Origin of the sequence: Delftia tsuruhatensis NBRC 16741 (assembly GCF_001571325.1) — a bacterium.
In the GTDB taxonomy this organism is placed as follows: Bacteria; Pseudomonadota; Gammaproteobacteria; order Burkholderiales; family Burkholderiaceae_C; genus Comamonas; species Comamonas tsuruhatensis.
The window spans coordinates 1-55,972 of sequence record NZ_BCTO01000023.1; the positions used below are offsets into that span (position 1 = coordinate 1).

Consider the following 55,972-nt stretch of genomic DNA (forward strand, 5'->3'; position numbering starts at 1 on the left):
CCCCCTGTAGAGGGCGGTATCGGCCTGTCGAAGGGCCTCTTCCATATCATGCGTGCCATGGAAAGGAGGCGAGATCCCGATGGTGACCGTGCAGCGCAGCGGATGACTGGAGCCAGCAACCGAGACCGCCTGGCTTGCAATGCCGGTGCGCAGCCGTTCTGCCAACTGTGTGGCGCCCCTGGTGTCCGTTTCCAGGCAAATGACTACGAATTCTTCGCCTCCAATGCGGCCTGTCAGGTCGCCGTGGCGTACGGTGGCGCGAAGCAATGCGGCCACGTGCCGCAGAACTTCATCCCCTGCCTGGTGTCCATGGGTGTCATTGATGCGCTTGAAATGGTCGACATCCATCAGTAGCAGGCATGTCGGCGCAGCGTTTCGGCTGTTGAAGTACAACTGCATCGCTTCTGAAATCCCTCTGCGATTGAGCAGATGGGTCATGGGATCGCGTGCCGCCATTGTGCGCAGGTCATCCGTCAGGCGCCGCAACACCAGCCAGACAATGGAGGGAGGCAGCACGGTCGCCAGGGTGGACATGTAAATGTAGAAAACCATCTGAAAGCGGCTTTCCATGTGCAGTGCTTCCAGGCCGCTGTCCATGATTTTCAAGAATTTCAATGCATTGAGCACACAGATGCCGCCAATCACAAAAGCAAAGAAAATCATTTCCCCGTAGAAATCCTTGGCAAAAGTGCGTAAGCCATAGATGACGTTCAGTGTCATGGCGAAGAAGAGCACTGCCGACATTGCTGCGAGCATCGCGTAGCGTGCCACAGGCCCGGCGCTCCAATGCACCAGCCATTGCGCCATGCCGTAGGCCACTGAAAACGCGATCAACGGGCGCCACACTGGAACGGGCTGCCCAAAAAAACGCATGGCACCGAGCCAGTAGGCGATGGGCGCTGCCAACGTGAGGGTGTGGTTGACCACGCTCATCACGCTCCAGGCGGGCTCTCCTTCAACCAACTGCAGCACATAGGCCGACCCCAGCAGGAGGTCGCCCAGGGCAAAGACATCCATTCCCATCCTGTTGCCTTGCAGGCGTCGGCTGATGAGCAAGAACATGACCGAAAAGCACAGCAGGTGTGCGCAGAGCATGCCGACGAGAATGGTTGCAACCATGGGGATGTCAGGTGGGAAGTGCTTTGTCTAAAAGGGTGTTGCCGGGCTGCGGCCACTGTCGCATCACCAGGAAAATGTTGGGTGCCAGGTGCATGCTTTGGCAATGCAGCCGACATGGGGGCTAGCAGATGGCCCAAGGTGCTTCGGCTGCTCTTGGCGAACAAGGCGTGCATGCGCTCGTGGGACCAGTCCATCGATGTGATGAAGGTGGCGGCGCGCTGCAGCTTCTGCATGGCTCGATCCCTGTCTTCATCTGATGTTGCCCCCAAATTCCCGCCCCCACCCTATTCGCAATAAAGCATCTGGTCAGCCGCTGCAGCCTGTTGCCGCCTGAACCCCCGAGGCGACCGCATTTTCAGCGAAGAATGCGGATGCACCTCGTTGAAGTGCTCGAAGGCAGCTGGCAGTTGTGCCACTACCGTCACCAAGCCACAGGCACGTCGGTAGCCATGGCTGGGCAAGTCGGCAATTTCCTGGCGCAGTTCGGCGAGCAGCCCTGCATCGTCGCTGGGTGTGCGATGGCTGCGGCCATCGGCCCAGTCTTCACCGCGCCCAATCAGGTCGGGCACATGCGAGCGCGCCAGCCCCATCATCCGCAGACCAGTTTTCACTGGTCGTCCCGGGCAACAAGGGCGAGCGCGCAATCCACTTTTTTCTGCGACGTACTCCACGGCTTCCTTGAGGATTTCGTTCTCCAAGGTCTTCTTGTCGAGCACGCGCTGCAGCTTGGCGATTTCTGCGCGTGCAGCCGCCAGCTCGGATGCCGGCACGACTGCCTCGCCAGCGGAGACGGCGGTCAAAGCACCCTGGCGTTCGAGCTTGCACCACTGGCACAGCAGTCCAGCGAAACGCCTTCCCGCCGAGCGACCAATGACACGCTCATGCCCGGTTCGTAGGTTCGGCGCACCAGCGCCGCCTTCTCTGTGAAGGGCCAGCGCCTGAGGCGCTGATCCTTCACGACTACCTCTATTGACTCCGTATGCTTAGTCATATGCACAGTCCTGTTCCTATCTCAGAAGACAAGCGATAGGGCGGGGCCGGGGAATTAAGGGGTTAACTCAGGGGCTGACAGCTGCAGAGCTGCCTTGGTTGTGGGCTGACCCCTGTATTCGTCTATTGAACGTAGAAGCTCTCCAGCTTTGCTTGGCTCGAGGACTGCTGCCATGTGCTTCACCACGATTGGCTCAAGAGCACCTTGCAGGTCAGAGACCGGGCGCGCTCACATCGTCCCGTCTGGATGCCGTAGCGAAACACCTGCCCTGCTGTCTGGCGAAGCGTGTGGGCAGTTTCGCGTGCCCCTCGTTTTTCGACCTTGCGGAGCACGCCCAGCAGCAGGGGAGGGGTGATCTCAGGAAGCAACATGCGGCCCACATGCGGGAACAGATCCTTGGACATGTTGCGCAGCCATTTCTCTGCGTAGGTGTCGCTCCATGCACCGGACTTGACGCCATGAAATTCAAGCGCGACAGCCTCAAAAGTGCTCTCCTGGGCATGGGCGAGGGCGAGCTTCTGGACTTGCTTTGCAAGGCTGGGGTCGATGCTGGATGCGAGCTGTTCTCTGGCTTCATCGCGGCGACGGCGGGCCTGGGCGAGTCCTACAGTGGGATACACCCCTAGTGCAAGCGTCTTCTGCTTGCCTGCAAAGCGGTACGCCATGCGCCAGTACTTGCCAGACTCCTTCACGTGCAGGTACAAGCCATGCCCATCGGAGTGCTTCGATCCAGCGCTCTTGCTGGGGTCGTGTCTGAGGGCTTTGATGAAGGTGTCTGTCAGGGGCATTCAGGTCGTGTTGGCATCTTGCGTGTCAAGTACACGGGATACCAACAAACATCCTGGATGTCCCCGGATGCCGTTGGACGGCTTTGAACGCTGGATGTCCTTGAAGCCCAAGGCCAGCGCCTATTCTTGGACTTCTTTGAACTTCTTGGGATGCCAGGATGGCCTGCCCGGAGGGACTCGAACCCCCGACCTATTGCTTAGAAGGAAATTGCTACATTTCAGCAACTTATTGAATTTGCTTGATTTTTCTACTCTAAAATATTTTTGGGAAATATTTTGGGAAAGTAGATGAAGAAAAAGCATAAGGAACTGAAATGAAAGAACTTTCTGTAATTAAGACAAACGTGGTGGGGGCTACGATTGTTCCTAGAGAGGGTAAAAAAGGGACTACCTATCAAGCCCGATTTTTGCGTGATGGCTTCCAGACTTCCAAGACATTCAAGACTCTTGATGAAGCCCAAGCATTCATTGTTGCTATCAATACCAGTCTCAAGAACAGAGAGCCTGTGAATCCTGCTTCTGTTGGTCGTTTGACACTTGGGCAAATCTTCTTGGACTACATCAGCAAGAATGAGTTAGGGCGTGAAGAACATAACAGAGTTGAGCGTCTTGCTGATGAACTAAAAGATGTTCCTCTTGAAAAATTTACAGAAGATAATTTTGAAAAATATCTTTTAGCGAAAAAAGATTCTTATGTTCCTGTTCCTTTGCACTATAAAAAGAAACATAAGAATTTCAATTCAAATAGAATCAATATTGATGGAATAGAGTATTACAATAAAAAGTATTCTTCAAGACATATTAGATCAATATTTTTTAGTATTAAAAAGGCTTTGAAGTGGCACGCTAAAAAATATAAATATGCTTTTAATGAAACACCTTTTAAAGAAGTAAAGACCCCTTCCGCTTGGGAAAAACCAAGAACAAGAGAGGTTGAACCTTTTGAATTTGATGCATTGTTAGATGCAACAAATGGACTTTATAGGAATCAAGAGCAAACAAGAATTATGCTCAAATTCTTGTATCTTTCCGCTTTCCGAATTGGTGAAACAATGCTTATAAAATGGAAAGATTTTTATGATGGTGCAAAAGGTGTTGAAAAGAATCCTCTTGCTTCATACATTCATATACCAAAAGAAAACCAAAAAACAGGCCATCACGACGGTGTGAATGATAGAAAAGCAGCGTTGAGGCCAGAACTTTATAAATTGATTACAGAGGAATTGATAAAGTTCAAAACAAGTGATGATGATTTGATGTTTCCTTTTTGGAAAAATGCTCATTACTTTTATACAAGATTCAAATCATTGTGTGCAAAGAAAAAAATTGAAGGTCTTACATTGCACGATTTTAGGCATACAGCGGTTAGTTGGTTCTATACGAACACTTGGCTGACAGACTTAGAAATTATGAGCATTACAGGCCATCTAGACGCTAATACATTGCGCAGATATGCAAAGTTTAGAAGTTCTTCAATTGGTCATAAAATCTCCGTAGGTTTGAATAAAACTTGACAAAAGTAATTTTATATATTATTAATAAAGAACGTCATAAGTTTTCCTTTCTAATTGTTTGTTTTATGTGCTTTGACGTATTAAGGAGATTGCCTCACTTGTGGGGCTTGAAAGAAAAGTGAAGTAGAAGTATTAAGGAGCCTAACGGCTCCTTTTTTTTTATTAAAAATCAAAATCCATATCAATTTCTTTTTCTTTTTCTGCTGCAATTTGCTGAATTAAATTATTCTTCTTTTCTTCATAACTCGCAGTTTCTTGTGATAATTTATCTAATGAATTTCTTTTAGAAGAAGTTAATTCAACAATTTTATTTTGATGTTCTCTCTCCAATTCTTGAAGCATTTCTTCTGAATTTTTTAATTTTACTTCTGATGTTTTATTTGATTTCTGCCTATAACTCTTGCCAACTCCACCGGCCATTTTATTTAATGAACCTTTTGCAAAATTCCTTTCAAATTCTTTTCCACCCTTGTGACTTAAATTAATATAATTGCCTTTTCTAAATTCTTTCAAATGCCCCGATTCTTTGAACTCTTTAAGAATTTGTTCACTTGATTTAGTTGAGTATTTACTTTCACTTAATGCATAAATTTTAAGAAGTTTTTCACTGATAAACCTAACATCTTTAAATACTTCCTTGAAATCTCTTGATTGCTCAATCTGACCTTTGGGTAAATCTGAAATTTTCTCTAACCCAAGACTAGACATTTTTTCTTGCCAGATTCCACGCAATTCATTTAAATCATAACTATGTTTTTTATTTCTTCTTGTGATTGCAATTTTTTGTTTTGCATAAGAAGAAGCATTTTCACCTGCCGCTGCATTTATGTCTTCACTTCTTTGTGAGAATGCTTTTCTTATTTCATCTGTTAATCCATTAACTTTAAAGTTATCTTTTCCATCATTTTCTATTTGAAGATTAAATTTATTCTGCAATCCTTTTGCTAATTCGCTTTGAAATACTTGGTCAAAGTAGTGCAATGTTTCTTGAAGTTTAGTTGCATCCCCACCTTTTTCTGTTGGTAATTCTTTTAATGTATGTTTGTAAAGTTTTCCATCTTTGCCCATACATAAAGGACTAATAACAATATGGCTGTGTTTATGGCAATCTGGAACATCACCAACAGACCTTGCTGTGTGGTGATCATAAATTGCAACCTTTATTCCTTCCGCTCTAACATATGTAGTTTTTCCATTTACCGTTTTTCTGTAATAAGTATTGTTTTCTATAGCGTCAACAGTATTAAATATTGCATCCCTCCAAATCTTATCAAAAAATTTTCTTTCTTCATCTGTTGCTCTATTTTCTAATATCGTCCAATCTTTAGGAGGTGCTGGAGTTAATTCTATTCCTTGATTTTTTTCATCATCACCCATCATTTTATGCAATGATTCTGTAGTCGTATTGGTTCCATAAGAACCGTCCCTAATTGACATTTTTCCAGCAAAAAAGCCTCTTTTATTATCCCCTTCTGAATTGTATTCATCTTTTGTATGCTTATCCAAATAGTCAGATTTTTTATTATTTGCAAATCCTATCATTTTTAATTCTCCTTATTTTTATTCTTTTGTATCCATTATATTAAGCATTGCTTCAAGATCATCTGATGGATTTACTATTGATGTTTCTTGAAGTTCCTCAATCTCTAGGCCGTCTGCTTGATTGATTTCCTCTTGAAGTTGTTCAGCCTCCGGGCTGTCCACTTGGGATACCAACTCAACCAGTTCAGGAGCCACCAAATCGGGGCTAGGCGCGATTTCTTGGGCCTGGCTAGGTGTTGGCACATCTTGAACAATTTCTTGTGTTTCTGTGGCTTCTAGTGCGTTCTGTGCCCTAGTTCTCTTTTTTAATCTAGCCAATTTATTTTTGTGCTTCTTTTGAAGTTCAGAAACATCAACAGGAGTTCTTATAAAAGTAAATACTTCTTCATATCCTTGAATGAAGTAATACATTTGAACCCCCAAGAACTTTTCATTTCTTAATTTTGCACCGCAATTTAAAGATAGTTCATTAGGTTTCATTACCTCTATATCGTGAACCTTTTTTTCAAAAACAGATGAAAATTTTCCATTTTCCTGCATTGTTTTTTTGATTAAAGTATCTTCAACAGTTGTTTTTCCAATTGTTTCTTTAATCAATGAAAAATCGGCTTCTGTCATTCTTCCCAAAACTTTATTGTGAAAAGCAGAATAAAAATTTAGTGGGTCTGCATTGAAGTTTTCTTTTATTTGTGCAAATCGTTGCAAAGCAACAATGCAGCGTATTCCTTTTGAACGTCCAACGTCTGGAAGTTTTAAAAAGGTTTCAATATCAACTGATGTAAGTTGAGGAAATTCATCAATTACAAAATATACTTTTCTTTTAAAAGGATTTGTATAATTTGGAGAAACAAGGAATCTTGAAGAAAGATTAATGATTGCAGAAATATAAGAATTACAAACATCTGCCTGATTGGGATTGTTTGTGAGAACTAAAAATTTTCTTGCTTTTTCTTTTAGTAGAAAATCTTCTTTAATATCTATGTGTCTTGCATCTTTCCAAAAATCTGCCAATATTTGAAATTTTTTAATGACGTTAATGCAAGAAGCAATAACAGACATTGTTGCTTTTGGATTGTCTGGATTGATATATGCAGCCGCTGCAGGATTGTGAGTCATTAAATAAGTATTTAAATCTCTTATTTGCTGCTCCGGTTCTTTGCTGAATAAATAAACAATAGAAATAAGAAATATGTTTGCCTCTGGATTGAATGAAAGAACTTCTTGAATTAATGCTCTAATAACTTCAATTGCACCTAAAATAAAATAATCATCATTCTTTTGCTTTGGCAAAAATGCTCTTACAAATGTATAGATGTTTTGTATTTCAAGATTTTTATCTTCATCTTTTATTAATGCAACAAAATTAATTGCGTGAATAGTTTCATCTTTTAAAGATGTGACGGCAATGTTATAGACTTGAGAAAAAGAAGAAACAAAATCTAATTCATCGCCTTTAGTATTATGAACAATGGAAATACTATTTTTTGTTAACGCTATATCTTTGTAAAAATGATTTATGATTACTGATTTACCTGAACCCGCGTCACCTGCAATAATCAATCCTTTTTCTTGACAAGCAACAGAATAATATTGACTTACATTTAATGGTTTTTCCGTTATAACTGATAAATCATTTGGTTTAACAATTGTTATTCCTTCATTCTTTGGAAATCCCGATGTTTTATTGAAATGTGATTCATATCTTTGAATTACATTCTCTTCATTGTTTACAGTTCTTCCAGATTTATAAACTCTTCTTGTTACTGGTTTTGTTATTAATTTAACAACCGTTAAAGATAGAGCCAATGGGATAAATATTGATAAGTAAAAACTTATCATCAACGTTTCTATTTTCTTAGTTCCATAAATTAATTGAGTTAAATAAATCATCCCTTCTCTATCTTTTGTGAAAAGATTCCAAATTATTTTTGGAATCGCTTCAAAATGATTGTTGAAAAGAAATGAAATAACAGGAAGTGAGAAAAGAATGAAAAATAGAAGTGTATTTGTAAAAATACTTCTAATATAAATTCTTGGAACTTCTGGAGTTAATTTATCATCGTGGAATGGGCTTTGAATTATTCTTGTTTTCATATATTGTCCTTATTATTCTTTTCATCGTAATGCTCAAAAGGTTGGTGAAATTCTTCTTCATCGTCTGAATCGTATTCATTAAAAATAATTCCTTGCTCTTTTAAATTTTGAAGAACATCTTCTTCTTTAATTTCATTATTAATATTCATATTGCCTCCTCCTTACTTTTTTTCATTCATTACTTTCAAGAATGAAGCAATGTTTTTTATGTTCGTGGAAATTATTTCTATGTTCTCTGAGTTTTTTTCAGATTGCTCTTTTATCTTTTCTTGCTCATTAACTTGTTTAATTAATTCAAGAAATAAATCATTTAGAGCCTCATTGAAAGAGCCAAGTTTTTTGTTTATTTTATGGCTTTCAATTTTTCCATAAACATACTCATTAAATCTAACAGTAACCGCTTTTTGCTTCATAGTTTTTCTCCTTATATTACTAACTATATAATTAGTTTTATATTAAAAAAAACTATAGTCAACTTGCGAAGCGTGGTTCAAAACTAAATTACTTAATGTTTTCAATACTTTGATAAACAAAAAATTCACTTATGAATTTTTATGAATTTTCGTGAACCACGAAAAAACCCAGCATTAGCAAGAGTTAAAGACAAAAACCATCGCGATTTACGTTAGTAAATTGCAAGTGTGTAAGAGGAAAAGGTAAGCTTTTTCGATAGGTATTCGGGGGTTTAGTTTCTTATACAGAGTAAGACTTGACTCTCTTAAACTCTCGCTGCAAGTTCTATGTCTTGCACAATGTACGAAAGTTGTTATTTAGGTTGTTAAATTAGTTGTTTTGTTTCTTGTTTGCTCTTTGTTTTGTGTAATGCACATACGCGCTTATTTTTGTTGGTTGACTTTATGTATATTTGTGCGAACATAAATAGATACATAACAACAAAAAGGAGCGCGTATGAAGATAAACAAAGAGCAAGTAAGAAACGTGTATTTAACAAGAGGAAAAGTAGAGATATACAAATATCAATACTTTGAACATGCCGTTGAAATTGGCGCGTTACGTTCGTTAGGAGTGAAGCACAGATTGATTGCTACACTTCTCAATGAATACATTACTGATAGAACAATAGATAGAGATGGCGTAGGCAGAATGTGGCGCAGATGGGAAGAATTAGGTTACATCACTGATGTTTTAAAAGAACAAATAGAAAGATATGCAGAGAGTCTTAAACGTGATGATGAAGAGGAAAATCAAACAAATTCACAGTGGAAAGATGTTTGATTTGATGAACGTAAGAAGCCCCAAGAATGGGGCTTTTTCTTTTGGTGTGTTGTGGAACGCTTCGCTATGAACTGCTACGCAGAACAGCCTGTCCACTTCGCCCCTTTGGGTGCTCGCTCTTAGTTCGTTGAGGAACGAACGGGAAACCTTGCCAGAATGGCAAAAACAGGGGCTAGGAGCGTTTTTTTTACTCTTACCCATGCCTACCCCTTAGCCACCCTAAAAAAATGCGTTATGGCTCGATCTGGTGGGTTGCTTGAAATCTATGGACGAAAAAAAAGCACCTCCGGGTGCTTGTTTTGTTTTGGACATTAGATTTTCTTCTTTGGCTGCTCAACTTTATCTTTTTTAATTTCTGAAAGAGTTTTAAAAACCTCCACTTCTCTTTCAATCAAAGAAATTTGTTCAAGAGGTATGTAAGAATAATAGTTATACCCTGCAAAACCATATCCTTTATATTGAGGAACACAAAAATAATCAACATTTCTTAAAAGAAATTTTTTACCTTTAAGTTCGTGATACTGCTCTCTTGTAATTTTGATTCTTTTATTATTATTTATATATTTTCCTTTTTTGTTGTTTGTTCTATTATACTAAACTAAAATAGAAAATAATCAAGCATTTTCAATGATTTATTTTAATTATTTTTAAAATAAAAAGCACCCGAAGGTGCTTATATTTAATTATTTGTCTTGTAAACATATTCACAAAGTTCTTTAATTAGTTTTTCATTTGGAAATTTGCTTGTGAATTCTTCAAAATATTCCATTGAGTTCATATATGAAATTATTTCTTTTTCCATAATTTCATATCCATCACCTTTGGATTTTTCATAAACACTGCAAAATAATTCAATATCAAAATAACTATTTATTTTAATATTGTCTTTAACTGCATCAATCATTTCTTTCATTGTAATTTTTTTCATATATTTTCCTTTTTTGTTGTTTGTTCTATTATACTAAACTAAAATATAAAATAATCAAGCGTTTTCAATGATTTATTTTAATTATTTTTAAAATAAAAAAGCACCCGAAGGTGCTTTAATTTTAATAAGTAAGAATTAATTCAAATCCACCATAGTAATTTCCAAATGTTGGATTGTATTGGCTTGGTGTTATTGAAATATCAAGAGGAAAAGTTCTTAACCTTCCCGACGATGTTTCAATAATGTATTTTCCATAAATTAGGCTTCCTGTGCTGCTAACAGTGTATTGTATTTTTGATGAATTATCATTATTTTTTAAATTAAAATATTGATTCGTACTTGTTAAGTCAATATCTTTAATGTCCACTTTAAATCTAGTGCTTTTACTGCAAATTATGTTTAAATCAACAGTTTTAAACTTTCCGCCAAGAGTGTCTTTTTTAACTGGATAGTCTGCACTATTAAAGTTAACCTTATCGTTACTAACAGATAGTAAACATCCGTTTTCTATATTTGCATTTAATTTAATATCAGCATTGTTTGCAAAAACAGATGTTGATATAAGCGCAATTGAAAATATTAAAAGTTTTTTCATTTTTCTTCCTTTTAGTTGTTACTTACTTAATTTACATAAAAATAAAAATAAAAAAAGCACCCGAAGGTGCTTATTTTCAATTTATTTATAAATAATGAATTGATAGCCCATAGAATAACAATCTCCATTAGCATAAGTTTTTTGTGTTACCCAACTTGGTAATGCTTCTCTTGTGACGAATCCCATACACCAATTAGCAAGAGATGGGTTCTCACTAAGGATGCCTCGTGCTATATAAGGTGGAACTGATGCACATTGAGAGCCGACCATATTCGCTACATTGGCAACTGTGCTATTTGTGGACGGTGAAGCCCCCATCCAAGTTGTTAAATTGCTCTTGTATTCATTACAAATAGGGCCAGATGGAGCCGGAGGGGGTGGAGGTGGTGGAGGTGGTGGAGGTGGTGGAGTTGGAATAACTTCACAATTATCATTTAAAGCAATCCATTCACCTACCTCCGTATTTCCATTGTTAAATTTAACAATTGTTCTTCTTTCATTAATTGAACCTGCTGCACCACCTCGACCTTGATAACCAGCAGGACAATTTAATGTTTGATACTCATATGTAATTACATAGTCATCAAATTTATGATTAATTTTTCCATTTGATTTTTTCAAGGTTTTATTAGTATCCTTCAAACTTATTGCAGCATTGCAAGTGCTATCACAAGACTCTTGCGCATAACTTGCATTAATTATTATAAAAATTGCAGGTAATAAAAATATTGTTTTTGTTTTCATAATGTCTCCTTTTTATTTTCTTGTTATGAATCTTCTTACTAAATACTCACTTAAAAAACAAAGTCTTTTGTTTTCAATTTGCCACACTCTTAAATCATGATGCATTGCAATCATAAGTAATGTAAATATTGATATAGAATAAATTACATAACTAATTTTATCATTGAAAAATAATGCAAACACTAAATCTAGTAGAGTGACAATTAAAAAGAAATTTCTTAAAAAGATATGTGTTTTCTGTCTTTGCTTCATATCTTCATTTGATAAACCATTTCTTTTCATAGAATCTTTGTAAGATTCTATTTTTTGTTCTGGAAATGCACTTTTAATCAAAGAACCTAGGATTTTTAAAGGCGCTAATATTATTGGAATAAGAAAAGCATTTTTTACTGAATTGATCATTCTGTCTTTAAATCTTCTTTTAAATGCCTTCTTTTCTTTTTGCCTACTTAATAAATCATCAAGTTTGATTTTTAGTTTTTCTTTTATCATAAAGTCTCCTTTGTTGTTGTTTGTTCTATTAGAATAAACTATATTGCAAAATAATCAAGCGTTATCAATAATTTATTTATTAAGCCGCTTTTTTAAATACATCATCCAACATTGAAATTACTTTATTTGCATTGATTCTAAAATTTGGATTATTTATTGATTTTGATTCAATATCTATGTTTGCAATAAAAACCATTTGATTTTTTGCAATGGAAAATTCAGTAATAATATTTTTTGCTTCTACAATAATTTTTCCAAGTGGTTTAACGTGAAGAAAACTATTTAAAAGAACTTGAAAAAATGCAATTTTTGCCAAATCTTCATCAATATCAACCATATAGACATCTATTGATTGATAGTGCGCGTCTGTAAATCCTTCAATATTCTTTAATTTTTGAAGTGAAGCAAGAATTAAAGAACCTGCTCCACACCCTCCAGGGTCAGAAATAACTTTACGTTTTTTCTCTTCAAACTCTTCAATTGATGAAGATGAATAAATCAAAGTTGCAAGCAATTTTGATACATCATTTGGCGTAAAATATTGACTTAAACGCTTATTAGAACTTTCATTTTCCTCAATAAAATTACTCATCAAATCATTGAATGCATCATCTTCTTTGATTACTTTAATCAAAAGATGCCCTAAATCATTAATTTCATTATGAAATTTTTTTAGAATTTCTTTTTTTACATGAATAGGCCCATAAGAATAGTTCATTGGCTGAACAATGCAATTTGTTGCTTCCAGCATCTTAAATGCAACTTGATAAATCAAAGAAATAGTTCTTGTTTCCTTAACACCCTCATTGTGAAATTTATTAATAATATTTGATAGATGTTTAAAAAATGTCTGCTTATTGGTCAATTCTTTCTTCATAAAATTCCTTTCATTGTTGCGATGAAATGAATTGTACGGAAAGAAATTTATTTTTATTTATTGATAAATTTACATTGTTATTTAAAACAAACAAATAAATATTTATTTTTAAAGAAGTTATTTCTTTAAATTGATTTGAATTTCTTCAAATTTCTTTGAGTTACCTTGAATTACCTGAACTTTTTTTTCTAAGTAAAAACACGATTGCATATACGTTGGAAACGTGGTATTTGCATTTTTCTGGAATCTTCCAGAACCAAGAACGAGCACCCGGAGGTGCGAAGTGGACAGGCTGTTCTGCGTAGCAGTTCATAGCGAAGCGTTTAAAGGGTCTACAAGCGTTTTTTTACTCTTACCCATGCCTACCCCTTAGCCACCCTAAAAAAATGCGTTATGGCTCGATCTGCTGGGTTGCTTGAAATCTATGGACGAAAAAAAAGCACCTCCGGGTGCTTGTTTTTTATTTACTCTTATTGATAAAAACTCATTTCTTGTTTATCTGCAGCAGTTGGTTTTATATTTGAAAAGTGAAGTACATTTAAAGTTTTATCTTCATAATCCACAAAAACATATTCAGTTATTCTTATATTCTTTTTTGTTCCATCTTTCAAAGTTATTTCTTTTTCTTCTTTGTAGGAAATTTCAAGCAATATACCTTTTTTAGTTGAATCAATAGTAAAAGTTAAATCTTTTATGGGTTCAGTATCAAGATAACCATTCTCCTTCAATCCTTTTATTTTATTTATAAATGACACACCATTTTTCTTGAAATTTAATTGCTCTTTTTTTGTTAATGGATTTTTTCCAAAAGTTATTACATCTTCTATTTTTATAACAGTCATATAGTCTCCTTATTTAGTTGTTATGTTTTACTTATAACATCTTATTTTTAAATTGCAACAATTATTTGCGTTATTTGTTTGCACAAATCAAATTAATTTCATTCAGCAGGAAAATTTGTTTTTAAAAATCGGTGCGCGAGGAAATTTATTTTTACATCATTCTTCAAGTTGAAGTTATCAATATATTTAATTTATTAGTTGATAATCTTAATATGTGCTTGCGCTAGAGTTTATATATCTATGTATCTTTAATCTTTAACTCATCTTTTAATCTCTGGCGTTTAGCATCGTTTTGCTTCGCAACCTCGCCTTACGCTTGGAGATTAAAAGCAAAGTCTCCCCTACCGCAGTTTAAAAAAACTTTGGGGACTTCGCTTATTCTGTCTTATATGTTTGTAATGTTCTTACGCCCGTTTGACCGAAAGCATTGATAACTTAATAGAGCGTATCAACTCGCAAATTCGTGAACTCTATTTCACACTAGCGGGGTTTTGCTTTAGTCTTCCCTTGTTGCTTTGCTAGTCTCCCATTCTTGCAACTTGTTATCTTTATATCGAACCGAGTCGGAGGACGCATAAATATAAAGAGTTCCGTGTAACTTCATCAATTGCCCCTTATGGCATCTTCAATTTAATTGCTCCGTGTAGCATCATTTTTTATCTTCTTTTATCAATCTTTTTTGCTGGCTTGCATTTCAATTACCAATAAAAAAACCACTCGTTTTAAAGCGAGTGGCTATGTGTTCTTGACTTATTCTAATATTATATGTATAAATTAATTAGAAAGTAAGTGAGGCGGCCTTGAAACGCTTTATCTTATGGGTAAAAACAAACTGGTCATTTGTTCTTACTTAATAAAAATAGCAAATCAATAATTGCTTGTCAAGAGGATAACTAGAAATAGTTATCCTTTTTTTATTGTTTTTATTATTAAAATACAAGTTTTGATGTAAATAAATAACGCAAATAATTGTTGCAATTTAAAATCAATAGTGTATATTATTATTTATAAACCATTATTTAAAGGAGACAATATGAAAAACAATTCAAAACTAAACGAATTTATGAAAGTGAACAATGATAGAAGAATCTATTTCACTCTAACAGAACCACAATTTAAAATTATTCAAGAGCATAGAGACTTGAAGAAATTAAAGTCAAGCAAGCATATGAAAATGCTGGTTGCTTGGGCTTTTTCAAATACTGAACGTATCAAGTCATTTGATAACTTCATTGAACAAAACAAGAAATCTATTTAAAGGAGAACAATTATGAAAATTACTGACAATCAGAAAAAAGAATTTAAACTTGGATTTATAAAATTTATTGCTGTACTTTTTGCTGTCCCTGTGATTTACTTTCTTTTTATGCTTCTTACACTAATTTAATTTAAGGAGGAATAATCATGGAATCAAATGAAAACCAAAAGAAAGCATTTAAAGCATTGAAATTCGGCATTGGAAAATTGCTTGTTCTTTTCTTTGCAATACCTGCAATGTATGTGATTTATATGCTTTTAACTGCATTGCCAATGGTCATGCATGTTATTGAATTTATATTTAAAAGGCTTACGGGCGCTCTTTAAGCAATCAACAATTTTCTTCACTATTCTTATTTAACAAAGAAAGTAAAAAATGAAATTAATAATAAAACTAAAAAGGAAACCTTATGAAAAAAATAATTATTTATGTATACGCTTTATTGTTTAGCACTTTTGCAAGTGCAGAAAGCATTTTCACTCATCCACCAACTGATAAGTTAGACCAAATTTTCGGTGCAATGTTTGGTGGCCTTGGTGTCTTTGGCACGAATGGCTCAAATCCATTTACTGCGCAACTGCAAGTTTTAAATGAAGCATTGTTAGTATTTGCAGGAATTATCACTGCATATCTTGTATTGAACTGGATAATAAAAACAGCACACGAAGGAGAAACAGGAAAAACTGCAGCGGGAGCGTGGCACTTAATTAGATATGTTATTGCCTGCGCTTCAATTATTCCTGTGCCAACATTAAATGGTTATACAACTGCTCAACTTCTTGTAGCAAAACCTATAAGTATTGGAATTTCTTTTGCTTATAACACTGCAAACTATGCATTTAATGCTACTTCAATGAAAGAGATTGCTACATCAAACCTTTCATTGCAAAAAGTTGATAGTGTTGCTCACAATCTATTTTTAAGTGCTGTTTGTGTTAATGCTTATGAAGATTTTTATAAGCAAAATACTTTTGCAAATTCTTCTGGGAATCAAGTTCCAAAATTTGGCATAACAACAGAAAAAGGAATATTTACAGATGATATTCACTTTGGACAAGTTAGCAAATTTGGACAATACGAAAAAGACACTTGCGGAACTTATTCAATTCATCGTTATGAGTCAAATAGAAGAGTAGTTAAAGGCTCTAATTATGATAGTGATGTAATTGATGGTTTGATTAGTGTAAACAATGGAAAACTTGCTGCTAAATTATTTAATGATGTTAATAAATTAGCAAAAGAATTTATGACAAAAAGAGACCTTGCAACATATCAAAAAGCAATTGATGCAGGGGCTGAATATAGTAAGAACTCAAGAGAATACGCATTCAATCTAGTTAAGAATGATACGAAAATTGAACAAATGCTTAACGCTGTAAAAGTAGATGGTTCTTTATATGTCGGCGCTTACTATATGAGAATCACTGATTTGCAATCAAAAACCAATGCTGCAATTGCAAGAATCCCGTCTGCAACAGGCATAAAAAAGATTGATCCATCTTTATCTAGTGAGATTTTTTCGCAATATATCCAGCCGATCAATGGATATGTGAATCAATTAAATTCTCCAATGGCAACTTTTGGAATTAACACAATAAATGGAAATCAAGATTCTAGTTGGTGGGAAGGTATTAAAGCAAGTGTAAAAGGTGACCCGAATGTTATTTTAAAGAAGATGATTTCATCTGGAACTGAACCATTTATTTTTAATGAAAAAGACAATCTTGTAACTTCTATGCAATCATTAGGTGCATGGGCATTAGCTTTTACTGCCGCGTTAACAATGACAACTGGCTTTATTGTTTTATTCTTTGGAATTCACAATGGGGTTACGGCATTTTCAATGCATGTTTTAGAATTGTTTGGAACTCCTTTAGGAATTTTTGGTAGTGCTCTTTTATTTATCACACCTATGATTCCATTTTATGTTTATATTGGAGCAATGATTACTTGGATATGTTCAGCAACTGCAACAATATTAATTGCAAACTTTATTCCTGTTTGCATGATGTTTGCGGGCAGTAATTCAATGGGGCAAGCATCAAATGCATTTAAACAATTATTATCTATTGTCTTTAAACCTTCATTGTTAGTTATTTCATTCACTGCGGCAATTGTTTTAACTAATTTATTAGGTCAAGCAATAATGCCAATTTTTATGAGTGTTTGGAACTTATCACAGGACAATTCAAGCATTGTTACTTATTTATTTTCATTATTATTTATGATTGCTTCTTATTCCTTATTTGGTTCATATTTGATTCTTCAAATTAATTTAATTTGCCATAAATTACCAGACCAAATGATTAGTTTTTTAGGCGGAAGCGGTACGATTATGTCCGGTGAAGCAAGTTCATTCGGTGCTGCTGGTGGCTCATTTGCAGGCGGTTTGGCCGGTGGTGCGATAGGTTCATCAATTAAGAGCCTGGATGAAATGAGGAAGAAAAATGAAGAAATGGATGAAAAAGGGTCTACAAGCGCTTTAAAGAACAAAGCAATGGGTAACACTAGCCCAAGCGGTTCGGGCGATTCTGGGGCCTCTGGTGGCGTTGCAGGTAGAGGAAAGAATGCTAATTCTTTATCTTCTGCAATGAATGCAAGTTCTGCAGGTGATTCTTCCGATAATGAATTAGATGCAGATAATGAAAACAAGCATAGTTTTGAAGATTTCAATATTGATGATTATGAAGATTTAAATAAATCAACAAAAGATAATCAACATTTTGAACCATACCAAAGTGCTTATGATGCTTTTAAAAATGAAAATCCTAACGCAACTGAAACAGAAGCAAAGTTTTATGCAACTGATAGTGCTATAAGTTGGAAATATGGTGCAGGCGCTGGAAAGGCTGTTGCTGCTGCTGGTGGTGGTTCTTACAATAATGACGATGCAAAATTTCTTTATAAAATGTATGACACTGCTTCAATTTCAAATTTTAAAAGAAGTGAATTAAAAAACATTTCAAAAGAAATTAATGACAATAATTTAAAGGGAGATGAAGCATTGCAATCATTCTCCAAAAATTTTGCAAAAATCCAAAATAAAAAGATTGAAGAATATAAAAATGAAAGTAATGGTTTTTCTGAATAAATTTTGAACGAAAAAAAAGGCTCCTCCGGGAGCCTTCTTTTATTGGTGCAAATTTTATTGTGCTGCTGTGGGCTTGGGTTTTTCTTCCTTAGTCTTGTAAAGAATGGCTGATTTTTTTGCAGGAACCATTTTCTTGAAGGCATCAAATTGCTTTTTCATTGTTGCCTTGATGGTTTCACCTTCTTTTTCCATCAGTTCTTTAACCTCTGGTGTCTGAATCTGATATTCAAAAATTTCATCAATGCTATCTACCAATTCAAAGATAGACAAAAGTTTGATTTTTGTATCTTTGTTGTATGCAAGATATTCTTTGCAATATGCACTAGGACGAATTGATGTGCTCTTATAAATTTTGAAAATTTCAAAACCGCTTGCCTTTGTTGCTTTTTCTTCTGCTGGTTTTGTTACTTCAATTTTTTGAGCATACATTGTTTTGATTCCTTCACCAAAAATTTCTTCCGGTGTGACATTGTGGAATGTCACCATATCTTTAATTTTCAAAATCTCTGCACCACGTTGGCGTTTGATTTTGTTGCGCTGCAGAAAAAGTTGTGCATGTTCAGCCTCTTCATCTTCTGTAAGTCCAAGAGAATCAGCCTTTTTTACCAATTCTTGATAACGCTTTTCAATCTCTTTTGCCTTATCAACTTCCAGTGAAGCAACAGGATTTGTCTCTACTGCAACAACTGGCGCAATGGCTTGTGTTGCTGTGGTTTCAGTTGTTTGTTCTGCTGTTGTCATAGAAGCCTTCTTTGCATTAGCCATTGCATTTTCCTTTGTGCAATAGATTGATGAAAATTAAAACGTGAGTGAATTATAAGTTAATTTAAAAACTGCAGTCAACAACTTTTTAAATAAATTTTCAAAATTGTTTGGATGTAAAAAAAGCACCTCGCGGGTGCTTATTTTCTTTGTAGTCATTAGATTTTCTTCTTCTTTGTTGACTGAATTTTTTCTTTTGGAATTTCTGCAATAGTCTTTAAAAGCTGACTCTCTCTATTCTCTCTATATTCATTTAAAAACATAAAATGAACATCAATTTCCTCATCTTCTTCACCGCTAAACAATCTTCCTTTAATATTTTTGCATTGATAGCCTAATTCAATATATCTACTGACAAAATCTTTATCTTTTATTAATTCATTTATTGTTTCAATAATTGCATCATTCTCTCTTTGATAATCATCACCTATAGCAATCAAGTAACTTATTTCACAATCTATTTTTGCCGCATTATCAATTAAATCCATATAAATATCATAAAAACTATAATGAATTGCATTAATTGCAACTTTTTGAATATTGCTTTTATTACCTGTTTTTAATGCTATTTTTGATAAATTTCTCATAAAATCTTTATTTTCTAGTAAATAGTAACTTGCAAATTCGAAATGTGAAAAATCTTCTTTTATTAAATGTGTCATTAAATCTATATTATTTATTTTGCTATTTCTGTTGCTATAAACACCGGCCTTTACAGCGTTGTAAATTATATTTTTATTATTTATTCCATATTTTTTAAGTTTTCCCCAATCTTTTTTTACGTGTTTTCCTTGTTGAAAATACTCAATCGCATTAAAAGAACCATTTCTATTTATGTAATGTTTATTTGTTTTTTTAAGCAGCCTTTTTTCATATCTTGATTTATCTTTTTTGTAAAATTCCGACAACTCAAAGTTATTCAATGCATTTATTTTTTTGAGTTTTTGCAATTTTTCTTTTTTTAGTTCAACATCAAGAGATTTTTCTTTATATTTTTTTGGAATATATTTGAGAAAATTCATCAATGACAATAAAGAATAAGCAATGCAATTAAAAATATATTTTAATATTTCTATCGATAACTCTTTTAAAATTGAAAAGATAGAATTATTGCCTAAACCTATTTTATTTCTAGAAACGTATTCACTATAATAATCCGTCGAATCTAACGACACTTCATTACAAATATCTTTAAAATCACTGCAAATGTAGTCTTCTTTTTTTATTTTTTTATTAAACATAACTATTCTCCTTTATTGTTTTTATATCACTCTTTGGCTTTTCATTAATAAATACAAAGAAATTAATGAAATAATAAAAAGTATCAAATATGGTTCGTATGGAATTTTTTGGTATTCGTTCACCAACATAACAATAGCGTCAAAAACCAGTAACAACAATGCATATACTTCATATTTTTTTAATTTTTTGCTTTCCTTTCTAAATCTATCTTCTTCATCTATTTGACAAACTAATTTATCAAAATCTATATTGTTTTTTTCTTCTTTCATAATTAATCTACTTTGTTTTTATTGAAGCAATGATTTTCCATTTTTTGCAGCCTCTATGCAGTCTTTTAGCATTCTTATTGCGTCTATTTTTCTAGTTTTTTCATCAACATAATTTGTTGACATTGCATTTATTATTACTCCATCTGATTCTTCTGAAAATTCAATTGAGCAAGAATAGAAATCACCTGAAATAAATATTATTGGATAAAGTATCGTAAAATCCAAGAACCCTTGATAAATACATTTAATTTTGTTTTTTTGTTTGCTCATAATTACTCTCCTTTTTCTTCTTTATACTTATATTCAATTGTTTTTTGCTTATTTTTTAAGTTATTTTTAATTCTCTGTCTTATTGATTTCATCTGGAAATCTTTAAGATAGTTAGATACAGTCTTTTGAGAAACACCTAACTTATTTGCAATCTCTTGCTGCGTTAAGTTTTCATTCAAATACATATCTAAAGCAATTGATTGATTGGCTTGTCTATTAAAGTTTTTTGCGTTTGCAAGACCTGCTTTTTTTGCTCTATCACTTTTATTCATTGGCTCTCCTTATTATTTAGTTTGTTCTAATAGAATAATCTAAATAATATTTAAGTCAACTTATATTTAGAAATTAATTAAGATTGTTTATTTTGAAAATAGAATATTTTTAAAATGAATAATCCCGGCCCTCCGAGGCTCACAACTTTGATAGACAACAGGCATAAAAAAAAGGCTCCTTGCGGAACCTTTATTGAATCATTCGACGTATTGTTAAACTGTTCTTTTTTTCTTCTTGATTACATCATTCTTTGAAATTTTAGATAGTTCTTTTATTAGTTCTTTTTCTCTTTGTTCTCTTTGATGAACTTCTAAACTATCGCGTAAAGATACAAGTAAGTTTGCTTCTTTTGTAATCTTTTCTAGCAATGTTGAGAATGTGAAGAGATGAGATAGATTCTTCACTGGTGCGTTTGTTCTGCTTCCAGTAGCAACAGGCTTCAATGCTTGTGTTTGTGCTGCTGTGGCCTGTTCTGGTGCGTTCTGTGACCCATCTAACAGATGTTTAGCAACATCGTGGATAGAGTAGAAGATACTACGACCCATGTTCTTAAACGGAATCGGGAAGTCTCCGCGTTTTCTTAGAACACATTGCTGCTTTGCACTCACACCAACAACTTTTTCAAGTTGGGCCGGGGTCATCACTTCTTTGTTATCTGTGAGATTGCGCAGATAAGAAAGCAAGTTTTCATAAGTGTTCATTGTTCCTCCTGCTGCAATTTTGGACGAAAAAAAAGCACCTGGAGGTGCTGTTTTAGTGTGTGGTGCCCCGTAGTGGATTCGAACCACTGACCTACGGTGTAGAAGACCGCTGCTCTATCCAGCTGAGCTAACGAGGCGTTTATGCTATTGCAATGATAGCGTAATTTTAGGTCAACAGTCTACATTAGCAAACTCAAAATTGTTGACTTAAAATTGTGGTTAATCTGCTATCGATTCCTTTGGATTCCTTGGGAAAGTTTTTGGGAAAAACTGCACGGAATTGGGAAGAATTCAGAGGAATTCAAAGGGATTCTGCTATCTTTTTTTTATCCTAAATCTCTTTAAAATCAATGCCTTACAGAGACTTCAAAACAATTTATTGACGGCTTAGAAGGCAATTGCTCTATCCGGTTGAGCTACGGGCAGGTATGGCCGCTGACGGGCCAGCGCGGATCATACCCGCAATGGGCGGGCGCTCAGGGCTTGGCGGCGTGCCCTGGCGCCCTTGCCGTCATTCGGCGTCTTCTTCTTCCTCGAACACCACCGAAGGGGGGGCCATCACGCGCGCCATGTCGCTCAGCGTGGGCACCAGGCCGCGTGCGAGGTAGCTGTAGGGCGTGTCGGGCTCCAGCGCCGCAGCGGCAATATTGGCCATGGGCTGGTTCATCGACAGGTAGTAGCTGCCCACGGGTGCTTCGACGGCGCCGCGCGTGAGCGCATAGGCGCCGCTGGCGGGCGTGGCCGAGCGGGCCTCGTTGTACGAGTCGGCCAGCAGCTGGCCGGGCTCGGCCACCTTGAGCACTTGCAGGCCCAGCAGGCGCAGCCTGTCCACGGCGGTCTGGGCGCTTGCGGACAGCCAGTAGCCGCAGGAGCGCGGGCGCGACAGCGTGGTGCGGGCCTGCAGGGAGGCATTCCAGTCCACGCGCACCTGCTGGTCGGCACCCGTGTCGGGCTGGATCATGGTGAGCGTGCGCTGCTCGGGCGTCTGCTCGGCCTGGACGGCGAGTTGCTGGTGGCAGGCGAGAGAGGCGGTCTCGCGCGCCACGAAGGCCTGCACCTGGGTGAGGTCCTTGGCGCGCTCGGCGCTCGAATGCAGCATGCGTGTGGCGGCGGTGACCAGGGTGTGCACGCGCCGCTGGATGTGGGCGCGGCCCAGGTCCGAGCCACGGCTGCTGACCAGATAGCCCACCGAGTTCTTGAGTCCGCTGATGTTGCGCAGCGAATCGGGCGCCAGGCTGCCCATGGAGATGGACTTGTCCTGCAGCTCCTGGCTGGTGGTGTAGTACCAGTCGCTGCTCAGGCCGGCCTGCGACAGCGCGGTGCGCAGCGGTGCCGTGTACCACTCGCGCGCAGCCTTGGTCACGAATTCATTCTGGTTGGCCGTGGCCGAATACTGCAGCAGGGCGTCGTAGCGCTGTATGGCCTGGTACTTCTGCAGGAAGATGCTGGCGGCCGGGAATTCCTGCAGGTCCACCACGGCGACGGGGCGGTAGTCGCGTGCCAGCGTGGCCAGGGCCTTGGCCTCCGGCGTGTTCAGGAGCAGGTGGTCATGGGCGATGTCGGTGCCATCGGCTGCATTGCGCGTGCCGGCTTCCACGGCATCGGGGTTGGCGCGCGGCACGAGGATCACGTTGATCTGCTGCAGCAGCGGCTCCAGCAGGCCGCCGGGAGCGAGTTCGCGGGCAATGATGAGCAATGCCTCGGTCCCTGCAGGCTCGTCGCCATGCTGGCCGGCCACGAGCATGACCGTGGGGCGGCGGCTGTCATAGAGCGCCGACGGCTGGATGCCGGGAGCGCGCGTGGCCACCAGGGCCTGGATGGGGCTGCCGCGCTGCGAGCTGCCGGGCTGCACGATTCCCAGGCGCGTGTCGCGGCCCAGGGATTTGCTGGCCTGGCTGTTCAGCCAGGAAGACAGTTCGCTGGCCGTGGTGAACTGGTTGCGCTGCGGCGCCAGGCCGGGCGTGTCATAGCGCGTGGCCGGGTCGGGGAAGCGCGCCGCCACGGCCGCGTTGTAGGGCAGGGGGACGAGGTTGTTGGCCGGTGCGATCGGCTGCGTGGTCGCCTGGGGCACCACGGGTATTTCCGGGGCCGGGCGGGTGGGCGTGGCCACCTGGGGCTTGGAGGACGTGGGCCAGGGCGGCAGCGGCGTGCTGGAGCAGGCGGCCAGCAGGGCGGTGCATGCCAGGGCCGACCACCGCAGCCGGCCCTGTGGCAGCTCCGGATCGGGGCGCTGGCTGGAGGGTATGGCGGGTGGAGTCAGCAGTGTCATGGCGTGGCCTTGAGGAACCAGTCGTGGGGAATCTTGGGGAATCCGGGAAAAGGGGTGCGGCCTTCAGTCGCCGCAGGCCGCAATGCTATCGGGATGATAGCCATGCAGGCTTGCGGCGCGCTGTCGGCTGAAGGCGCAATCTGTGCAATGCAAAAGGGCTGCAGCCCCGGGGAGATGCAGCCCTTTGGGCTGGTGCAATGCCCGGCATGCCGCCTGGCACGCCGGGTATTCAGTGCAGGTCAGCGACCGTAGCCGCCGCGCGAGGAGCCGCCACGGCCACCGCCGCCGAAGCCACCACCGCCGCCGCCGCCACCGCGGTTGAAACCACCGCCGCCGCGGCGGCCGCGTTCGGCCATGGTGTCCACGCTGGTGCGCATCGGGTCGGGTTGGCCGCCACCGGCGCCGCCGCGCGGTCCGCTGCTGCGTGCATGGCCGAGCTGCGTGCCCAGGTGGGCATCAGCGCGCGGGGGCTGGTCGTCGAAGCGACGGCCACCGCCGCCTTCGCCGTCAGGACGCGGGCCGCGACGGGGGGCGTTCTGGGGACCTGCCTTGGGGCGGTGAGCAGCGCCGGAGCCGTTGCCCGGACCGTCGAAGCGGTCGCGGCGCGGCTTGTTGTTGGCGCCTGCGCCGGCGTGGTTGCGGCCACGGCCCTGGCCGCCTGCGCTGCCTTCGGAGCGGCCTTCGTCCGAGCCTGCCTTGGGTGCTGCCTGGCCACGGCCGCCTGCACGACCGCCGCGGTCGGGCTGGGCAGCCTTGTTGGTGCGGATGCGGTCCATCATTTCCTGGCGCGCGGCCTTGGCGGCGGCCTGCATGACGTCACGGCTGGGCGGCTTGCCCGCGCCGCCCCAGATGGTCTGGCGGCCCATGGCGATGGGTTCGGCCACTTCGCCTTCTTCCGGGCCGAAGCCTTCGAGCACCTGCACGGGGATTTCCTGCTTGGTGAAGCGCTCGATGTCCATCATGAAGCCTTCTTCGTCCATGCACACGAGGCTGACGGCATGGCCTTCGCGCCCGGCACGGCCCGTGCGGCCGATGCGGTGCACGTAGTCTTCGGAGACGTTGGGGATTTCGTAGTTCACGACGTGCGGCAGCTCATCGATGTCGATGCCGCGTGCAGCGATGTCGGTGGCCACCAGTGCGCGCAGCTCGCCGGTCTTGAAGCCGGCCAGTGCCTGGGTGCGTGCGCTCTGGCTCTTGTTGCCGTGCAGCGCCATGGCGCTGATGTTGTTCTTGGTCAGGAATTCGGCAACGTTGTTGGCGCCGAACTTGGTGCGCGTGAACACCAGAACCTGGCTCCAGTTGTTCTCGTTGATGATGTGCAGCAGCACCTGCTTTTTCTTGCCGCGGCCCACGGGGTGGATCACCTGGGTGATGCGCTGCACGGTGGTGTTGCTGGGCGTGACCTGGATGGACTGCGGATTGCGCAGCAGGCCGTTGGCCAGGTCGCGGATCTCGTCGCTGAAGGTGGCCGAGAACAGCAGGCTTTGCTTTTCCTTGGGCACCAGGGCCAGCACCTTCTTGACGTCGTGGATGAAGCCCATGTCCAGCATGCGGTCGGCTTCGTCGAGCACCAGGACTTCGACGGTGGACAGGTCCATGAAGCCTTGCTGCTGCAGATCCAGCAGGCGGCCCGGCGTGGCGACCAGGATGTCCACGCCCTTCTTGATGCGGTCGATCTGGGGCTTCATGCCCACGCCGCCGAAGATGACGGTGGAGTTGATGTCCAGGTACTTCGCGTAGCTGCGCACCGATTCCTCGACCTGCGCTGCGAGTTCACGCGTGGGCGTCAGCACCAGGGCGCGGATGCCCTTGCCGCCGAACTTGTTGCGCGGCACCTGGCCTTGCGAGAGGCGGTGCAGCATGGGCAGGGTGAAGGCCGCGGTCTTGCCGGTGCCGGTCTGGGCGCCTGCCAGCAGGTCGTGGCCGGCGAGCACCGCCGGAATGGCCTGTGCCTGGATGGGAGTCGGGTTCTCGTAACCCTCCTCAAGCACGGCCTTCAGAATGGCGGGAGCCAGATTCAGTTCTTCAAATGTCATGTGATCAAAGATGCGCCCGTCCGGGGCGCTGGGTATCAGCCTGCCGAGGCAACCAGGGCGGTTGCCGGACCAGTCGTAGGCGGATGAGGTTCAATGTCGGGAGCCTGGAAAACAGCGTCCATCGTCCCCAGCTGGAATGCTGATGTCACGGGCAACTGGAACCCGCAACGCAGGGTATTGTCGCATGCGCCGATAATCACGGCTGGCGTGCAACCGATTTGTTGCCCGGTTTTTGCAGAAATCAACGATTCAAGTACTCGGACCAGAATGGCTCAATACGTTTTTTCGATGAACCACCTCACCAAGACCGTGCCGCCCAAGCGGCAGATCTTGAAGGATATCTCTCTCAGCTTTTTCCCGGGCGCCAAGATCGGCGTGCTGGGTCTGAACGGCTCTGGCAAGTCCTCGCTGCTCAAGATCATGGCCGGGGTGGACAAGGAATTCGAAGGCGAGGCGCTGCCCATGCAGGGCCTGTCCATCGGCTATCTGCCGCAGGAGCCTCAGCTCAATCCAGAGCACACGGTGCGCCAGGCCGTGGAAGAGGCCATGGCCGAAGTCAACGCGGCCCGCGCGCGCCTCGATGAAATCTACGCCGCCTACGCCGAGCCCGACGCCGACTTCGACGCGCTGGCTGCCGAGCAAGGCGAGCTGGAAGCCAAGATCGCCGCTGCCGGCACCGACTCCGAGCACCAGCTGGAGATCGCCGCCGACGCCCTGCGCCTGCCGGCCTGGGACGCCGTGATCGGCAAGCTGTCCGGCGGCGAGAAGCGCCGCGTGGCGCTGTGCAAGCTGCTGCTGTCCAAGCCCGACATGCTGCTGCTGGACGAGCCCACCAACCACTTGGACGCCGAGTCCGTGGAATGGCTGGAGCAGTTCCTGCACCGCTTCACCGGCACCGTGGTGGCCATCACCCACGATCGCTACTTCCTGGACAACGCTGCCGAGTGGATCCTGGAACTGGACCGTGGCCATGGCATTCCCTACAAGGGCAACTACTCCGAATGGCTGATCCAGAAGCAAAACCGCCTGGAGTCCGAGCAAAAGGGCGAGGAAGCCCGTGCCAAGGCCCTGAAGAAGGAACTGGAGTGGGTTCGCCAGAACGCCAAGGGCCGCCAGGCCAAGTCCAAGGCCCGTATCGCGCGCTTCGAGGAACTGAGCGATTTCGAATACCAAAAGCGCAATGAAACCCAGGAAATCTTCATTCCTGTGGCCGAGCGCCTGGGCACCCAGGTCATCGAGTTCAACAACGTCACCAAGAGCTTTGGCGACCGCGTGCTCATCGACAACCTGACCATGAACATCCCCGCTGGCGCAATCGTCGGCATCATCGGCCCCAACGGCGCCGGCAAGTCCACGCTGTTCAAGCTGATCGCGGGGCGCGAGCAGGCCGATTCCGGCGAAGTCATCGTGGGCCAGACGGTCAAGATGGCCTATGTGGAGCAGACGCGTGACGCGCTGGCCAATGACAAGACGGTGTGGGAAGACATCTCGGGCGGGCTGGACATCATCAACGTCGGCAAGTTCCAGATGGCCTCGCGCGCCTACGCAGGCCGCTTCAACTTCAACGGACAGGACCAGCAAAAGAAGGTCGGCAACCTCTCCGGCGGCGAGCGCGGCCGCCTGCACCTGGCCAAGACGCTGATCCAGGGCGGCAACGTGCTGCTGCTGGACGAACCCTCCAACGACCTGGACGTGGAAACCCTGCGCGCGCTGGAAGATGCGCTGCTGGAGTACGCGGGCACGGTGCTGGTGATCTCCCACGATCGCTGGTTCCTCGACCGCATCGCCACGCACATCCTGGCCGCCGAAGGCGATTCGCAGTGGGTGTATTTCGACGGCAACTACCAGGAGTACGAAGCCGATAAGAAAAAGCGTCTGGGCGAAGAAGGCGCCAAGCCCAAGCGCATGCGCTACAAGGCACTGAAGTAAGCATCAAAGGCAAGCCTCAAAGCGCCTCCGGCACGGGCTGGAGCCTGTATTCTTCGGGCCATGAATCCTCCACCCGTTTCTGTTGCCGCGTTGCAGGCCTGCCTGGTGCAGGCTGTCCGCGGCTCGGAGGCGCTGATCCTGCGGCTGCTGCAGCGCACGGCTCATGCCATGGAGCAGGCCGAGCTGCCTGGCTCCGGCCTGCCGCGCCGCGCTGAAATCCCCGAGGCGCTGGAATTGCTGGCCCGCCACCGGGCCGCCATGCTCAAGGGTTATGGGCTGGCGCTGCTGGAATGCTTTGGCCAATCCGGTGGCGCTGCCGCCTGGCCGCCGGTGCCGGGCATGTCCGGTGCGTCCGGTGTGCCCGGCACCACCGATTTCGCCTCCCTCTCCCTGCTGGATGACTCCGTGCTGCAGTCGCAGCTGGCCCACCAGCGCCTGCTGCAGCATGTGGCGCCGCAGGTGGAGATCGCACTGGCCGAGCTCGATGCCCTGGTCAGCGCCATCCAGGGCCTGGACCGTGTCCAGCCCGAACGCAACCCGCTCAGGCCCCACAACTATGTGCAGGCGCTGCAGCGCGTGATCGACGACACCGGGGTCGAGCCCGAATGCGCCGCCTGCTGGCTGGGCTTCATGCGCGAGCATCTGGGCGCATTGCTGGTATCCGAGTACGGCCATGTGGCCCAGTCCCTGCGCGACCAGGGCGTGCAGCCTGCCGCCTATGGCGTGGCACCGCCGCCCGAGCCGGGCCGGCGCCAGACCGACATGCCGGGGCCGAACCGCTGGCGTGCGCCTTCACACTATGGCGATGCCGTGGCACAGAGCCGCGCCTACGGCGCCTTCGGCCAGCAGGCGCAGGAAGATGAGCTGACGCGGCGCCTGGTGGCCGCCCTGCTGTCCGACCCCCGCTGGATGGATTCACACCGCGAGGCGCCCGCTGCGGCGCCTTCTTCCATGCTGGCGCTGGCCCAACCATCCGCCTATTCCGTGCCCGGGCAGTTTGCGCCGGCCATGGACGGCGCAAGCCGGCTGCAGACCACCGCCTGGCAGGGCAGCGAGACGGCACCCACCGTGCTGGCGGCGCTGCCCGAAGGCTGGACCTCGCTGAGCTGCATGGCGCTGGAGTCCGTGCAGCACCACTCGGCCCAGCTGGAGCAGCTGATGCAGGCCCTGCAGCCGCAGGAGCCGCAGGAGCCTCCCCCGGGCGCGCGCGCCGACGACGGCGCGGCGCTGCATACGCTGCAGCGCATGATGCGCTTCATGGCCGCCGACACGCGCCTGCTGCCTTCCGTGCAGCGCACGGTGGGCCGGCTGGAGCCGCTGCTGCAGCAGCTGGTGGTCCAGGACACGCGCTTTTTCGAGGACCGCAATCACCCTGCGCGCCAGTTGCTCGACGAGCTGACGGCGCGCAGCCTGTGGTTCGACAGTGAATCCGCACCGGGCTATGGCCAGTTCCTGCAGGTGGCCGATTCCGCTGCCATGCGGCTGGCGGCCCTGCAGCGCGCCGATGCATCGGCCTTTGCCACGGTGCTGCAGCAGCTGCGTGACGGTTGGGGCGGCAGCGGCATGCAGCCCGTGGGCCCGAGCGAAGCACCTGAAGATGGCACGGTGACCGGCCCCGTCTCGGCCGCGCTCCGGCGCGTGGAAGGGCGGCGTGCGGACCCGCGCTGGCCGGAAACCGCCATGCCCCGGGCCGAGCAGATCGCAGCCGCCATCCGGCGCCTGCCCAGTGCCCAGGGCGTACCCGATGACATCCTGGAATTCGCCACGGGGCCGTGGGCCCAGGTGATTGCCAGCGTCCAGGAGCCTGTGGACGGCAGCGAGGCCCGCGACCCCGGCGGCTACCTCGCCCTGGTGCCCAGCCTGCTGTGGAGCGTGTCCGCACACGCCGGCCGCGATACCGACCGGCTGGTGGCGCTGGCGCCGCGCCTGCAGGCCCGGCTGCGCGCCGGCCTGCGCAGCGTGGGGCGCACGGAGGAGGAGATCCAGGCCTTTGCCGCGCGCCTGGCCGGCCTGCACCAGGATGCGCTGGATGCCGGTGTGGTCCGCCAGCCCATAGAGAGCGTGGATATTTATCTGGACTCCGTGCCGCCCACCGTCTATGGGTCGGACTCGGTGCTGGCGTCCCTGCCTTCCCGGTTCGATGCTGCCGGGCCCGGCCAGGCCAGGCCCGTCCAGGCAAGGCCCGGCTCCTCGGCAGCGCGCCTGCCACAGTCGTTGTTCGGCGTGGCGGCCTCCATGCCGGTGCCGCTGGATGTGCCGCAGCCCATGGCGAGCGATATGGCGCACGAGATGGCCACCCTGACCGAGCAGGACCTGGAGCTGCCCGAGGCGCTGCAGGACGAGCTGCCTGCCCCCCCGGCCGTTGCGGCGTCGCTGACCAGGATGCCTGGCGAGCCTGCCGGGCCCCAGGTGACGCCGCATGCGACATCCGTGGCACCTGCACCTGCACCTGAACCTGTGGCGCCCGTGGTCTCCGAGGACTGGGCGCTGGGCACCTGGGTGGAGCTGTCCAATGCCCGGCAGAGCATCCGCACCCAGCTGACCTGGGTCAGCCCGCAGCAGACGCTGTTCCTGTTCACGGCCACGGATGGCAGCACCCAGTCCATGACGCGCCGCATGCGCGACAAGCTGCTGGCGCAAGGGCAGCTGCGGCGCGTGGACTGAGGCGCCTGCCGGACATGCGCCGGCGCCGATGGGGACGAATCGTGCCCAATTCGGGCGTTGCGGAGGTTGAGGCTTGAGGCGCGTCAAAAAGACAATGTCCTGCATCGATGCGCCCCGGATCATGGGGCGCATCACCACCGAATAGACCCCACCAGCAGGAGACAGGAACCATGGCGCGTTTGAGGATAGGCATCGTCGGAGCAGGCATTGGCGGATTGGCGGCAGCCAATGCGCTGCACCAGGCAGGGCATGAAGTATTGGTGTTCGAGCAAAGCCGGCAGTTCCTGCGCGTGGGCGCGGACATCAACCTCACGCCCAATGCCGTGCGCGCCCTCGATGGCCTGGGCGCCGACATCGCCGCCGCCGTGCGTGCCAGCGCCGCACGGCCCACGCACCGCATCAGCCGCAACTGGGACACGGGCGAGGAAACCTCACGCCTGACCATGGGTGACGAGGCCGAGCGCAAATACGGCGCGCCCCAGCTCACCATCCACCGCGCGGACCTGCTGGCGGCCCTGGCCGATGCCTTTCCGCTGGACCAGGTGCAGTTGGGCAAGCGCGCCAGCCAGATCACGCAGACGGGGCAAGGCGTGGACATCGCCTTCACCGATGGCAGCGAAGTGGCCGGGCTGGACGCACTCATTGGCGCGGACGGCATCCACTCCGTGGTGCGCGCGGCCCTGTTCGGCGCCGAAAGCCCGCGCTTCACGGGCGTGGTGGCCTTCCGCGCGGTGGTGCCTACCGAGCGCGTGCGCCATGTGCCCGACATCCAGGCCTTCACCAAATGGTGGGGCGCCACGCCGCAAAGCCAGATCGTGACCTTTCCGCTGAACCAGGGGCGCGATACCTTCATCTTTGCCACCACGGCCCAGGAATCGTGGCATGAGGAATCCTGGACCACGCCGGGCAGCGTCGAGGAGTTGCGCGGCTTCTATGCCGATTTCCATCCCGACGCGCGGGCGCTGCTCGACGCCTGCGACACGGTGCTCAAGACCGCGCTGTACGAGCGCGATCCCCTGCCGGCCTGGTCGCAGGACCGCATCACGCTGCTGGGCGATGCCTGCCACCCGATGATGCCCTTCATGGCCCAGGGTGCGGGCATGGCCATCGAGGATGCCGTGGTGCTGGCGCGCAACCTGGACGCTGCCCAGGGATCGCAGCAGGTGCCCGCTGCCCTGGCGCGCTACCAGGCCATGCGCATGCAGCGCACCAGCGAGATCCAGATCGGCTCGCGCGGCAACAACTGGCTGCGCGCCGGTGGCAATGCCGATGGCGTCTACGGCTACGACGCCTGGGCGGTGGCACTGCAGGCCTGAACCCGGTCAGGGCCGGCAGGCGGCCAGCTCCCTGGCACAGGGCAGCTCCAGCCCTTCGGCCGTGGTCAGCGACTGCGCGGCCAGCACGGCGCGCACCGTGGCCAGGGCCACGGCCTCGGCGGCCATGGCGGACAGGGTCAGCATGCCCAGCGAGTGCTCGGCCAGGCCCGTGCCCAGGGCGAACAGGGTGTCGCCATCGCTCATGGTGTGCACGGGTCGTATGGCGCGTGCCAGGCCGTCATGGGCCACCACGGCCAGGCGCTGGGCCTGGGCCTTGGTGATGCGTGCATCGGTGGCAACCACGCCGATGGTGGTGTTGGTGCCTGCCAGCAGCGGCCGGGGCTCTTCGCCGCGCAGCAAGGCACGGCAGGTGTCGTGCAGCTGGCGGCCATCGGGGCTGCGCGCGCCGGCCAGCAGCACGCCGCTGTGGGGATCGACCACATCGCCCACGGCATTGCAGGCGATCAGCGCGCCCACGGTGACGCCGTGCACGGTGAGCGAGGCCGTGCCGATGCCGCCCTTCATGGCGCGATCCATGCCGAAGACCTTGCCCACGCAGGCGCCCATGCCGGCGCCCACATTGCCCTCGGCAGGCCGCGCGGCGCTGGCGGCCTGGCAGGCCGCATGGCCGGCATCGGCACCCGGGCGGATGCGGCTGTCGCCCACCGCCAGGTCGAACAGCACGGCGGCCGGCACGATGGGCACGCGGCCCACGCCCACATCCAGCCCTATGCCCTGCTCGTCCAGCCAGCGCATGGCGCCGCTGGCCGCGTCCAGCCCCCAGGCACTGCCACCGGAGAGCATGACGGCATGCACCTGCTGCACCAGGTTGGAGGGATGCAGCAGGTCGGTCTCGCGCGTGCCGGGGGCGGCGCCACGCACATCGCAGCCTCCCACGGCACCGCCGCGCGCCAGCACGACGGTGCAGCCCGTGGGGCGGCGGGCATCGGTGTGGTGGCCTACCTCGATGCCCTGTACGCGGGTGATGGAGCCGGGGTCTGAGTCGGTGCTTGGCATGCGCTGCTCTGCTCTGTGATGGACAGGCCTTCACCTTAGCCGAAACGGCAGCCCTGCACCCGGTCTTCAGCGCAGCACTTCCAGCTGCGTGACCACGAAGGCGCCCTGGTCCTGCTCGGCGCGAAAGCGCACCTTGTCGCCCGCCTTGAGGGCGGGATCGGGTGCTGCCACGCGCAGCTGGAAGACCATGGTCATGGGCGGCATGCCCAGGTTCTTGAGTTCGCCGTGGCGCAGCGTGACCTTGCTGGTGCGTGCATCCCAGCGCGTGACCTCGCCTTCGCTGAGGTCCTGGCTGGCGGCGGCGGGTGCGGTTTCGGCAGATTGCGCGCCATGCGCCGCATGGTCGTGGGCCGTGGCCTGGGCACAGGCCCAGGCCGGGATCAGCGCGGCGGCAAGGGCCAGGCGCACGGCAAGGGCGGTACGGGACGTACGGGAAACAAGGAGGGCTGTGTTGTGCATGGTGTGCTCCGGGGTTCAGCGGTAGCTGGTGAAGGTGCGGGTGGAAACGTCGCTGTTCATGAGGTTCTTGGTGATGAGCAGCACCTCGTAGGGGTCCTTGCGGCCGCCGTACTCGGGGCCGTCCATGCCGGGGCTGCCCACGGGCATGCCGGGCACGGCAATGCCTACCGCCTTGGGCTTTTGCTTGAGCAGCTTGTGCACGTCGGCCGCCGGCACATGGCCTTCGAGCGCATAGCCTTCGACCAGGGCCGTGTGGCAGGACCCCAGGCGCGCCGGAATGCCCAGCCTGGCGCGCACGGCGCTGTTGCCGGTGTCGTGCACGGTGACGGCAAAGCCGTTGTGCTCCATGTGCACCACCCAGTCCTGGCAGCAGCCGCAGTTGGGGTCCTTCCAGACCTCGACCGGGATGCGGGCCGTGGGTGCAGCCGCCCACAGCGAAGGGGCGGCGAATGCCGTGCAGGCCAGGGCCATGCGGCGCAGCGCACTGCGGCGCGGGTGGGCGGATGCCATGCGTTCATGTTTCATGGGGTGCTCCTGAAGGGGGGAAGAAGTGGCGCGCTCATTGCGTCACGGTGATGGTTCCGCGCATGCCGGCCTGGTAGTGGCCGGGGATGAGGCAGGCAAAGTCGAAGCTGCCTTCGCGGTTGAAATTCCAGACCAGGTCGCCGGATTGGCCGGGCGAGACATGGGCCATGTAGGGCTCGCCGTGCTCCATGGTGGGGAACTTGAGCATCATCTGCGCGTGCTCGTCCAGCGAGGCCGGCGTGCCCAGCACGATCTCGTGCATCACCTGGCCCTTGTTGGCCACGCGCAGGCGCACCGTCTCGCCGCGCCTGACGCTGATGCGCTCTGGTGTGAAGCGCATGTTGTCGCTCATGTCCAGGGTGATGGTGCGCCGGGCGGCCGAGGCATCGCCGGCGATGCCCCAGGGCTTTTGCTCCTTGACCGCGGCGGCCTTGGGAGCGTCATCGTGGGCCCCGCTGCCATGGGCGAAGACGGCAGCGGGGCCGGCGAGCAGTGCCGTGGCGAGGAGGAGGGCAAAGGTGTTCATGAGGTGCTCCTTGGATGGCATCAGTGGTGCTCATGGCCCGCACCGGGCTTGCGCACGCTGGGTGCGCCGGGGGACTGGCCGGGCGTGGTCTGGCGCGGTGCGGAGGCCTCGGCCGCCGGCCCCTTCCATTCATAGGCCACGCGGCCCTTGGGGTGGTTGAACCAGCCCGGGTCGCCGTAGTCGTTGGCGCCCAGCTGCTCGCGCACCTTGAGGGTGGTGAACATGCCGCCCATCTCGAGGGGGCCGAAGGGGCCCGTGCCGGTCATCATCGGGAAGGTGTTGTCGGGCAGGGGCATCTCCATGGCGGCCATGTCGCCCATGCCGCGCTCGCCCATGACCATGTAGTCGGGCACGATCTTCTGGATCTTGCCGACCAGGCCCCGGTGGTCCACGCCGATCATGGTCGGCGTGTCGTGGCCCATGGCGCCCATGGTGTGGTGGCTCTTGTGGCAGTGCAGGGCCCAGTCGCCCAGCTCGTCGGCGATGAACTCCACCTGCCGCATCTGGCCTACGGCCACGTCCGTGGTCACCTCGGGCCAGCGTGCGGACCGGGGCACGGGGCCGCCGTCCGTGCCCGTGACCTCGAACTCGTGGCCATGCACGTGGATGGGGTGGTTGGTCATGGTCAGGTTGCCCACGCGCAGGCGCACGCGGTCGCCGCGCCGGGCGACGACGGGGCTGATGGCGGGGAACACCCGGCTGTTGAAGGTCCAGATGTTGAAGTCCGTCATCTCGGCCACGCGTGGGGTCATGGAGCCGGGCTCCACGTCGTAGGCCGACAGCAGGAAGGCGTAGTCGCGCTGGACCTCGGCGATCTGCGGGTGCGCCGCCTTCGGGTGCGTGATCCACAGGCCCATCATTCCCATGGCCATCTGCACCATCTCGTCGGCATGCGGGTGGTACATGAAGGTGCCGGGACGGCGCGCCGTGAACTCGTAGACAAAGGTCTTGCCGGGCGGGATGTGCGGCTGGGTCAGGCCGCCCACGCCGTCCATGCCGTTGGGCAGGCGCTGGCCGTGCCAGTGCACGGTGGTGTGCTCGGGCAGGCGGTTGGTCACGAAGATGCGGACCTGGTCGCCTTCCACCACCTCGATGGTCGGTCCCGGGCTCTGGCCGTTGTAGCCCCACATGTTGACGAAGAAGCCCGGTGCCACCTCGCGCACCACGGGCTCGGCCACCAGGTGGAATTCCTTGACGCCTGCGTTCATGCGCCAGGGGGTGGTCCAGCCGTTGAGCGTGACCACGGGGCGGTAGGGGCGGCCGTTGGGCGGGGCCAGCGGGGCGGCGGTCTCGGCCGAGGACTGGGTCGCTGCCTCGGGCAGGGCGGCCAGGGCCACGCGGCTGACGGCGGCACTGGAGACGGCGGCCACGGCGGCGCCGGTGAAGAAATTGCGGCGGTTCATGTCAGTGGCTCGCTTCGTTGGTGGGGGTGGGCGCGGCAGCGCTGGCGGCAGCCTGGATGGCTCCCGGCGACGTGCCGGTCAGTGCCAGCTGCAGGTCGGTCTCTGCCAGCCAGAAGTCGCGCTGCGCATCGGTGGCGGTGGCCACGGCCTGGGCGCTGCTGCGGGCCTCGGCCAGCAATTGCCAGACGCTGACGAACATGCCGTTGTAGCGAAGCATGGTTTCGTCCTGGATGAAGCGGCGCAGCGGCAGCACCTCGGCCTGCTGCTGGTGGGCCAGGTCCCAGGCCGTGCGGTAGCGCATCCAGCTGCTGCGCGCCTCGGCGCGAGCCTGGATAGCGCCTTGCTGCAGCTGGGCCGCGCTGCGCTGCAGCTCGGCGCGCGCGCGGCCGCTGGCAGCGCCGCCCCAGTCGAACAGCGGCAGGGGCAGGTCGATCTCCCAGCCGCGTGTCACATCACTGTGGCCAGTGGCCCGGTCCGTGGCGGTGTTGCGGCTGTAGCCCAGGCCGATGTCGCCGAAGATGGCGCCGGCGCGCGCCCAGCCCCGGCGCTCGCCCAGATGGTCCAGGTCGCGGCGCAGGGCGCGCAGGTCCAGGCGCTCGCGCAGCGCGGTGGCCTCGGCATCGTCCCCGGCGCGCAACTGCGTGGCGGCCTGCGGGATGGCGGGCAACTGGTCGGGCAGCTTGAAATCGAGGCGCCGTCCCCACAGGCCCATCAGGCGGGCCAGTTGCTCATGCTCGGCCGTGGCGGCCAGGCGCGCACGCGCCAGCTGGGCTGCGGTGTCCTGCTGGATGCTGAGCTCGCGCGCCTGCTGCAGCCGGCTGAAGTTGCCCACGCGGGCCATGCGCCGCGCCAGCTCGGCACCGGCCTCGGCCGCCTCGTGCATGCGCTCGCTGGACGCCAGCTGCTGGCGTGCGGCCACGGCGCGCAGCCAGGCGCGGCGCGTGTCGGCGGCCAGCCGCAGCACGTCCTGCGCGGCGGTCAGCGTGGCCTGTTCCATCTGCATGCCCTGCCAGCGACTGCGCCAGGGCAGGGTGATCAGGCTGACCAGGCCGAAGCTCAGCTGGCGCTCGATCTCGCGCTCGTCGCTGTTGACCATGCGGCCCAGGGTCAGCGTGGGGTTGGGCAGCGTCAGGGCCTGCACGCGGTCTGCATCCTGCACGCCCAGTTGCGCCAGGCGCGCCTGCAGGCCGGGATTGTTGAGCAGTGCGATGCGCACGGACTGGTCCATGTCCAGCGGCTGGCGCAGCCACTCGTCGATGCGCTGCTGCGCCGCGTCGCGGGCCTGCAGATCGGTTGGTGGCAGTTGGGCGCCGTCCGGCAGGCGGCTGGCGGTATGGGACTGGACCGCGCCGCGCAGGCCGTCGGGTGAGATGCTGGCGCAGCCGGCCAGGGCCAGCACGGCAGCCATGGCGCCGACCAGCCGGGTGGGGGCGAAGACGGTGCGCTTCATGGCCGGCCTCCGTGCTGCATGTGAGAGCCGTGCGGGGACGGCGCAGGCGTGGATCGGCCGGCCTGGGCCGCCTCCCAGCGCAGGATGTCCATATGGCCGTTGGGAAACTCGGCCACGGCAGCGTTGGCCTGGCGCCAGTCGGTCAGCTCGGTTTCCACGGCGCCGCTGGGCGGCAGGGCCGCATGGCGCAGGGGCAGGCTGGCGGCTGCCGGATCGATGGCGCCGGTCAGGCCAGCGGAGGAAGAGGCCGGGGGGAGGCTGCCGTCATGGGCTTGGGCCCAGGCAGCAGGGCTGGATGCGGCAAGGGCCGCCAGCCCGAAATGGATGAGGGGGATGAGGGGGGCGAGAAAATGCGCTCGGCGCATGGTGATCTCCTGAAGGCGTAACGGGTGACGCATCCGCAGCCAAGCGCCCTGCCATGCCCGAGAACGGGCTGCCCATGGGCGGGCGGCAGGGTGGGCGCGGACGCACTTCGGGCGTCAGGCTTCAGGAAATGGGTGGCTTGATGGCCTGCAGCTTGGCCGCGCTGGCAAAGCGCGTGCTGCCTTGGGGGCGCAGTGCGGCGGACGGCGCAGCGCCGTCCGAACCGATCTGGCCAGGGGTGAAAAGGGCCGAATGGCAGATGCCGCACAGGGTACAGCTGGGGCCGTGTTCATGCTCGCCGCAGCCGCCGCCCGCAGGGCTGCCGGCCTGGGGGGAGCAGTCTGCACTGTGCTCGGCGTGCGACGTATGCGAGGGGTGAGAGGGCTGCTCCGTGGCGTGTGCCGGATGCCGTTCATGGCTGTCCGGCGTCTGCGCTATCTCCGGCGCATGGTGGTGGAGTGCGGAGTCCGACGCCAATGCGACGGCCGGAGCCGGGACGCCCATCACCGGAGCCGCCCCCATGGCCATGGCATCGCCCAGCAGGCCACGCAGGACCAGCAGCAAGACCAGGACAATGGACAAGGGGCGACGCATAGGCATGGATGATACCGGACGGTGCCACGAAGTTCCTCAGGTGCGGGCCCTCTGCCCGGGCGGGCGGCGCGTGGTGCGCAGTGCCTCGGCGATCAGCGCCGATATGGCGGGTGGCATGTCCATGGGCAGGGTGGCCGGCACCGTGGTGCGGCCGGTGTTGCCGCGCGGCAGCCGGTCCAGCAGATGGCCTGCGGGCACCAGGGCCAGGCGCAGCAGCTGGCCGGCGACCTCCCTGCCGTCGCGCAGCTGCAGCGCGTGGCGCAGCATCCAGCAGTGGGATCGCCAGTGCAGGCCCAGCAGCTGCTGGCCCAGCACATGGCTGGCCTCCAGCAGCAGCCAGCGCTGTGCGGGCGCCTGGTCCTGGCTTGAACGGAAGCTGTGCAGCAGGTGGGTGAAGGCGGCACGGCGCTGGGCGTCGGTCATGCCGCCTCCCTGTCGCTGCCCCAGCGGCGCAGCCGCAGGCCGTTGCCGACCACCAGCAGGCTCACGCCCATGTCGGCGAGCACAGCCAGCCACATGCTGGCGTTGCCGGCCAGGGCCAGCGCGAAGAACACCAGCTTGACGCCCAACGACAGGGCGATGTTCTGCCAGAGCACGGCGTGGGCGCTGCGTGACAGCTCCACCACCTCGGGCAGGCGGCGCAGGTCGTCGTTCATCAGCACCACGTCGGCGGTTTCCATGGCCATGCCCGTGCTGTGCATGCCGCCCATGGCAAAGCCGATGTCGGCCTGGGCCAGGGCCGGCGCGTCGTTGATGCCGTCGCCCGTCATGGCGGTGGGGCCTCGTGTGCGTTGCAGCTCGGCCAGTGCGTCGAGCTTGTCCTGCGGCAGCAGGCCGCCGCGCGCGTCCTGGATGCCGGCTTCGGCAGCGATGGAGCGCACGGTGGCCGTGTTGTCGCCGCTGAGCACCACGGGCTGCACGCCCAGGGCCTGCAGGCGTGCCACGGCCTCGCGGGCCTGGGGCCGCAGCGGGTCGGCCACGGCGAACAGGGCCCGCACGACGCTGCTGTCGGCCAGCAGGGTCACGGTGCGGCCCTGGGCTTCGTGCATGGCCAAGCCGGCGCGCAGCGCGGCGCTGTCCCAGCCTTGCTCCTGCACCCAGCGCAGGTTGGCCAGGGTCCAGAGCTGGCCGTCGATCTCGGCCCGCACGCCACGGCCGGGCAGGGCCAGCAGCTTGCTGACCGAGGCCCGCGCGGCATCGGCGGCCACGGCGGCATCAGCCTGGAGGCCGGAAGCAATGGCGCGCGAGACCGGGTGGTCCGAGCGGCCGGCCAGGGCCAGGGCGCGCGCGGCGGGCAGGGCGGGGCCAGGGGCGGTGTCCCGGGCTGCATCCTCTTCGCTCCAGGACTTCCATTCGACCAGCTTCGGGCTGCCCGTGGTCAGCGTGCCGGTCTTGTCCAGGGCAATGGCGCGCAGCTTGCGCGCCGATTCCAGCGCCTGGCCTCCCTTGATCAGCAGGCCGCGGCGTGCAGCCGCCGTCAGCGCGCTGACCACCGTGACGGGGGTGGACAGCACCAGGGCGCAGGGGCAGGAGATGACCAGCAGGGCCAGGGCCTGGTAGGCCGCGTCATGCCAGCTCCAGCCCATGACCAGCGGCGCCAGCACCGCCAGCGCAATGGCCAGCACCAGCACGATGGGCGTGTAGACGGCGGCAAAGCGATCGACAAAGCGCTGGGTGGGCGCCTTGGAGGCCTGGGCTTGCTCCACGGCGTGGACTATGCGCGCAATCAGGCTGTCATTGGCCGCCGAGGTGACGCGCATCTGCAGCTCGCCATCCTGGTTGATGCTGCCGGCATAGAGCTCGTCGCCCGGGGCCTTGTCGGCCAGGGCGCTTTCTCCGGTGATGGGCGCCTGGTTGACCGAGCTTTGGCCTCGCAGGACCACGCCGTCCAGCGGCACGCGCGCGCCGGGGGCCACGCGCACGGTGGCTTCCAGCGCCACGTCGGCGGCCGCCACGCGCTGAACGCTGCCGTCGGGCTGGAGCACGTCGGCCGTCTCGGGCGCCATCTGCAGCAGGCTGCGGATGGCATTGCGCGCGCGGTCCATGGCCTGGTCCTCGATGCGCTCTGCCGCGGCGTACAGGGCCATGACCATGGCGGCCTCGGGCCACTGGCCGATGGCGAAGGCTCCCGTGACGGCAATGGCCATCAGCGCATGGATGCCCAGCTTCAGGCGCAGCACGTCGCGGATGCCGGCCTTGTAGACGCCCAGCCCCGACAGGGCAATGGCCAGCACGGCCACGGCCATGCCGCCGTATTGCAGGGCCGGCACGCCGCCCTGGGAGCCGCTGAGCCAGTGGGCGGCTTCGGCCAGCACGGCTGCAATCAGCGCGGCCGTGATGCGCGGCCAGCCGGGCAGCACGCTGTGGTCATGGCCGGCATGGGGATCGCTCTCGTCGTGATTGTGGTCGTGATCGTGGCCATGGGCGTGATCGTGGCCCTCGCCATGCGCATGCGAGTGGCCATGGGCCTTCTTGCGGGCCGGCGTGGGCTGGGTGATGGTGAAGGGCGCGCAGCAATCGGTGCCGCAGGCGGAAGACGGCGAAGTCGAGGCGGGCGTGGAATGGGCTGGGAAGGCTTTCAGGGCCTCGTTGCCCTGAGGGCTTGGCAGGCGATTGGAGTTCATGCGAGCATTGGAAACGGTGAAGTCACTTCAAGGTCAAGCATGTCACAGCATGAATCTGCGCGCTGGCGCATCGGCGAGGCGGCCAAGCGTTCCGGCGTGGCCGCCGCCAACATCCGCTACTACGAGAAGGAAAGGCTGCTCAGTGCAGGCGCGCGCGAGGACAACCAGTACCGGCTGTACAGCGACAGCGATGTGCACCGGCTGCGCTTCATCCGCCTGTGCCGCGCCATGGACATGTCGCTGGACGAGGTGCGCACCCTGCTGGCGCTGGACGGCGCCAGCAAGGCCGACTGCGTGGCCGCCAACGAAACCCTGGATGCGCACCTGGGCCATGTGCGCGAGCGCCTGGCCGAGCTGCGCGCGCTGGAGCATGAGCTGATGCAGCTGCGCAGCCAGTGCGACGGGTCGGCCAGCTACTGCCATCTGATCGAGGCCCTGCACGCCCAGGCCGACGAGCCGCTGGCGCCTGCCCTGGGCAGCACCGGCGCCAAGCGCCATGTGTAGCGCCGTCCGCGGCTGCCTGTCTTGCGCCGGCGTCCGACGGACCGTCCCGGTACGGCTCGCTATCATCGACCGATGAGCCTCAGCCACGCAGCCCTGTCCCTTCCCGACCGCATCTGGGCGGCGCTGCGCGACCATGCGCTGGCCTGGTGGCGCAGCGTCTACCTGGGCGCCGTGTTGCTGGTGCTGGCCATGTCCCCTTCCAGCTACCGGCGCGGCGCGCGGCGTGCCATGGCGCACCAGATCTATGTGCAGACCGGGCCCATCCTGCTGGGTTTCACGGCGCTGGCGGCGCTGTTGTGCGCGGTGATCACGCGCATCGTCATCGTCACGGCGCTGAGCTATGGGCTGTCGCGCTATGCGCTGGAGATGGTGGTGCGCGTGCTGGTGATCGAGCTGATCCCGCTGACGGCCGCACTGTTCGTGGCCATGCGCTGCACCATTCCCAACGGCACGCTGATTGCGCAGCTGCGCGCGCGGGGCCAGCTCCAGGCCTGGCAGGAGCGCGGCTCCGATCCGCTGCGCATGGCCCTGGTGCCGCGCGCCGCCGGTGGCGTGTTTGCCTCGGTCACGCTGGCCGTGCTCAGCTGCGTGGTGGCCCTGGTCACCGTCTACCTGAGCGTCTATGGCTTCACGCTGGCGGGCCTGCCCGGCTACACGCGCATCTTCGGCCAGATCTTCACGCCGGCCGTGACCCTGGTCTTCGTGCTCAAGACCTGGTTCTTCAGCCTCACCGTGGCCATCATGCCCATGGCTTCGGGCCTGTATGCGCCGCTGCGGCGCCACCGGCTTGGCGGCGCGGCGCTGGGCGGCTTTGCGCGCATGTTTGCCGTGCTGCTGGTGATCGAGGTGATCTCGCTCATGGGCAACTACTACTGAGCACGCCCGCTGAACTCCACGAACCCCACATGCACGGCAAGGCCCGTGCCAGAACAAGGAATGCCATGACCGATACGCGGCGCCCGCCGCCAGACCCCTGGGACGGCGAGGAAATCGAGGCCCTCAAGCCCGTGGCGCACCTGCGCGCCAAGGCGGCGGGCCTGCTGCTGTTCACGCTGGTGCTGATTCTTGGATCGGCCCTGTACCTGCTGTACTCGCGCGGCGTGTTCGACGCCACGCAGCGCCTGGTGCTCACGGCCGACGACTCCGAGGGCGTGAGCGTGGGCATGGACATGACCTTCTCGGGCTTTCCGATCGGGCGCGTGCGCCGCATCGAGCTGGCCGAGGACGGCAATGTGCGCATCCTCATCGACGTGCCGCGCAAGGACGCGCACTGGCTGCGCGAGTCCAGCGTCTTCACCCTGGTCAAGGGGCTGGTGGGTGGCACCACCATCAAGGCCTACAGCGGCATCCTCAGCGATCCGCCGCTGCCCGACGAGGCCGTGCGCCCCGTGCTGCGCGGCGATGCCACGGCCGAGCTGCCGCAGATCATGTCCACGGCCAAGGAAGTGCTGGGCAACATCGCCCAGCTCACCGCGCCGGATTCGGCCCTGGGCGGGTCGCTGACCGAGCTGCGCGGCCTGGCCGGCCGGGCCCAGGGGCCGGGCGGCGTGCTGGGCGTGGTCATGGGCAGCGAGCAGGAGGCGCGCAAGGTCACGGCCCTGCTGGACCGCGCCAATGCCACGCTGGCCCGCATGGAGCGCATGGTGGCGCGGGCCGACAGCCAGGTGTTCGACGCCGGCGGCGTCATGCCCGAGGTGCGTTCCACCGTGGTGCAGCTCAACGGCCTGCTGGCCGATACGCGCCGCACGCTGGGCAAGGTGGACGCCGTGCTGGCCGAGGCCCAGGCCGTGGGCTCCAATGCGCGCGAGGCCACGGCCGACCTGGGCGCCCTGCGCGCCGAGGTGGAGGGCAACCTGCGCCGCCTCGAAGGCGTGCTGGCCGACCTGCAGCGCAAGTGGCCGTTTGCCCATCAACCGGAGTTGAAGCTGCCATGAGTGCTGCCGCCAAGAAACTTTCTGCCGCAACCCTCCTGGCGCGCCATGCCGGCGCCGTGCTGACCGTGGTGCTGGCCGGCTGCAGCAGCCGCCCGCCCGCACCGGACTGGGCGCTGAATGCCGAATCTGCGTCCCAGCGCGCATCCACCGCCTACCTGGAAGGCCGCCAGCGCGTGCAGGCCCTGGAATGGGACAAGGCCCGCGCCGAAGTGGCCGCCACGGGCCGCACCGACCTGGCCGCGCGTCTGGAGCTGATGCGCTGCGCGGCCCAGGTGGCCAGTCTCGAATGGGACGACTGCCCCGGCTACCAGGCGCTGGCGCTTGACGCGGCGCCAGCCGAGGCCGCCTATGCGCGCTATTTGCAAGGCAGGCCCCGGCCCGAAGACATTGCGCTATTGCCGGAACTACAGCGCCCCGTGGCGCAGGCGTTGCTGGGTGTGCCTGCCTCGGCGCTGGCTGCCGTGGGCGCCATCAAGGAGCCGCTGCCCCGGCTGGTGGCGGCCGGCGCGGCCTTGCGGGCGGGGGCGGCACAGCCGCAGTTACTGGAGCTGGGTGCCGAGACCGCCTCGGCCCAGGGCTGGCGCCGGGCGGTGATGGCCTGGCTGCTGCTGCAGGCCAGGGCCCATGATCAGGCGGGCGAGGTGGACAAGGCCCAGGCCGTCAGGCGCAGGCTGGCGCTGCTGGAGAAGACGGCCAGCGGTGGGGGCGCATCGGCAGGTACATCAACCGGCACATCGGCCGGCAAATGAAAACAGCGCCAGTCCGAAAGGGATGGCGCTGAGCAGGCATTTGCAGGCGCTTGCAGGGCCTACATCGACGACAGCAGGGCGCCCGGGTCTTTTTGCAGCAAGGTGTCTGCGGCCGGGGCGGCGCTGTCCAGCCACAAGGTGGCAACGCTGGCGGCGACGGCAAGCAATACCGTGGCGGTGAAGGCAATGAAGGGATGACGTCCGAAGGGGCTGGGTCTGCGCATGGTGCACCTCCTGTCTGGCAGCGCAGGCAGAGCATGGGGCTGGGCCTGGACTCCATTGCACACCGGATTGCGCAGCGTGGCTGTCGGACAATCGCTTTCTCTCTTGACGTTCGTGAAAAAAGCGGTGGGAGAAATTCCCTATCGATCTTCAGAAGGCCGAAAAAAAAGCGAGGCAGGGCCTCGCTGAAAGTTCGGGACGTAAGTCCCCGGCCCGTGCTGGCAGGCCAGGCGTCGCCTTAGAAACGGTGGCGGATACCCGCGATCAGGCTGGTGCCCGACTTCAGGTCCGTGATGCGGTCGTGCATCAGCACGGTGTACACATCGGTGCGCTTGGACAGGTAGTGGTCGTAGCCCAGGCTGGCCGTGGTGCGCGTGGAGTCCACGGCGCCGATCTCGGCCTTGGTGCGGGCCAGGGCGGCCTTGATGGTGCCGGCGCTGCTCACGGGCACGTCCAGGCCCAGCGAGTAGGTGCTGTTCTTGCGGTCCAGGTCCTTGACCTTGGCCTGGCCATAGGTCGCGTACAGCTTGGCCACTTCGAAGTTGTAGGTGCCGCCCAGCATCCAGTCGGTCTTGGTGGGCATGACGGCCAGGCTCACGGGGTTGCTGATCTGGGCGCGCTCGTAGAAGGCCACCAGGCTCAGCGGGCCGCCGAAGTACATGGCGTTCACGCCGATGTTCTTCTTGCCGGAGTCGCCGCCCTTTTCACCGAACTGGTAGTGGACGTTGGCCTGCAGGCCGCCGAACTTGGGCGTGCTGTAGACGATCTGGTTGCTCCAGCCGGTGTCCGACGGCGTGGTCAGGTTGGCCGAGCCCCAGGCTGCCGTGCCCACGTTGGCGTGCAGCACCAGCGGGGAGATGGTGAAGGAGTCGCCGAAGGGGTTGGTCAGGATGGTGGGCAGGAAGTTGGGCGCCATGCCGCGGCCCAGGCGCACCGTGCCGAAGCCGCCGGACAGGCCGACGTTGGCATCGCGCGAGAAGTACGGGTCGCCGTCGAAGCGGCCGGGGCTGCCGGTGTCCACGCGCATGAAGGCCGTCAGCTGGAAATCGACCTTCAGGCCGCCGCCCAGGTCTTCCTGGCCCTTCATGCCCCACCAGGAGGTGGTCATGCCGCCCGAACCCACGACGCCCTTGCCGCTGGCGTCGCCAGCCATGCGCATGGAGCCGGCATAGGCGTCCACCAGGCCTGTCAGCTGGACCGAGCTTTGGGCGTGTGCTGCGCCGGCGCAGGCCAGTGCAGCGGCCAGTGCGATGAAGGAACGTTTCATGTTGAGGAGTCTTTCATTGTTGGATAGTGGAAACGGTTGGCCAGTGCTGTGACCGGGGCAGACGATGAGGCAAACGCCCTGGGCGGGCTATGTGGCAAACCTGGGACAGTGGCGTTTTCGCATCAGGGTCCGGCCGGTGTCGGCGTGCCTTTGCGGTGCGCGCGCGAGGCAGTCCAGACTGGCTAAGCCGCGTATTACAACGCATCCCAGCCATTGCACCGGCCAGAAAGTGGTGTCTTTGACACAGTTATGACGAAACTTAATTTGTGTTTTGCACTCTCGCGGCTTGAACGCTGCCGTGCACTGGGTTGGGGCCGGGGCACCAGGCCTGTGCAGCAGGTCCTTGCAAGAGGGCTCAAAGGTCAATTCAGGGCTCCTTGTTCGTCGGTTGGAGGAAGATTTCCGCCTGTTGCCAGGCCTGTGGCTGCAACTGATTGCAAACGGCGTGCCAGCCTGCAACCCGGCCACCGGCCTCCACGGGGGTCCATGAGCCGGGCATGTGTTTGCAGACGTGTCAGACTCGCGCCCATGTCCGAATCCACCCTGCTCGTTGCCGATGACCACCCGCTGTTCCGCGCTGCGGTGATCCATGTGTTGCGCGAGGCCCTGCCGCAGTTCGCCGTGCTGGAGGCCGCAAGCGCTGCGACCCTGGGGGCGGCGCTGCAGCAGCACCCCGAGATCGAACTGGTGCTGCTGGACCTGGCCATGCCGGGCGCGCGCGGCTTCTCCGCGCTGCTGCATGTGCGCGGCGAGTACCCCGACATTCCGGTGGTGGTGATCTCATCCAACGACCATCCGCGCGTGATCCGCCGTGCCCAGCAGTTCGGTGCCGCGGGCTTCATTCCGAAATCGGCGCCGGCCGAGGCCATAGGCACGGCCCTGCAGGAAGTGCTGGACGGCGGCAGCTGGTTCCCGCCCATGGCCGCCGAGCGCTCCGAGGCCGACGCCGCGCTGGCCGCGCGGCTGGCCCAGCTCACGCCCCAGCAGTTCCGCGTGCTGCTGTGCCTGGCCGACGGCCTGCTCAACAAACAGATCGCCCATGAACTGGGGCTGGCCGAGAACACCGTCAAGGTGCATGTGACGGCCATTCTCAAGAAGCTGGAGTGCTACAGCCGCACGCAGGCTGCCGTGCTGGTCAAGAGCCTGGAGAACGACGGCACGGCCTGAACTCCATGCCGCGGCGTGCCGTGCCCCTACCGGTGGCGCAGCAGCATCTGGCTCATGAGCGCGCGCAGCGCGGGCGGGCGCACGGGCTTGGCCAGAAAGCCCCAGCCGCGCTCGGCCGCCTGGCGGCGCAGCATGCCGTCGCGCTCGGCCGTGACCAGGATCACGGGCGGCGACTGGCCCCAGCGCTGGCACAGCTGCGCGTAGACATCGGGGCCGTGCAACTGGCCCAGGCGCACATCGAGCAGCACCAGTTGCGGTGCCTCGCCGGGCGCGGCCAGCGCCAGCGCCTCGGCCGGGCCGCCGGCCAGCGGCACGCTGCAGCCCCAGCGCTGCAGCAGGGCGCGCATGGCGGTGCAGGACTGGGGATCGTCCTCCACATACCAGGCGTTCATGCCCTGCAGCGGTGCATCCTGGTCCGGGTCGCCGGTCTGCGCGCTTGCGGCGATCTGCGGCACGGCGCCCGGGTCGCCCAGCGGCACGCAGACCCAGAACACGCTGCCCCGGCCCAGTTGCGAGCGCAGGCCGATCTCATGGCCCAGCAGCCGGCCCAGGCGCTCGACGATGGCCAGGCCCAGCCCGGCACCACGGTCGTCGCCATGGCCCTCGTCCAGGCGGCGGAATTCCTCGAAGATCTCGTGCTGCAGGCTCTCGGGAATGCCCGGTCCCTGGTCGTGCACCTCGATGCGCAACTGCTGGCCCTGGCGCCGGCAGCCGATGACGATGCGGCCCTGGCGCGTGTAGCGTATGGCGTTGGACAGGAAGTTCTGCAGGATTCGGCGCAGCAGGGCCTCGTCGCTGCGCACGACGCAGCGCGTGTCCACCGCGCTCAGGCGCAGGCCCCGGCTTTCGGCCAGGATGCCGAAGTTGTGGCGCATGACCTGCAGCAGCGGGCCCAGCGCGAAGTCGCGCACGCGCACCTCCAGCTGGCCCGATTCCATGCGCGAGATGTCCAGCAGGCTGCCCAGGATGGCGTCCTGCGCGGCCAGGGCGCCGTCGATGCTGTCGGCCACGTGGCGGCCCGCCTCGTCATGCAGATGGCTGCGCAGCAGGGAGCTGAACATGCGCGCGGCGTTCAGAGGCTGCAGCAGGTCGTGCACCGCAGCGGCCACGAAACGGGTCTTGTAGCGGTTGGCCTGCTCGGCCTCGCGCTTGGCCTCGGCCAGGTCGCGCGTGCGCTCGGCAATGCGCTGCTCCAGCGCATCGGCCAGCGAGCGCAGCTCGCGCGCGGCGTTCTTGTAGCTGGTGATGTCGGCATAGCTGGTGACGAAGCCGCCGTCGGGCAGCGGGTTGCCGCGGATCTCCAGCACCGTGCCGTCGTCCTTGGTGCTTTCGCGCAGGTGCGGGCTGCCGCTGCGCAGATGCTGCAGCCGCCGGTGGATGGCCTCTTCGATGGGGCCGGGCCCCAGCAGGCCGCGCCGGGCGTTGTACCGAAACAGGTTCTCTATGGGCTGGCCCGTGCGCAGCAGTTCGGAGGGAAAGCGGAACAGCTCCACGTAGCGCGAGTTCCAGGCCACCAGGTTGAGGTCGGCATCGATCACCACCACGCCCTGGGGCAGGTGCTCCAGGCTGCGGCTCAGTCCCGTGTCGGCCTGGCGCGCGGCCTGGACGATGCCGTCCTGGGCCGTGCGCAGCTCCTGGGCATGCTGGCGCAGCACGGTCTCCAGCTCCAGGCGGCTGCGCAGGCGCAGCGCGGCCAGCCGCCTGCGCTGGCGCACGAACAGCACCAGCATGCCCAGGGCCAGCCAGCCGCCCGCAGCGGCCGCCGCCGCCCAGCGGCTGGCCACGGTGCTGGCCTGCGTGTCATGCAGCAGGTGCAACTGCCAGTCGCTGCCGGGCAGGGGCAGGGTCTGCCACAGCGTGGTGCCGGGCAGGGCGGGTTCCTGCATCTGCACCAGGCGGCTGCCTTGCTCCAGGCCCTGGCGCACCCGGTAGCGCATGGGGTGCAGTTCCTGGTCGATGTACTGGCGCGTGGCGGCCAGGTCCGCCTCGTCGGCGGGGCTCAGGGGTGACAGCAGGCGGTAGCGCCAGTCGGGCTGGCTGGCCAGGAAGACCACGCCGTGCTCGTCCGAGGCCATGACCACGTCAGGCGTCTGCAGCCATTCGCGCTCCAGCTCCAGCAGCGCGATCTTGATCACCACCAGGCCCGCGACGGCGTTGTGCTCGTCCAGGATGGCCTGCGACAGGAAGTAGCCCGGCAGGCCCGTGGTCAGGCCGATGCCGTAGAAGCGCCCGCTGCCGCGCGACAGCGCCTGCTGCACATAGGGCCTGAAGCTGTAGTCCACGCCCACGTTGCTGCGCGTCTCGCGCCAGTTGCTGGCGGCCAGGGCCGTGCCGTGGCGGTCGATCAGGGTCAGCGTGGACGATTGGCTGGCGCCGTTGGCCTGCTCCAGCTTGCGGTTGAGGGCATCGACCTCGGCGGGAGACAGCGGGTGGGTGAGGGCGGCACGCAGCTGCGCATCCAGCGCCAGCACCTCGGGCAGGGTTCGGTAGCGGTCTATGCGCTGGCCCAGGGCCTGGGCGTAGAGGCTGAGCTGGCGCTGCACGCTTTCGGCCTCGCCGCGCAGGGCGCGGTGGTAGACCAGCTCCCCGGCCAGCAGCATGCAGGCGAGCATGCCGCCGAATAGCAGCAGCAGGGTCCAGAAGGAGCGGCGTGAAGGGCGTCGAACGGGTTGGGGCATGGTGGTCTGGGCCCGATTGGGCGCCAGCTTGGTGCCTTCCAGGGACGGGAAGGGGTTGGGGATTACCCTGATTCTGCGTCCATTCTCCCTGGGAGAGCGCCTGCGCCTAATACCAATAGGTTATCGGCGCCGGAGGATGCCAGCGGTACAACCTGCACCTTCCCGCAACTTGCCGCACCTCGGTGGTGCGTCAACCCCACAGAAATCCTGCCGGAGCCGCACCATGCATGCCGTCCCCACCCACGCCGCCAGCCCCGAGCGGCTGCCCTTCTACCGCCAGCTGTATTTCCAGGTGGTGGTCGCCATCGTGGCGGGCGTGCTGCTCGGCCACTTCGAGCCCCAGTACGCCGAGCAGTTCAAGCCGCTGGGCGACGCCTTCATCAAGCTGGTGAAGATGATCATCGCGCCGGTGATCTTCCTGACCATCGTCACCGGCATTGCGGGCATGACGCACCTGCGCACGGTGGGCCGGGTGTTCCTCAAGGCCATGGCCTACTTCCTGTTCTTCTCCACGCTGGCCCTGGTGGTCGGCATGGTGGTGGCGCACGTGGTGCAGCCTGGCGCGGGCATGAACATCAACCCGGCCGACCTGGACCAGGCCGCCGTCAAGGGCTATGTGGCCAAGTCGCATGAGCTGACGCTCACCGGCTTTGCCATGGACATCATCCCCAAGACGCTGGTCAGCCCCTTCGTGGGCGACAACATCCTGCAGGTGCTGTTCGTGGCCGTGCTGTTCGGCATCTCGCTGGCCATGGTCGGCGACGCCGGCAAGCCCGTGCTCAACTTCCTGGAGGCGCTGACGGCCCCCGTGTTCAAGCTGGTCGGCATCCTGATGAAGGCTGCGCCGCTGGGCGCCTTCGGCGCCATCGCCTTCACCATCGGCAAGTTCGGCCTGGGTTCGCTGGTCAACCTGGCCTGGCTGGTGGGCTCGTTCTACATCACCTCGCTGCTCTTCGTGGTCGTGGTGCTGGGCTTCGTGGCGCGGCTGTGCGGCTTCTCGGTGCTCAAGCTGGCACGCTACCTGAAGGCCGAGCTGCTGCTGGTGCTGGGCACCTCGTCCTCGGAATCGGCCCTGCCTTCGCTGATGCAGAAGATGGAGCGCGCCGGCTGCGGCAAGTCCGTCGTGGGCCTGGTCGTTCCCACGGGCTACTCCTTCAACCTGGACGGCACCAACATCTACATGACGCTGGCCGCGCTGTTCATCGCCCAGGCCACCAACACCCACCTGACCCTGGGCCACGAGATCGCGCTGCTGCTGGTGGCCATGCTCAGCTCCAAGGGAGCTGCCGGCGTGACCGGCGCGGGCTTCATCACGCTGGCCGCCACGCTGGCCGTGGTGCCCGAGGTGCCCGTGGCCGGCATGGCCCTGATCCTGGGCGTGGACCGCTTCATGAGCGAGTGCCGCTCGCTGACGAACTTCATGGGCAACGCCGTGGCCACCGTGGTGGTCTCGCGCTGGGAAAACGAGCTGGACTACAGCAAGCTCAACGCCGCCCTGGACGGAGAGCCCGTGCAGGCCCTGCCTGCCGAGGCCGCCGTGGCCAAGGCCTGAGAACGCCCTGGCCAGGGCAAGGGCCGGCAACGGCCCCTGCCTGCCCCACCGCTGCGCCACCCCAGGGTGGCGCTTTGCTTTGTCTACTCGCCTGCCAAGCTGCCGGGCGCGGCGGACGAGCGCAGCGACAGCTCCAGCCGGTAGGCCAGGGCCACGAAAAGGCTTTGCGCCAGCCCCATGGCCGCCGTCAGCGCGCGAAAGCCGAAGGTGGCGCTGTCCTGCACGATCAGGGCCGCCTCGGCCTCGCGCGCAATGGGGCTCATGCGGCTGTCGGTCATGGCGATCAGGTGGGCGCTGCGCTGCCTGGCCCACTGCGCCACCTGCACGGTTTCGTCCGCATAGGGCATGAAGGAAATGGCGATCATCACGTCGCCGCTGCGCACCGACCGGATCTGCCCCTGCTGCATGCTGCCCAGCGCGCTGAACAGGCCTATGCGCTTGTCGGTGTGTTGCAGCGCATATTCCAGATACACGGCCACGGGAAACGAGCGGCGCGAGCCGGCGATCCAGATCGCCTGCGTGCCGGCCAGCAACTCCACCGCCCGGTCGAATGCCTGACCGTCCAGGTTCTGGCGCAGCTGCTGCATGCCGGCCATGCCGCCTTTGAGGAATTCGTCGGCAATCTGCACGGGCTCCAGGGCGGCGGGGCCGGCCTCGACCATGTCGCGCACGCGCAGTTCATAGGCGCGGCCCGGCGCGATCTGCTCGGCAAGGCCTTCGCGGAACAGGCGCTGCATCTCGGAAAAACCCGAGAGCCCGAAATGCTTGGCAAACCGTACGACGGCCGAGGGCTGCACACCACATTGCGCGGCAAGGGACTGTATGCCTTGCAGGCCGAGCTGGTCGCGGTGGACCTCGATGTGGCGGGCAATGGCCTTGAGCTGCCGGCTCAGGCCATCGTATTCCTGGGCAATCTGCTGCAGGAGTCGGTCCACGGATGCGGGGGGCGGCGGGGAAGGGCTCATCGCAGGCGGGCCGGTGGGCGATCCCGGGGCAAGGGATCGACTGATTTCTGGATGGGCCATGATGCCATGGCGATCCCCGGGTCCCGGGCCGCTGGCAGCCCAGGCGGGGCATGGCATTCCCTAGCAGTAGTCCACCCAGATCCCGCCGGCATCGGCCGAGCGCACGCAGTTCTCCACCCAGCGCACGCCCTCGATGCCAGCGTGGATGTCCGGATGGAGGATGGTTTGCAGCGCCTCGCGATCGCGCCTGTCCGTGGCCTCCATGGCCAGCGCGAAGCGGTGGTAGAGGTTGGACCATGCTTCGAACAGGCCTTCCGCATGGCCTGCGCTGATGCGGTCTTCCTGCAGCGCGGCGGGGTGCAGATAGCCCATGCCGCGATCGAGCACCTGCGCCGGCTGGCCCTGGACTTCGTGGCGCAGCTGGTTGGGGTGTTCGTCCCACCATTCGAGGCTGGCCCTGGCGCCGATGACGCGCAGCTTGTGCCCATGCATGGAGCCGCTGTTGACCGCGCAGGCCCACAGGTAGCCCATGGCGCCGCCCTGGTACTGCATGAGGGTGAAGGCGTTGTCCTCCAGCGGGGCGCGGCTGCTGACGAAGCTCTGCCGGCTGCACATCAGCCGCTCGATCTTCAGCCCCGGCAGCATCACCTGGGAAAGGTACAGCGGATGCGTGCCAATGTCGCCCAGCACATAGCTGGGGCCGGCAAAGGCCGGGTCCATGCGCCAGCGCGCGGCGGGGCTGGACTGCTCCACCGCCTCGCTGTGAAAGCCGTGCGAGAACTGCATCTGCACGATGCGGATGTCGCCCAGCTCGCCCCGCGCGATCATCTCGCGCGCCTGGGCGATGAGCGGGTGGCCGGCATAGCCGTAGGCCACGCCGACCATGCGGTTCCTGGCAAGGGACAGCTCCAGCAGCTCCTTGGCCTCGGCCGTGGTGAAGCACAGCGGTTTCTCGCAGACCACGTGCAGGCCTGAGAGCAGGGCGGCCTTGCAGATCTCGAAATGGGTGTTGTTGGGCGTGGCGATGGATACCGCGCGAATGCCGTCCGGGCGGCCGGCCTCGGCCTCGAACATCGCCCGGTAGTCGGCGTAGCAGCGCTGCACGTCCACGCCCAGTTGTTCGCCGAACCGGCGCCCGCGCGCGGCATCGATGTCGAACGCCCCGGCCACGAGCCGGAAATTGTGGTCGCGCAGCGCCGCCGACCGGTGCACATGGCCGATCTGGCTGTTGTGTCCGCCGCCGACCATGCCCCAGGCAATCGGGCGGCCGGGCAGAAGGGTTCCGTCGATCATGGTGTCCACCTTTGTGTTGCGTCTTCAGCAAAAGCGTCTTCAGCAAAAACCTGTGCGGGCCAGGAAGGCGCGGCTGGCGGCCACGTCGGGCAGGCTGGCACCCGCATTGCGCGGGTCGCGCTCCTGCTCCACCGTGATGCAGCCTGCATAGCCGATCTCCCGTAGCGTGGCGCCTATGGCCGGATAGTCGAGCACGCCTTGGCCGATGGGGCACATCACGCCCCGGGCGCAGGCGTCGAAGAACGCAATGCGCTCGCCCATCACCTGCCCGTACACCTGGGCGTCTATGTCCTTGAAATGCACGTATTCCAGCCGTGCCGCATGCCGGCGCAGCCAGCTTGCCGGGTCCATGCCGCTGTAGTGCAGGTGGCCGGTATCCAGGCACAGTCCGGCGGCCTGCGCCGGCACGTCGGCGGCGATGCGGTCGATCTCGTCGGCAAATTCGATGTAGCCGCCCGCATGCGGATGGATCACCGCGCGCACGCCGAAGCCGCTCCAGGCAAGGTGCGCTATCTGGCGTATGTGATCGACCATGGCGGCCCAGCGTGCATCGGACAGGCGCGGGGCGCGGTCCGGGTGCCCGGCCTCGAAGTCGCGCTCGGGGTGGCCCCAGTCCATCACCACGAGATAGGGCGCCGGGTAGCGTTGCCCGGCTGCAGCGGCCGGCCTGGGAAGCTGGCTGATGAGTCCGCAGATCTCGCGAGTCTGGCGCAGCAGCTGCGGCAGCCGGGCCGGCGAGACGAGATCGTCGAAGATCGTGCCGGCGGTGATGCACAGGCGCCGCTGCGTGAATTCCGTGCGTACCAGGGCCGCCTCGAGCGGGATGTAGCCGCAGGGGCCGAGTTCCATGCCCCGAAAGCCCGCCTCGCAGGCCTCGTCCAGCACCTGGCGCCAGGGCGGCAGGTGCGGGTTGTCCACGTTGTCCACGCCCCAGCAGCAGGGCGCGCAGCCAATGGTCAGGGTCGCTGTCATGGTCGCAGTCATGGCGTCAGCGGCTCAGGGCTGGTAGAACGCCGGGCGCGCTGCGCTCGCCATGCGCTCTATCGCGCCGGAGGACTGCGCCAGCAGGCAGGCATCGGCAGCCACTGCGGCGGCGTAGCCGTCCCAGGCCGAGGGACCTGTCAGTTGCCGGTCGCGCACGCCGTCGATGAAGGCCTGCAGCTCCGCGTCGTAGGCGGCGATGAAGCGCTGCTTCCAGTCGGTCAGCAGGGGCGTGCAGCTGCTGGCCGCGCGCTTCATGGGCACGGCCGCAGGCTCAGGCAGGCGCGCGATGCCCGTCTCGCCCACCACTTCGCACTGGATGTCGTAGCCGTACCGGCAGTTGACGAATACCTCCACGTCGATGCGCACACCGCCCACGGTCTCCAGCAGGATGATCTGCGGATCGTTCAGATGCGGCAGTGCGTGGCGCGTCTTCCTGGGGAACACCACCTGGGCGCTGGCGTAGTCGTCGTCCAGCAGCCAGCGCAGGACATCGAGCTCGTGGATCAGCGTGTCGGTGATGGCCATGCTGGTGGTGTAGCCCCCGGCCACCGTGGGATTGCGGTGCGCGCAGTGCACCATCAGGGGCGCGCCAATCTCGCCGGCGGCGATGACATGGCGCAGCGCACGGTAGCCCGCGTCGTAGGGGCGCATGAAGCCGACCTGCACCAGGCGCCGGCCCTGCGCCACCTCCGCTTGCACGATGCGCATGCAGCCTGCGGCGGTCACCGCCAGCGGCTTTTCACAGAACACGGGCTTGCCGTGGGCGATGGCCTCCAGCACCAGTTCCTCGTGCGAGGGACCCCAGGAGGTGACCAGCACCGCCTGCACCTGTGGCGCGGCGATCAGTGCCCGGCCGCTGTCCATGATCTCGATGGCCGGATCATGTCTGGCCACCACGTCCCGCGCCTGCTGCGCATCGATGTCTGTCACCGCCACTACCCGGGCGCCCGACATCACCCGGGAGATCCTGCGGATGTGGTCTTGTCCGATGGCTCCGCAGCCTATTGCTCCGATCTGCAGCGTCATATGGTTCCCTTCTTTCAAAGCAATGAATGGCGGATGAATTCCATGCTCTGGCGCAGCAGGGCTTCGTTGCTGTCCGCGTCCGTGATCCGGGCCGCGAACGGCTCGAACGAGACCGGGCCGCCATAGCCGCGATCGAGCAGTTCTCGCAATTGGGCGATGTTGCCCAGGCGGTCTCCTTCGCCGACCAGCACGCGGTGGCCGTCGCGCATCTGGCCGTCTTCGAGCCGGTGGTCCTCGACGCCCGAGACATGCACCAGCCCGGTCAGGTCGGGAAAGAAGATGTCTTCGCCGGCCAGGTAGTGGTGGAAGCTGTCGTGCACCAGCCTGAAGTGGCGTTCGCAGGCTGCGCCGTAGATCGCCTCGACGGCATCGGACTTGCGGCGCAGCGCGCACTCGGCAAAGCCCAGGGGCTCGACCAGTCCCTGCACGCCATGGCCATCGAGGAGGGGGCGCAGCTGCCTGAGGGCATGCACCAGGTCGCGCCGCCGCTGGCCGGGCGTGCGCGGGTCGGCCCTGTCGTTCAACGGGCACATGACCAGGGCCCGGGCGCCGCAGTCACGCGCATACGCCGCCATCGCGCGCGCCTTGCGCTCCAGGCCGGCGTCGAAAACGTCGAAGGGATACAGCGCGTTGATGGACACGATGGTGATGCCGGCCTGCCGCGCCGCGGCCTGGATGGCGGCGGGCGCCGTGCCGTCGCAGGTCTCGGCATGGGACAGGTCGTTGCGGATCTCGATGGCCGACACGCCCAGGCGCCGGCACATGGCCAGGTAGCCGGCAAACGGCATGCGAGAGGCGCTGATGCGGTTGATGGCGAAATGGATGGGA

Annotated in this window: 52 protein-coding genes, 2 tRNA genes and 1 pseudogene (1 of these 55 cut by a window edge); 14 read left to right on the top strand and 41 right to left on the bottom strand. The window is 55.8% G+C overall.

Annotation, left to right across the window (positions count from 1 at the left end; translation table 11 throughout):
* From DTS01S_RS11580 to DTS01S_RS30375, 4 genes and pseudogenes are all read right to left on the bottom strand, one after another.
* Nucleotides 1–1,119 (bottom strand): sensor domain-containing diguanylate cyclase (locus tag DTS01S_RS11580; protein ID WP_255247317.1); only part of this gene is annotated, 1,119 nt, incomplete at its 3' end.
* A 422-nt stretch (nt 1,120–1,541) separates the two neighbouring features.
* Nucleotides 1,542–2,110 (bottom strand): annotated as a pseudogene (locus tag DTS01S_RS29565) (transposase); the annotation flags it as partial.
* Nucleotides 2,111–2,289: 179 nt separating this feature from the next.
* Nucleotides 2,290–2,898, bottom strand: a complete 609-nt coding sequence (locus DTS01S_RS11590) for a tyrosine-type recombinase/integrase (RefSeq protein ID WP_254787931.1) — start codon at nt 2,896–2,898, stop codon at nt 2,290–2,292.
* A gap of 159 nt (nt 2,899–3,057) precedes the next feature.
* Nucleotides 3,058–3,124, bottom strand: a tRNA-Arg gene (locus tag DTS01S_RS30375).
* Between the two features lie 88 nt (nt 3,125–3,212).
* Between DTS01S_RS30375 and DTS01S_RS29570 the strand changes: the two genes are divergently transcribed.
* Nucleotides 3,213–4,412 carry a tyrosine-type recombinase/integrase gene (locus tag DTS01S_RS29570; RefSeq protein ID WP_082774902.1) on the top strand — a complete coding sequence of 400 codons (1,200 nt, stop codon included), beginning with the start codon at nt 3,213–3,215 and terminating at the stop codon, nt 4,410–4,412.
* A 162-nt stretch (nt 4,413–4,574) separates the two neighbouring features.
* On the opposite strand, the gene mobF is transcribed toward DTS01S_RS29570, so the two are convergent.
* From mobF to DTS01S_RS30385, 4 genes are read right to left on the bottom strand one after another with little or no spacing between them, the layout of a single operon-like run.
* Nucleotides 4,575–5,954 carry a MobF family relaxase gene (gene mobF / locus DTS01S_RS29575; protein ID WP_082774908.1) on the bottom strand — a complete coding sequence of 460 codons (1,380 nt, stop codon included), beginning with the start codon at nt 5,952–5,954 and terminating at the stop codon, nt 4,575–4,577.
* An 18-nt stretch (nt 5,955–5,972) separates the two neighbouring features.
* Nucleotides 5,973–8,048: a type IV secretory system conjugative DNA transfer family protein gene (locus DTS01S_RS29580; protein ID WP_082774909.1), complete on the bottom strand. Its 2,076-nt coding sequence runs from the start codon at nt 8,046–8,048 to the stop codon at nt 5,973–5,975.
* Nucleotides 8,045–8,197: a hypothetical protein gene (locus tag DTS01S_RS30380; RefSeq protein ID WP_156493769.1), complete on the bottom strand. Its 153-nt coding sequence runs from the start codon at nt 8,195–8,197 to the stop codon at nt 8,045–8,047. The genes DTS01S_RS29580 and DTS01S_RS30380 overlap by 4 nt, the downstream gene beginning before the upstream one ends.
* A 12-nt stretch (nt 8,198–8,209) precedes the next feature.
* Nucleotides 8,210–8,461: a hypothetical protein gene (locus DTS01S_RS30385; RefSeq protein WP_139223818.1), complete on the bottom strand. Its 252-nt coding sequence runs from the start codon at nt 8,459–8,461 to the stop codon at nt 8,210–8,212.
* A gap of 496 nt (nt 8,462–8,957) precedes the next feature.
* Here DTS01S_RS30385 and DTS01S_RS30390 point away from each other — a divergent pair, with 496 nt between their 5' ends.
* Nucleotides 8,958–9,284, top strand: a complete 327-nt coding sequence (locus DTS01S_RS30390) for a hypothetical protein (RefSeq protein WP_139223817.1) — start codon at nt 8,958–8,960, stop codon at nt 9,282–9,284.
* Between the two features lie 679 nt (nt 9,285–9,963).
* On the opposite strand, the gene DTS01S_RS30395 is transcribed toward DTS01S_RS30390, so the two are convergent.
* The 6 genes from DTS01S_RS30395 to DTS01S_RS30410 form a co-directional block, all read right to left on the bottom strand.
* Nucleotides 9,964–10,212 carry a hypothetical protein gene (locus tag DTS01S_RS30395; RefSeq protein ID WP_139223816.1) on the bottom strand — a complete coding sequence of 83 codons (249 nt, stop codon included), beginning with the start codon at nt 10,210–10,212 and terminating at the stop codon, nt 9,964–9,966.
* Between the two features lie 121 nt (nt 10,213–10,333).
* Nucleotides 10,334–10,807 carry a hypothetical protein gene (locus DTS01S_RS30400; RefSeq protein WP_139223815.1) on the bottom strand — a complete coding sequence of 158 codons (474 nt, stop codon included), beginning with the start codon at nt 10,805–10,807 and terminating at the stop codon, nt 10,334–10,336.
* A gap of 81 nt (nt 10,808–10,888) precedes the next feature.
* A complete protein-coding gene (locus DTS01S_RS29585; protein WP_139223814.1) occupies nt 10,889–11,551 on the bottom strand; it encodes a hypothetical protein in 663 nt (220 codons plus the stop codon).
* Nucleotides 11,552–11,563: 12 nt separating this feature from the next.
* Complete coding sequence (locus DTS01S_RS30405; protein WP_139223813.1) at nt 11,564–12,043, bottom strand: hypothetical protein; 480 nt, start codon at nt 12,041–12,043, stop codon at nt 11,564–11,566.
* Between the two features lie 79 nt (nt 12,044–12,122).
* Nucleotides 12,123–12,920 (bottom strand): N-6 DNA methylase, encoded by a 798-nt coding sequence (locus DTS01S_RS29590; protein ID WP_082774903.1) that lies wholly within the window; start codon nt 12,918–12,920, stop codon nt 12,123–12,125.
* 470 nt (nt 12,921–13,390) lie between these two features.
* Complete coding sequence (locus tag DTS01S_RS30410; RefSeq protein ID WP_139223812.1) at nt 13,391–13,762, bottom strand: hypothetical protein; 372 nt, start codon at nt 13,760–13,762, stop codon at nt 13,391–13,393.
* Between the two features lie 1,033 nt (nt 13,763–14,795).
* Here DTS01S_RS30410 and DTS01S_RS30415 point away from each other — a divergent pair.
* The 3 genes from DTS01S_RS30415 to DTS01S_RS29595 all read left to right on the top strand — a co-directional run bounded on the left by DTS01S_RS30415 (nt 14,796) and on the right by DTS01S_RS29595 (nt 18,111).
* A complete protein-coding gene (locus DTS01S_RS30415; protein WP_139223811.1) occupies nt 14,796–15,020 on the top strand; it encodes a hypothetical protein in 225 nt (74 codons plus the stop codon).
* 146 nt (nt 15,021–15,166) lie between these two features.
* Complete coding sequence (locus DTS01S_RS30420; protein WP_139223810.1) at nt 15,167–15,346, top strand: hypothetical protein; 180 nt, start codon at nt 15,167–15,169, stop codon at nt 15,344–15,346.
* An 83-nt stretch (nt 15,347–15,429) separates the two neighbouring features.
* Nucleotides 15,430–18,111 (top strand): DotA/TraY family protein, encoded by a 2,682-nt coding sequence (locus DTS01S_RS29595; protein ID WP_082774910.1) that lies wholly within the window; start codon nt 15,430–15,432, stop codon nt 18,109–18,111.
* 54 nt (nt 18,112–18,165) lie between these two features.
* Here the strand turns inward: DTS01S_RS29595 and DTS01S_RS30425 are convergent, their stop codons facing one another.
* From DTS01S_RS30425 to DTS01S_RS11605, 9 genes are all read right to left on the bottom strand, one after another.
* On the bottom strand, nt 18,166–18,876 hold the full coding sequence (locus tag DTS01S_RS30425; RefSeq protein WP_139223809.1) for a hypothetical protein: 711 nt from the start codon (nt 18,874–18,876) through the stop codon (nt 18,166–18,168).
* 155 nt (nt 18,877–19,031) lie between these two features.
* On the bottom strand, nt 19,032–20,114 hold the full coding sequence (locus DTS01S_RS30430) for a hypothetical protein (RefSeq protein ID WP_139223808.1): 1,083 nt from the start codon (nt 20,112–20,114) through the stop codon (nt 19,032–19,034).
* 21 nt (nt 20,115–20,135) lie between these two features.
* Nucleotides 20,136–20,384: a hypothetical protein gene (locus DTS01S_RS30435; protein WP_139223807.1), complete on the bottom strand. Its 249-nt coding sequence runs from the start codon at nt 20,382–20,384 to the stop codon at nt 20,136–20,138.
* Between the two features lie 18 nt (nt 20,385–20,402).
* Complete coding sequence (locus tag DTS01S_RS30440; protein ID WP_139223806.1) at nt 20,403–20,654, bottom strand: hypothetical protein; 252 nt, start codon at nt 20,652–20,654, stop codon at nt 20,403–20,405.
* Between the two features lie 2 nt (nt 20,655–20,656).
* Nucleotides 20,657–20,926, bottom strand: a complete 270-nt coding sequence (locus DTS01S_RS29600) for a sigma factor-like helix-turn-helix DNA-binding protein (protein ID WP_082774904.1) — start codon at nt 20,924–20,926, stop codon at nt 20,657–20,659.
* Between the two features lie 213 nt (nt 20,927–21,139).
* Nucleotides 21,140–21,628: a hypothetical protein gene (locus DTS01S_RS30445; protein ID WP_139223805.1), complete on the bottom strand. Its 489-nt coding sequence runs from the start codon at nt 21,626–21,628 to the stop codon at nt 21,140–21,142.
* A gap of 60 nt (nt 21,629–21,688) precedes the next feature.
* Nucleotides 21,689–21,765, bottom strand: a tRNA-Arg gene (locus tag DTS01S_RS11595).
* A 374-nt stretch (nt 21,766–22,139) separates the two neighbouring features.
* The gene (locus DTS01S_RS11600; protein WP_017404579.1) at nt 22,140–23,897 is read right to left on the bottom strand and encodes a M14 family metallopeptidase; all 1,758 of its coding nucleotides are present in this window, start codon (nt 23,895–23,897) and stop codon (nt 22,140–22,142) included.
* A 239-nt stretch (nt 23,898–24,136) separates the two neighbouring features.
* Nucleotides 24,137–25,933: a DEAD/DEAH box helicase gene (locus DTS01S_RS11605; protein ID WP_016452439.1), complete on the bottom strand. Its 1,797-nt coding sequence runs from the start codon at nt 25,931–25,933 to the stop codon at nt 24,137–24,139.
* A gap of 267 nt (nt 25,934–26,200) precedes the next feature.
* On the opposite strand from DTS01S_RS11605, the gene ettA reads away from it, so the two are divergent.
* The 3 genes from ettA to DTS01S_RS11620 all read left to right on the top strand — a co-directional run bounded on the left by ettA (nt 26,201) and on the right by DTS01S_RS11620 (nt 31,842).
* Nucleotides 26,201–27,862 carry an energy-dependent translational throttle protein EttA gene (gene ettA / locus DTS01S_RS11610; protein ID WP_016449924.1) on the top strand — a complete coding sequence of 554 codons (1,662 nt, stop codon included), beginning with the start codon at nt 26,201–26,203 and terminating at the stop codon, nt 27,860–27,862.
* Between the two features lie 60 nt (nt 27,863–27,922).
* Nucleotides 27,923–30,526: a DUF1631 family protein gene (locus DTS01S_RS11615; RefSeq protein ID WP_061287757.1), complete on the top strand. Its 2,604-nt coding sequence runs from the start codon at nt 27,923–27,925 to the stop codon at nt 30,524–30,526.
* A 170-nt stretch (nt 30,527–30,696) separates the two neighbouring features.
* A complete protein-coding gene (locus tag DTS01S_RS11620) occupies nt 30,697–31,842 on the top strand; it encodes an FAD-dependent monooxygenase (RefSeq protein ID WP_026062174.1) in 1,146 nt (381 codons plus the stop codon).
* Nucleotides 31,843–31,848: 6 nt separating this feature from the next.
* Here the strand turns inward: DTS01S_RS11620 and DTS01S_RS11625 are convergent, their stop codons facing one another.
* The 10 genes from DTS01S_RS11625 to DTS01S_RS11670 all read right to left on the bottom strand — a co-directional run bounded on the left by DTS01S_RS11625 (nt 31,849) and on the right by DTS01S_RS11670 (nt 40,803).
* Nucleotides 31,849–32,859 carry a P1 family peptidase gene (locus DTS01S_RS11625; protein ID WP_016449921.1) on the bottom strand — a complete coding sequence of 337 codons (1,011 nt, stop codon included), beginning with the start codon at nt 32,857–32,859 and terminating at the stop codon, nt 31,849–31,851.
* Between the two features lie 66 nt (nt 32,860–32,925).
* Nucleotides 32,926–33,318, bottom strand: coding sequence for a copper-binding protein (locus tag DTS01S_RS11630; protein WP_026062173.1), 393 nt, complete (start codon nt 33,316–33,318; stop codon nt 32,926–32,928).
* A 15-nt stretch (nt 33,319–33,333) separates the two neighbouring features.
* Nucleotides 33,334–33,843, bottom strand: coding sequence for a DUF411 domain-containing protein (locus DTS01S_RS11635; protein ID WP_017404574.1), 510 nt, complete (start codon nt 33,841–33,843; stop codon nt 33,334–33,336).
* Between the two features lie 34 nt (nt 33,844–33,877).
* Nucleotides 33,878–34,369, bottom strand: coding sequence for a cupredoxin domain-containing protein (locus DTS01S_RS11640; protein ID WP_016449918.1), 492 nt, complete (start codon nt 34,367–34,369; stop codon nt 33,878–33,880).
* A 20-nt stretch (nt 34,370–34,389) separates the two neighbouring features.
* Entirely contained in the window at nt 34,390–35,772 is a 1,383-nt protein-coding gene (locus DTS01S_RS11645) for a multicopper oxidase family protein (RefSeq protein ID WP_016452435.1), read from the bottom strand.
* A gap of 1 nt (nt 35,773) precedes the next feature.
* The gene (locus tag DTS01S_RS11650) at nt 35,774–37,222 is read right to left on the bottom strand and encodes a TolC family protein (RefSeq protein WP_017404572.1); all 1,449 of its coding nucleotides are present in this window, start codon (nt 37,220–37,222) and stop codon (nt 35,774–35,776) included.
* Nucleotides 37,219–37,587 carry a hypothetical protein gene (locus DTS01S_RS11655; RefSeq protein ID WP_017404571.1) on the bottom strand — a complete coding sequence of 123 codons (369 nt, stop codon included), beginning with the start codon at nt 37,585–37,587 and terminating at the stop codon, nt 37,219–37,221. The genes DTS01S_RS11650 and DTS01S_RS11655 overlap by 4 nt, the downstream gene beginning before the upstream one ends.
* A gap of 121 nt (nt 37,588–37,708) precedes the next feature.
* Entirely contained in the window at nt 37,709–38,167 is a 459-nt protein-coding gene (locus DTS01S_RS11660) for a hypothetical protein (protein ID WP_017404570.1), read from the bottom strand.
* 48 nt (nt 38,168–38,215) lie between these two features.
* Complete coding sequence (locus DTS01S_RS11665) at nt 38,216–38,602, bottom strand: DUF3703 domain-containing protein (RefSeq protein ID WP_016449914.1); 387 nt, start codon at nt 38,600–38,602, stop codon at nt 38,216–38,218.
* Nucleotides 38,599–40,803, bottom strand: a complete 2,205-nt coding sequence (locus tag DTS01S_RS11670; RefSeq protein ID WP_061287758.1) for a heavy metal translocating P-type ATPase — start codon at nt 40,801–40,803, stop codon at nt 38,599–38,601. Before DTS01S_RS11670 ends, DTS01S_RS11665 begins: the two co-directional genes overlap by 4 nt.
* Nucleotides 40,804–40,842: 39 nt before the next feature.
* Between DTS01S_RS11670 and DTS01S_RS11675 the strand changes: the two genes are divergently transcribed.
* The 4 genes from DTS01S_RS11675 to DTS01S_RS11690 all read left to right on the top strand — a co-directional run bounded on the left by DTS01S_RS11675 (nt 40,843) and on the right by DTS01S_RS11690 (nt 43,990).
* Complete coding sequence (locus DTS01S_RS11675) at nt 40,843–41,307, top strand: Cd(II)/Pb(II)-responsive transcriptional regulator (protein ID WP_017404568.1); 465 nt, start codon at nt 40,843–40,845, stop codon at nt 41,305–41,307.
* Nucleotides 41,308–41,379: 72 nt separating this feature from the next.
* Nucleotides 41,380–42,183 carry an MlaE family ABC transporter permease gene (locus DTS01S_RS11680; RefSeq protein WP_012204765.1) on the top strand — a complete coding sequence of 268 codons (804 nt, stop codon included), beginning with the start codon at nt 41,380–41,382 and terminating at the stop codon, nt 42,181–42,183.
* A 65-nt stretch (nt 42,184–42,248) separates the two neighbouring features.
* On the top strand, nt 42,249–43,241 hold the full coding sequence (locus DTS01S_RS11685) for an MlaD family protein (protein ID WP_012204766.1): 993 nt from the start codon (nt 42,249–42,251) through the stop codon (nt 43,239–43,241).
* Complete coding sequence (locus DTS01S_RS11690) at nt 43,238–43,990, top strand: hypothetical protein (protein ID WP_017404567.1); 753 nt, start codon at nt 43,238–43,240, stop codon at nt 43,988–43,990. Before DTS01S_RS11685 ends, DTS01S_RS11690 begins: the two co-directional genes overlap by 4 nt.
* A 59-nt stretch (nt 43,991–44,049) precedes the next feature.
* Here the strand turns inward: DTS01S_RS11690 and DTS01S_RS30870 are convergent, their stop codons facing one another.
* Together DTS01S_RS30870 and DTS01S_RS11695 are read right to left on the bottom strand one after the other, a co-directional pair.
* On the bottom strand, nt 44,050–44,214 hold the full coding sequence (locus DTS01S_RS30870) for a hypothetical protein (protein ID WP_016449910.1): 165 nt from the start codon (nt 44,212–44,214) through the stop codon (nt 44,050–44,052).
* Between the two features lie 236 nt (nt 44,215–44,450).
* A complete protein-coding gene (locus tag DTS01S_RS11695; protein WP_016449909.1) occupies nt 44,451–45,479 on the bottom strand; it encodes a porin in 1,029 nt (342 codons plus the stop codon).
* Nucleotides 45,480–46,007: 528 nt separating this feature from the next.
* Between DTS01S_RS11695 and DTS01S_RS11700 the strand changes: the two genes are divergently transcribed.
* On the top strand, nt 46,008–46,646 hold the full coding sequence (locus tag DTS01S_RS11700) for a LuxR C-terminal-related transcriptional regulator (RefSeq protein ID WP_016449908.1): 639 nt from the start codon (nt 46,008–46,010) through the stop codon (nt 46,644–46,646).
* 26 nt (nt 46,647–46,672) lie between these two features.
* Here the strand turns inward: DTS01S_RS11700 and DTS01S_RS11705 are convergent, their stop codons facing one another.
* A complete protein-coding gene (locus DTS01S_RS11705; RefSeq protein ID WP_061287759.1) occupies nt 46,673–49,324 on the bottom strand; it encodes a hybrid sensor histidine kinase/response regulator in 2,652 nt (883 codons plus the stop codon).
* 223 nt (nt 49,325–49,547) lie between these two features.
* Here DTS01S_RS11705 and DTS01S_RS11710 point away from each other — a divergent pair, with 223 nt between their 5' ends.
* Nucleotides 49,548–50,876 (top strand): dicarboxylate/amino acid:cation symporter, encoded by a 1,329-nt coding sequence (locus tag DTS01S_RS11710; RefSeq protein WP_016449906.1) that lies wholly within the window; start codon nt 49,548–49,550, stop codon nt 50,874–50,876.
* Nucleotides 50,877–50,959: 83 nt separating this feature from the next.
* On the opposite strand, the gene DTS01S_RS11715 is transcribed toward DTS01S_RS11710, so the two are convergent.
* The 5 genes from DTS01S_RS11715 to DTS01S_RS11735 form a co-directional block, all read right to left on the bottom strand.
* Nucleotides 50,960–51,841, bottom strand: a complete 882-nt coding sequence (locus DTS01S_RS11715) for a MurR/RpiR family transcriptional regulator (RefSeq protein WP_016452430.1) — start codon at nt 51,839–51,841, stop codon at nt 50,960–50,962.
* Nucleotides 51,842–51,961: 120 nt separating this feature from the next.
* Nucleotides 51,962–53,134: a Gfo/Idh/MocA family protein gene (locus DTS01S_RS11720; protein WP_017404563.1), complete on the bottom strand. Its 1,173-nt coding sequence runs from the start codon at nt 53,132–53,134 to the stop codon at nt 51,962–51,964.
* Nucleotides 53,135–53,173: 39 nt separating this feature from the next.
* The gene (locus tag DTS01S_RS11725; protein WP_017404562.1) at nt 53,174–54,106 is read right to left on the bottom strand and encodes a TIM barrel protein; all 933 of its coding nucleotides are present in this window, start codon (nt 54,104–54,106) and stop codon (nt 53,174–53,176) included.
* Nucleotides 54,107–54,130: 24 nt separating this feature from the next.
* Nucleotides 54,131–55,144 (bottom strand): Gfo/Idh/MocA family oxidoreductase, encoded by a 1,014-nt coding sequence (locus tag DTS01S_RS11730; protein WP_026062169.1) that lies wholly within the window; start codon nt 55,142–55,144, stop codon nt 54,131–54,133.
* A gap of 14 nt (nt 55,145–55,158) precedes the next feature.
* Nucleotides 55,159–55,972, bottom strand: the 3' portion of a protein-coding gene (locus tag DTS01S_RS11735) for a TIM barrel protein (RefSeq protein ID WP_017404560.1). The gene runs 8 nt beyond the window's last position; the window shows 814 of its 822 coding nt (coding positions 9–822); the start codon falls outside the window, past its right edge — the gene reads right to left on this strand; the stop codon is at nt 55,159–55,161.

What these genes read in the sequence shown, in the direction of transcription:
- DTS01S_RS30425 (WP_139223809.1), bottom strand. Translation starts at nt 18,876, where the DNA reads ATGGCTAATGCAAAGAAGGCTTCTATGACAACAGCAGAACAAACAACT.
- DTS01S_RS30410 (WP_139223812.1), bottom strand. Translation starts at nt 13,762, where the DNA reads ATGACTGTTATAAAAATAGAAGATGTAATAACTTTTGGAAAAAATCCA.
- DTS01S_RS11635 (WP_017404574.1), bottom strand. Translation starts at nt 33,843, where the DNA reads ATGAAACATGAACGCATGGCATCCGCCCACCCGCGCCGCAGTGCGCTG.
- DTS01S_RS29585 (WP_139223814.1), bottom strand. Translation starts at nt 11,551, where the DNA reads ATGAAAACAAAAACAATATTTTTATTACCTGCAATTTTTATAATAATT.
- DTS01S_RS30435 (WP_139223807.1), bottom strand. Translation starts at nt 20,384, where the DNA reads ATGAAAGAAGAAAAAAACAATATAGATTTTGATAAATTAGTTTGTCAA.
- DTS01S_RS11670 (WP_061287758.1), bottom strand. Translation starts at nt 40,803, where the DNA reads ATGAACTCCAATCGCCTGCCAAGCCCTCAGGGCAACGAGGCCCTGAAA.
- DTS01S_RS30430 (WP_139223808.1), bottom strand. Translation starts at nt 20,114, where the DNA reads ATGTTTAATAAAAAAATAAAAAAAGAAGACTACATTTGCAGTGATTTT.
- DTS01S_RS11685 (WP_012204766.1), top strand. Translation starts at nt 42,249, where the DNA reads ATGACCGATACGCGGCGCCCGCCGCCAGACCCCTGGGACGGCGAGGAA.
- DTS01S_RS11725 (WP_017404562.1), bottom strand. Translation starts at nt 54,106, where the DNA reads ATGACAGCGACCCTGACCATTGGCTGCGCGCCCTGCTGCTGGGGCGTG.
- DTS01S_RS11665 (WP_016449914.1), bottom strand. Translation starts at nt 38,602, where the DNA reads ATGACCGACGCCCAGCGCCGTGCCGCCTTCACCCACCTGCTGCACAGC.
- DTS01S_RS30440 (WP_139223806.1), bottom strand. Translation starts at nt 20,654, where the DNA reads ATGAGCAAACAAAAAAACAAAATTAAATGTATTTATCAAGGGTTCTTG.
- ettA (WP_016449924.1), top strand. Translation starts at nt 26,201, where the DNA reads ATGGCTCAATACGTTTTTTCGATGAACCACCTCACCAAGACCGTGCCG.
- DTS01S_RS11650 (WP_017404572.1), bottom strand. Translation starts at nt 37,222, where the DNA reads ATGAAGCGCACCGTCTTCGCCCCCACCCGGCTGGTCGGCGCCATGGCT.
- DTS01S_RS29600 (WP_082774904.1), bottom strand. Translation starts at nt 20,926, where the DNA reads ATGAATAAAAGTGATAGAGCAAAAAAAGCAGGTCTTGCAAACGCAAAA.
- DTS01S_RS29580 (WP_082774909.1), bottom strand. Translation starts at nt 8,048, where the DNA reads ATGAAAACAAGAATAATTCAAAGCCCATTCCACGATGATAAATTAACT.
- DTS01S_RS11700 (WP_016449908.1), top strand. Translation starts at nt 46,008, where the DNA reads ATGTCCGAATCCACCCTGCTCGTTGCCGATGACCACCCGCTGTTCCGC.
- DTS01S_RS30415 (WP_139223811.1), top strand. Translation starts at nt 14,796, where the DNA reads ATGAAAAACAATTCAAAACTAAACGAATTTATGAAAGTGAACAATGAT.
- DTS01S_RS11715 (WP_016452430.1), bottom strand. Translation starts at nt 51,841, where the DNA reads ATGAGCCCTTCCCCGCCGCCCCCCGCATCCGTGGACCGACTCCTGCAG.
- DTS01S_RS11605 (WP_016452439.1), bottom strand. Translation starts at nt 25,933, where the DNA reads ATGACATTTGAAGAACTGAATCTGGCTCCCGCCATTCTGAAGGCCGTG.
- DTS01S_RS11590 (WP_254787931.1), bottom strand. Translation starts at nt 2,898, where the DNA reads ATGCCCCTGACAGACACCTTCATCAAAGCCCTCAGACACGACCCCAGC.
- DTS01S_RS11690 (WP_017404567.1), top strand. Translation starts at nt 43,238, where the DNA reads ATGAGTGCTGCCGCCAAGAAACTTTCTGCCGCAACCCTCCTGGCGCGC.
- DTS01S_RS30400 (WP_139223815.1), bottom strand. Translation starts at nt 10,807, where the DNA reads ATGAAAAAACTTTTAATATTTTCAATTGCGCTTATATCAACATCTGTT.
- DTS01S_RS11720 (WP_017404563.1), bottom strand. Translation starts at nt 53,134, where the DNA reads ATGATCGACGGAACCCTTCTGCCCGGCCGCCCGATTGCCTGGGGCATG.
- DTS01S_RS30395 (WP_139223816.1), bottom strand. Translation starts at nt 10,212, where the DNA reads ATGAAAAAAATTACAATGAAAGAAATGATTGATGCAGTTAAAGACAAT.
- DTS01S_RS11705 (WP_061287759.1), bottom strand. Translation starts at nt 49,324, where the DNA reads ATGCCCCAACCCGTTCGACGCCCTTCACGCCGCTCCTTCTGGACCCTG.
- DTS01S_RS30420 (WP_139223810.1), top strand. Translation starts at nt 15,167, where the DNA reads ATGGAATCAAATGAAAACCAAAAGAAAGCATTTAAAGCATTGAAATTC.
- DTS01S_RS11625 (WP_016449921.1), bottom strand. Translation starts at nt 32,859, where the DNA reads ATGCCAAGCACCGACTCAGACCCCGGCTCCATCACCCGCGTACAGGGC.
- DTS01S_RS11695 (WP_016449909.1), bottom strand. Translation starts at nt 45,479, where the DNA reads ATGAAACGTTCCTTCATCGCACTGGCCGCTGCACTGGCCTGCGCCGGC.
- DTS01S_RS30380 (WP_156493769.1), bottom strand. Translation starts at nt 8,197, where the DNA reads ATGAATATTAATAATGAAATTAAAGAAGAAGATGTTCTTCAAAATTTA.
- DTS01S_RS30445 (WP_139223805.1), bottom strand. Translation starts at nt 21,628, where the DNA reads ATGAACACTTATGAAAACTTGCTTTCTTATCTGCGCAATCTCACAGAT.
- DTS01S_RS11655 (WP_017404571.1), bottom strand. Translation starts at nt 37,587, where the DNA reads ATGCGCCGAGCGCATTTTCTCGCCCCCCTCATCCCCCTCATCCATTTC.
- DTS01S_RS11730 (WP_026062169.1), bottom strand. Translation starts at nt 55,144, where the DNA reads ATGACGCTGCAGATCGGAGCAATAGGCTGCGGAGCCATCGGACAAGAC.
- mobF (WP_082774908.1), bottom strand. Translation starts at nt 5,954, where the DNA reads ATGATAGGATTTGCAAATAATAAAAAATCTGACTATTTGGATAAGCAT.
- DTS01S_RS11620 (WP_026062174.1), top strand. Translation starts at nt 30,697, where the DNA reads ATGGCGCGTTTGAGGATAGGCATCGTCGGAGCAGGCATTGGCGGATTG.
- DTS01S_RS30405 (WP_139223813.1), bottom strand. Translation starts at nt 12,043, where the DNA reads ATGATAAAAGAAAAACTAAAAATCAAACTTGATGATTTATTAAGTAGG.
- DTS01S_RS30390 (WP_139223817.1), top strand. Translation starts at nt 8,958, where the DNA reads ATGAAGATAAACAAAGAGCAAGTAAGAAACGTGTATTTAACAAGAGGA.
- DTS01S_RS11645 (WP_016452435.1), bottom strand. Translation starts at nt 35,772, where the DNA reads ATGAACCGCCGCAATTTCTTCACCGGCGCCGCCGTGGCCGCCGTCTCC.
- DTS01S_RS11640 (WP_016449918.1), bottom strand. Translation starts at nt 34,369, where the DNA reads ATGAACACCTTTGCCCTCCTCCTCGCCACGGCACTGCTCGCCGGCCCC.
- DTS01S_RS11710 (WP_016449906.1), top strand. Translation starts at nt 49,548, where the DNA reads ATGCATGCCGTCCCCACCCACGCCGCCAGCCCCGAGCGGCTGCCCTTC.
- DTS01S_RS11630 (WP_026062173.1), bottom strand. Translation starts at nt 33,318, where the DNA reads ATGCACAACACAGCCCTCCTTGTTTCCCGTACGTCCCGTACCGCCCTT.
- DTS01S_RS30870 (WP_016449910.1), bottom strand. Translation starts at nt 44,214, where the DNA reads ATGCGCAGACCCAGCCCCTTCGGACGTCATCCCTTCATTGCCTTCACC.
- DTS01S_RS11600 (WP_017404579.1), bottom strand. Translation starts at nt 23,897, where the DNA reads ATGACACTGCTGACTCCACCCGCCATACCCTCCAGCCAGCGCCCCGAT.
- DTS01S_RS29570 (WP_082774902.1), top strand. Translation starts at nt 3,213, where the DNA reads ATGAAAGAACTTTCTGTAATTAAGACAAACGTGGTGGGGGCTACGATT.
- DTS01S_RS30385 (WP_139223818.1), bottom strand. Translation starts at nt 8,461, where the DNA reads ATGAAGCAAAAAGCGGTTACTGTTAGATTTAATGAGTATGTTTATGGA.
- DTS01S_RS29590 (WP_082774903.1), bottom strand. Translation starts at nt 12,920, where the DNA reads ATGAAGAAAGAATTGACCAATAAGCAGACATTTTTTAAACATCTATCA.
- DTS01S_RS11615 (WP_061287757.1), top strand. Translation starts at nt 27,923, where the DNA reads ATGAATCCTCCACCCGTTTCTGTTGCCGCGTTGCAGGCCTGCCTGGTG.
- DTS01S_RS11680 (WP_012204765.1), top strand. Translation starts at nt 41,380, where the DNA reads ATGAGCCTCAGCCACGCAGCCCTGTCCCTTCCCGACCGCATCTGGGCG.
- DTS01S_RS11675 (WP_017404568.1), top strand. Translation starts at nt 40,843, where the DNA reads ATGTCACAGCATGAATCTGCGCGCTGGCGCATCGGCGAGGCGGCCAAG.
- DTS01S_RS29595 (WP_082774910.1), top strand. Translation starts at nt 15,430, where the DNA reads ATGAAAAAAATAATTATTTATGTATACGCTTTATTGTTTAGCACTTTT.